At 70.4% G+C, this 54,878-nt stretch carries 57 protein-coding genes, 1 tRNA gene and 3 pseudogenes (1 of these 61 running past the window's edge); 32 read left to right on the top strand and 29 right to left on the bottom strand.

Features of this window, described 5'->3' with window-relative positions; translation table 11 throughout:
* The 4 genes from E1286_RS11760 to E1286_RS11740 all read left to right on the top strand — a co-directional run.
* On the top strand, positions 1 to 47 hold the final stretch of the coding sequence (locus tag E1286_RS11760) for an alcohol dehydrogenase catalytic domain-containing protein (protein WP_132611618.1). The gene continues 595 nt to the left of window position 1, outside the view; the window shows 47 of its 642 coding nt (coding positions 596–642); the start codon falls outside the window, past its left edge; the stop codon is at positions 45 to 47.
* Positions 48 to 57: 10 nt separating this feature from the next.
* Positions 58 to 369 carry a hypothetical protein gene (locus E1286_RS11755; RefSeq protein WP_132611615.1) on the top strand — a complete coding sequence of 104 codons (312 nt, stop codon included), beginning with the start codon at positions 58 to 60 and terminating at the stop codon, positions 367 to 369.
* 527 nt (positions 370 to 896) lie between these two features.
* Entirely contained in the window at positions 897 to 1,463 is a 567-nt protein-coding gene (locus E1286_RS11745) for an RNA polymerase sigma factor (protein ID WP_246074752.1), read from the top strand.
* Positions 1,460 to 2,620, top strand: a complete 1,161-nt coding sequence (locus E1286_RS11740) for a CU044_5270 family protein (protein WP_132611613.1) — start codon at positions 1,460 to 1,462, stop codon at positions 2,618 to 2,620. Before E1286_RS11745 ends, E1286_RS11740 begins: the two co-directional genes overlap by 4 nt.
* A gap of 227 nt (positions 2,621 to 2,847) precedes the next feature.
* On the opposite strand, the gene E1286_RS11735 is transcribed toward E1286_RS11740, so the two are convergent.
* Complete coding sequence (locus tag E1286_RS11735; RefSeq protein WP_132611611.1) at positions 2,848 to 4,278, bottom strand: MFS transporter; 1,431 nt, start codon at positions 4,276 to 4,278, stop codon at positions 2,848 to 2,850.
* Positions 4,279 to 4,536: 258 nt separating this feature from the next.
* Here E1286_RS11735 and E1286_RS11730 point away from each other — a divergent pair, with 258 nt between their 5' ends.
* From E1286_RS11730 to E1286_RS11710, 5 genes are all read left to right on the top strand, one after another.
* On the top strand, positions 4,537 to 5,136 hold the full coding sequence (locus E1286_RS11730; protein WP_132611609.1) for a DUF305 domain-containing protein: 600 nt from the start codon (positions 4,537 to 4,539) through the stop codon (positions 5,134 to 5,136).
* Positions 5,137 to 5,251: 115 nt separating this feature from the next.
* Positions 5,252 to 5,533, top strand: a complete 282-nt coding sequence (locus E1286_RS11725) for a metal-sensitive transcriptional regulator (RefSeq protein ID WP_132611607.1) — start codon at positions 5,252 to 5,254, stop codon at positions 5,531 to 5,533.
* Between the two features lie 26 nt (positions 5,534 to 5,559).
* On the top strand, positions 5,560 to 5,772 hold the full coding sequence (locus E1286_RS11720) for a heavy-metal-associated domain-containing protein (RefSeq protein WP_132611605.1): 213 nt from the start codon (positions 5,560 to 5,562) through the stop codon (positions 5,770 to 5,772).
* Positions 5,769 to 6,743: a hypothetical protein gene (locus tag E1286_RS11715; protein ID WP_132611603.1), complete on the top strand. Its 975-nt coding sequence runs from the start codon at positions 5,769 to 5,771 to the stop codon at positions 6,741 to 6,743. Before E1286_RS11720 ends, E1286_RS11715 begins: the two co-directional genes overlap by 4 nt.
* A gap of 29 nt (positions 6,744 to 6,772) precedes the next feature.
* A complete protein-coding gene (locus E1286_RS11710; protein ID WP_132611601.1) occupies positions 6,773 to 8,977 on the top strand; it encodes a heavy metal translocating P-type ATPase in 2,205 nt (734 codons plus the stop codon).
* A 64-nt stretch (positions 8,978 to 9,041) separates the two neighbouring features.
* Here the strand turns inward: E1286_RS11710 and E1286_RS11705 are convergent, their stop codons facing one another.
* Positions 9,042 to 9,566 carry a DUF4396 domain-containing protein gene (locus E1286_RS11705; protein WP_132611599.1) on the bottom strand — a complete coding sequence of 175 codons (525 nt, stop codon included), beginning with the start codon at positions 9,564 to 9,566 and terminating at the stop codon, positions 9,042 to 9,044.
* A 296-nt stretch (positions 9,567 to 9,862) separates the two neighbouring features.
* Between E1286_RS11705 and E1286_RS11700 the strand changes: the two genes are divergently transcribed.
* Together E1286_RS11700 and E1286_RS11695 are read left to right on the top strand one after the other, a co-directional pair.
* A complete protein-coding gene (locus tag E1286_RS11700; protein ID WP_342776193.1) occupies positions 9,863 to 11,428 on the top strand; it encodes an MFS transporter in 1,566 nt (521 codons plus the stop codon).
* A gap of 34 nt (positions 11,429 to 11,462) precedes the next feature.
* A complete protein-coding gene (locus E1286_RS11695; protein ID WP_132611597.1) occupies positions 11,463 to 11,906 on the top strand; it encodes a GNAT family N-acetyltransferase in 444 nt (147 codons plus the stop codon).
* A 24-nt stretch (positions 11,907 to 11,930) separates the two neighbouring features.
* Here the strand turns inward: E1286_RS11695 and E1286_RS11690 are convergent, their stop codons facing one another.
* Positions 11,931 to 12,785 (bottom strand): LppY/LpqO family protein, encoded by an 855-nt coding sequence (locus E1286_RS11690; RefSeq protein ID WP_165969695.1) that lies wholly within the window; start codon positions 12,783 to 12,785, stop codon positions 11,931 to 11,933.
* 390 nt (positions 12,786 to 13,175) lie between these two features.
* Here E1286_RS11690 and E1286_RS11685 point away from each other — a divergent pair, with 390 nt between their 5' ends.
* Complete coding sequence (locus tag E1286_RS11685) at positions 13,176 to 13,526, top strand: hypothetical protein (protein WP_132611593.1); 351 nt, start codon at positions 13,176 to 13,178, stop codon at positions 13,524 to 13,526.
* Positions 13,527 to 13,860: 334 nt separating this feature from the next.
* Positions 13,861 to 14,349: a hypothetical protein gene (locus E1286_RS11680; RefSeq protein WP_132611591.1), complete on the top strand. Its 489-nt coding sequence runs from the start codon at positions 13,861 to 13,863 to the stop codon at positions 14,347 to 14,349.
* Here E1286_RS11680 and E1286_RS11675 read toward each other — a convergent pair.
* From E1286_RS11675 to E1286_RS11635, 9 genes and pseudogenes are all read right to left on the bottom strand, one after another.
* Positions 14,316 to 15,002: a response regulator gene (locus E1286_RS11675; RefSeq protein ID WP_132611589.1), complete on the bottom strand. Its 687-nt coding sequence runs from the start codon at positions 15,000 to 15,002 to the stop codon at positions 14,316 to 14,318. The genes E1286_RS11680 and E1286_RS11675 overlap by 34 nt on opposite strands.
* On the bottom strand, positions 14,999 to 16,180 hold the full coding sequence (locus E1286_RS11670; RefSeq protein WP_132611587.1) for a sensor histidine kinase: 1,182 nt from the start codon (positions 16,178 to 16,180) through the stop codon (positions 14,999 to 15,001). Before E1286_RS11670 ends, E1286_RS11675 begins: the two co-directional genes overlap by 4 nt.
* Before the next feature lie 618 nt (positions 16,181 to 16,798).
* On the bottom strand, positions 16,799 to 17,356 hold the full coding sequence (locus E1286_RS11655) for a dihydrofolate reductase family protein (RefSeq protein ID WP_132611585.1): 558 nt from the start codon (positions 17,354 to 17,356) through the stop codon (positions 16,799 to 16,801).
* Between the two features lie 657 nt (positions 17,357 to 18,013).
* A pseudogene (locus E1286_RS11650) lies at positions 18,014 to 18,424 on the bottom strand (TetR/AcrR family transcriptional regulator); the annotation flags it as partial.
* Positions 18,425 to 18,472: 48 nt separating this feature from the next.
* Complete coding sequence (locus E1286_RS11645) at positions 18,473 to 19,987, bottom strand: FAD-dependent monooxygenase (RefSeq protein WP_246074750.1); 1,515 nt, start codon at positions 19,985 to 19,987, stop codon at positions 18,473 to 18,475.
* A 154-nt stretch (positions 19,988 to 20,141) separates the two neighbouring features.
* Positions 20,142 to 20,333, bottom strand: coding sequence for an SDR family oxidoreductase (locus tag E1286_RS50135; protein ID WP_246074754.1), 192 nt, complete (start codon positions 20,331 to 20,333; stop codon positions 20,142 to 20,144).
* A gap of 75 nt (positions 20,334 to 20,408) precedes the next feature.
* Positions 20,409 to 20,519 (bottom strand): annotated as a pseudogene (locus tag E1286_RS51235) (SDR family NAD(P)-dependent oxidoreductase); the annotation flags it as partial.
* Positions 20,520 to 20,593: 74 nt separating this feature from the next.
* Positions 20,594 to 20,851: pseudogene (locus E1286_RS50130) on the bottom strand (SDR family NAD(P)-dependent oxidoreductase); the annotation flags it as partial.
* 135 nt (positions 20,852 to 20,986) lie between these two features.
* Positions 20,987 to 22,216: a serine hydrolase domain-containing protein gene (locus E1286_RS11635; RefSeq protein ID WP_132611579.1), complete on the bottom strand. Its 1,230-nt coding sequence runs from the start codon at positions 22,214 to 22,216 to the stop codon at positions 20,987 to 20,989.
* A gap of 359 nt (positions 22,217 to 22,575) precedes the next feature.
* Between E1286_RS11635 and E1286_RS11630 the strand changes: the two genes are divergently transcribed.
* Positions 22,576 to 22,770 carry a hypothetical protein gene (locus tag E1286_RS11630; protein ID WP_132611576.1) on the top strand — a complete coding sequence of 65 codons (195 nt, stop codon included), beginning with the start codon at positions 22,576 to 22,578 and terminating at the stop codon, positions 22,768 to 22,770.
* Between the two features lie 106 nt (positions 22,771 to 22,876).
* The gene (locus E1286_RS11625; RefSeq protein ID WP_165969694.1) at positions 22,877 to 23,833 is read left to right on the top strand and encodes a serine hydrolase domain-containing protein; all 957 of its coding nucleotides are present in this window, start codon (positions 22,877 to 22,879) and stop codon (positions 23,831 to 23,833) included.
* On the opposite strand, the gene E1286_RS11620 is transcribed toward E1286_RS11625, so the two are convergent.
* The 6 genes from E1286_RS11620 to E1286_RS11605 form a co-directional block, all read right to left on the bottom strand.
* Positions 23,802 to 24,443, bottom strand: a complete 642-nt coding sequence (locus E1286_RS11620) for a DNA alkylation repair protein (protein ID WP_132611644.1) — start codon at positions 24,441 to 24,443, stop codon at positions 23,802 to 23,804. The two genes, E1286_RS11625 and E1286_RS11620, sit on opposite strands and share 32 nt — an antisense overlap.
* Before the next feature lie 203 nt (positions 24,444 to 24,646).
* Positions 24,647 to 25,570 (bottom strand): NADP-dependent oxidoreductase, encoded by a 924-nt coding sequence (locus tag E1286_RS11615; protein ID WP_132611572.1) that lies wholly within the window; start codon positions 25,568 to 25,570, stop codon positions 24,647 to 24,649.
* Between the two features lie 87 nt (positions 25,571 to 25,657).
* Positions 25,658 to 26,014, bottom strand: coding sequence for a hypothetical protein (locus E1286_RS49175; protein ID WP_223189831.1), 357 nt, complete (start codon positions 26,012 to 26,014; stop codon positions 25,658 to 25,660).
* On the bottom strand, positions 26,014 to 26,178 hold the full coding sequence (locus E1286_RS52000; protein ID WP_425464752.1) for a hypothetical protein: 165 nt from the start codon (positions 26,176 to 26,178) through the stop codon (positions 26,014 to 26,016). Before E1286_RS52000 ends, E1286_RS49175 begins: the two co-directional genes overlap by 1 nt.
* A 44-nt stretch (positions 26,179 to 26,222) precedes the next feature.
* Positions 26,223 to 26,411, bottom strand: a complete 189-nt coding sequence (locus E1286_RS49165) for an SDR family NAD(P)-dependent oxidoreductase (protein ID WP_223189826.1) — start codon at positions 26,409 to 26,411, stop codon at positions 26,223 to 26,225.
* A gap of 60 nt (positions 26,412 to 26,471) precedes the next feature.
* Positions 26,472 to 27,497: an alcohol dehydrogenase catalytic domain-containing protein gene (locus E1286_RS11605; RefSeq protein WP_132611570.1), complete on the bottom strand. Its 1,026-nt coding sequence runs from the start codon at positions 27,495 to 27,497 to the stop codon at positions 26,472 to 26,474.
* Positions 27,498 to 27,716: 219 nt separating this feature from the next.
* Here E1286_RS11605 and E1286_RS11600 point away from each other — a divergent pair, with 219 nt between their 5' ends.
* Both E1286_RS11600 and E1286_RS47765 read left to right on the top strand, forming a co-directional pair.
* On the top strand, positions 27,717 to 28,592 hold the full coding sequence (locus E1286_RS11600; protein WP_132611568.1) for a helix-turn-helix transcriptional regulator: 876 nt from the start codon (positions 27,717 to 27,719) through the stop codon (positions 28,590 to 28,592).
* Positions 28,593 to 28,715: 123 nt separating this feature from the next.
* Entirely contained in the window at positions 28,716 to 28,886 is a 171-nt protein-coding gene (locus E1286_RS47765) for a hypothetical protein (RefSeq protein WP_165969693.1), read from the top strand.
* Positions 28,887 to 28,917: 31 nt separating this feature from the next.
* Here E1286_RS47765 and E1286_RS47760 read toward each other — a convergent pair whose 3' ends face one another.
* From E1286_RS47760 to E1286_RS11580, 3 genes are all read right to left on the bottom strand, one after another.
* The gene (locus tag E1286_RS47760; protein ID WP_165969692.1) at positions 28,918 to 31,434 is read right to left on the bottom strand and encodes an outer membrane protein assembly factor BamB family protein; all 2,517 of its coding nucleotides are present in this window, start codon (positions 31,432 to 31,434) and stop codon (positions 28,918 to 28,920) included.
* A gap of 102 nt (positions 31,435 to 31,536) precedes the next feature.
* Positions 31,537 to 31,818 (bottom strand): type 1 glutamine amidotransferase family protein, encoded by a 282-nt coding sequence (locus E1286_RS11585; RefSeq protein WP_132611566.1) that lies wholly within the window; start codon positions 31,816 to 31,818, stop codon positions 31,537 to 31,539.
* 130 nt (positions 31,819 to 31,948) lie between these two features.
* Positions 31,949 to 32,524 (bottom strand): TetR/AcrR family transcriptional regulator, encoded by a 576-nt coding sequence (locus E1286_RS11580; protein WP_132611564.1) that lies wholly within the window; start codon positions 32,522 to 32,524, stop codon positions 31,949 to 31,951.
* Between the two features lie 117 nt (positions 32,525 to 32,641).
* On the opposite strand from E1286_RS11580, the gene E1286_RS11575 reads away from it, so the two are divergent.
* The 3 genes from E1286_RS11575 to E1286_RS11565 all read left to right on the top strand — a co-directional run bounded on the left by E1286_RS11575 (position 32,642) and on the right by E1286_RS11565 (position 34,987).
* Positions 32,642 to 33,475, top strand: coding sequence for an SDR family NAD(P)-dependent oxidoreductase (locus E1286_RS11575; RefSeq protein WP_132611562.1), 834 nt, complete (start codon positions 32,642 to 32,644; stop codon positions 33,473 to 33,475).
* A gap of 77 nt (positions 33,476 to 33,552) precedes the next feature.
* On the top strand, positions 33,553 to 34,587 hold the full coding sequence (locus E1286_RS11570; RefSeq protein WP_132611560.1) for a DUF6745 domain-containing protein: 1,035 nt from the start codon (positions 33,553 to 33,555) through the stop codon (positions 34,585 to 34,587).
* 10 nt (positions 34,588 to 34,597) lie between these two features.
* The gene (locus tag E1286_RS11565) at positions 34,598 to 34,987 is read left to right on the top strand and encodes a hypothetical protein (protein ID WP_132611558.1); all 390 of its coding nucleotides are present in this window, start codon (positions 34,598 to 34,600) and stop codon (positions 34,985 to 34,987) included.
* Positions 34,988 to 34,991: 4 nt separating this feature from the next.
* On the opposite strand, the gene E1286_RS11560 is transcribed toward E1286_RS11565, so the two are convergent.
* Positions 34,992 to 35,975: an LLM class flavin-dependent oxidoreductase gene (locus E1286_RS11560; protein ID WP_132611556.1), complete on the bottom strand. Its 984-nt coding sequence runs from the start codon at positions 35,973 to 35,975 to the stop codon at positions 34,992 to 34,994.
* A gap of 62 nt (positions 35,976 to 36,037) precedes the next feature.
* Positions 36,038 to 36,607: a TetR/AcrR family transcriptional regulator gene (locus E1286_RS11555; protein WP_132611554.1), complete on the bottom strand. Its 570-nt coding sequence runs from the start codon at positions 36,605 to 36,607 to the stop codon at positions 36,038 to 36,040.
* A gap of 96 nt (positions 36,608 to 36,703) precedes the next feature.
* On the opposite strand from E1286_RS11555, the gene E1286_RS11550 reads away from it, so the two are divergent.
* From E1286_RS11550 to E1286_RS11520, 7 genes are all read left to right on the top strand, one after another.
* Complete coding sequence (locus E1286_RS11550; protein WP_132611552.1) at positions 36,704 to 38,512, top strand: MDR family MFS transporter; 1,809 nt, start codon at positions 36,704 to 36,706, stop codon at positions 38,510 to 38,512.
* Complete coding sequence (locus E1286_RS11545; protein ID WP_132611550.1) at positions 38,512 to 38,940, top strand: hypothetical protein; 429 nt, start codon at positions 38,512 to 38,514, stop codon at positions 38,938 to 38,940. Before E1286_RS11550 ends, E1286_RS11545 begins: the two co-directional genes overlap by 1 nt.
* A complete protein-coding gene (locus E1286_RS11540; protein WP_132611548.1) occupies positions 38,937 to 39,173 on the top strand; it encodes an SPW repeat domain-containing protein in 237 nt (78 codons plus the stop codon). Before E1286_RS11545 ends, E1286_RS11540 begins: the two co-directional genes overlap by 4 nt.
* A gap of 13 nt (positions 39,174 to 39,186) precedes the next feature.
* Positions 39,187 to 39,663, top strand: a complete 477-nt coding sequence (locus E1286_RS11535; RefSeq protein ID WP_132611546.1) for a universal stress protein — start codon at positions 39,187 to 39,189, stop codon at positions 39,661 to 39,663.
* A gap of 29 nt (positions 39,664 to 39,692) precedes the next feature.
* Positions 39,693 to 40,430 carry a M15 family metallopeptidase gene (locus E1286_RS11530; RefSeq protein WP_165969691.1) on the top strand — a complete coding sequence of 246 codons (738 nt, stop codon included), beginning with the start codon at positions 39,693 to 39,695 and terminating at the stop codon, positions 40,428 to 40,430.
* A 13-nt stretch (positions 40,431 to 40,443) separates the two neighbouring features.
* Positions 40,444 to 41,286: an NUDIX hydrolase gene (locus E1286_RS11525; protein ID WP_132611544.1), complete on the top strand. Its 843-nt coding sequence runs from the start codon at positions 40,444 to 40,446 to the stop codon at positions 41,284 to 41,286.
* A 46-nt stretch (positions 41,287 to 41,332) separates the two neighbouring features.
* Positions 41,333 to 41,419: transfer RNA gene (locus tag E1286_RS11520), tRNA-Ser, on the top strand.
* A gap of 1 nt (position 41,420) precedes the next feature.
* On the opposite strand, the gene E1286_RS51730 is transcribed toward E1286_RS11520, so the two are convergent.
* Positions 41,421 to 43,616 carry a nucleotide-binding protein gene (locus E1286_RS51730; protein ID WP_342776192.1) on the bottom strand — a complete coding sequence of 732 codons (2,196 nt, stop codon included), beginning with the start codon at positions 43,614 to 43,616 and terminating at the stop codon, positions 41,421 to 41,423.
* Positions 43,617 to 43,730: 114 nt separating this feature from the next.
* On the opposite strand from E1286_RS51730, the gene E1286_RS11510 reads away from it, so the two are divergent.
* Both E1286_RS11510 and E1286_RS11505 read left to right on the top strand, forming a co-directional pair.
* Positions 43,731 to 44,687, top strand: coding sequence for an NAD(P)H-quinone oxidoreductase (locus E1286_RS11510; RefSeq protein WP_132611542.1), 957 nt, complete (start codon positions 43,731 to 43,733; stop codon positions 44,685 to 44,687).
* 5 nt (positions 44,688 to 44,692) lie between these two features.
* The gene (locus E1286_RS11505; protein ID WP_132611540.1) at positions 44,693 to 45,205 is read left to right on the top strand and encodes a bacterial proteasome activator family protein; all 513 of its coding nucleotides are present in this window, start codon (positions 44,693 to 44,695) and stop codon (positions 45,203 to 45,205) included.
* Here E1286_RS11505 and E1286_RS11500 read toward each other — a convergent pair.
* The gene (locus E1286_RS11500) at positions 45,196 to 45,972 is read right to left on the bottom strand and encodes an HAD family hydrolase (RefSeq protein ID WP_132611538.1); all 777 of its coding nucleotides are present in this window, start codon (positions 45,970 to 45,972) and stop codon (positions 45,196 to 45,198) included. The genes E1286_RS11505 and E1286_RS11500 overlap by 10 nt on opposite strands.
* Positions 45,973 to 46,196: 224 nt before the next feature.
* On the opposite strand from E1286_RS11500, the gene E1286_RS11495 reads away from it, so the two are divergent.
* Positions 46,197 to 46,400, top strand: a complete 204-nt coding sequence (locus tag E1286_RS11495) for a cold-shock protein (RefSeq protein ID WP_091081014.1) — start codon at positions 46,197 to 46,199, stop codon at positions 46,398 to 46,400.
* Between the two features lie 113 nt (positions 46,401 to 46,513).
* Positions 46,514 to 47,899, top strand: a complete 1,386-nt coding sequence (locus tag E1286_RS11490; protein WP_132611536.1) for a hypothetical protein — start codon at positions 46,514 to 46,516, stop codon at positions 47,897 to 47,899.
* On the opposite strand, the gene serS is transcribed toward E1286_RS11490, so the two are convergent.
* The 4 genes from serS to E1286_RS11470 all read right to left on the bottom strand — a co-directional run bounded on the left by serS (position 47,863) and on the right by E1286_RS11470 (position 52,022).
* Positions 47,863 to 49,125 carry a serine--tRNA ligase gene (gene serS / locus E1286_RS11485; RefSeq protein WP_132611534.1) on the bottom strand — a complete coding sequence of 421 codons (1,263 nt, stop codon included), beginning with the start codon at positions 49,123 to 49,125 and terminating at the stop codon, positions 47,863 to 47,865. The two genes, E1286_RS11490 and serS, sit on opposite strands and share 37 nt — an antisense overlap.
* A gap of 167 nt (positions 49,126 to 49,292) precedes the next feature.
* Positions 49,293 to 50,216, bottom strand: coding sequence for a prephenate dehydratase (gene pheA / locus E1286_RS11480; RefSeq protein WP_132611532.1), 924 nt, complete (start codon positions 50,214 to 50,216; stop codon positions 49,293 to 49,295).
* A 158-nt stretch (positions 50,217 to 50,374) separates the two neighbouring features.
* The gene (locus E1286_RS11475) at positions 50,375 to 50,794 is read right to left on the bottom strand and encodes a DUF4446 family protein (RefSeq protein WP_246074744.1); all 420 of its coding nucleotides are present in this window, start codon (positions 50,792 to 50,794) and stop codon (positions 50,375 to 50,377) included.
* A 22-nt stretch (positions 50,795 to 50,816) separates the two neighbouring features.
* Positions 50,817 to 52,022 (bottom strand): glycosyltransferase 87 family protein, encoded by a 1,206-nt coding sequence (locus E1286_RS11470; protein WP_246074742.1) that lies wholly within the window; start codon positions 52,020 to 52,022, stop codon positions 50,817 to 50,819.
* Between the two features lie 57 nt (positions 52,023 to 52,079).
* Between E1286_RS11470 and E1286_RS11465 the strand changes: the two genes are divergently transcribed.
* Positions 52,080 to 54,680, top strand: coding sequence for a hypothetical protein (locus E1286_RS11465; protein ID WP_246074740.1), 2,601 nt, complete (start codon positions 52,080 to 52,082; stop codon positions 54,678 to 54,680).
* The last annotated feature ends 198 nt before the right edge of the window (positions 54,681 to 54,878 follow it).

Raw genomic sequence — 54,878 nt, 5'->3', positions numbered from 1 at the left:
AGATGGCCGCCCTGGCGTCCCTGCGCATGGGCGCTCCCGCACGATAGGAGGACGCCCATGCCGGCACGAGCCGAGCCCTCCGTCGCGGCCTCCGGCCAATGGCGCGACGAGCATGGCGTGCGGATGCCCGCCGGCGAGGCCCACGCCTGGTACCCGGGCACGAACCAGACCCTGTGCGGCCTGGCGCTCAGCCGCGCCGGCCTGCTCCGGTTCCACCACGTGCCCTGGCCGGAGGTGTTCCCGGAGTCGGGCGGCGCGGCCGAGGAGGTCGGCGAGGTGTGCCGCAGATGCGTCGCCGCCTCAGGCCGCCGCTCCCACCGCGGCTGGAGCCGCCGCTGGACCAGAACCAACCCACGCCCGTCCGCGTGACCCGCGCACGCTCCTCCTTCCGCAGCGCGCGCTAGGCCGACGGCAGGTCCATCAGTTCGGCCGGCATGACCGAAACCGAGCAGTCAGACGCGTTCCGGATCCTGCGGAGCATGATCCATTCCCTGCGCGATGGCAACGACGGTGCATAGCCCGTTCCCCGGCGCACGTCTCGTCGGGCTCGGATAGGAGTGCAGCCGAGCGTGAAAATCCGTGCGGGCGACCTCGAAAACCGACGGACCCCGACTACGCCCTCTTCTGCGATGAGCCGGTTTCCGTCGGCCGGTCCGAGGACGGCGGCGGCGGTTCGTGGTGAGCTTGCTCGGCCGCTTCGACCACCCGAGCGAGGATCGCCGGCGGTTCAGGGCGGCGGCCATCACCTGGATCCGCTCATCGGCGGCGCGTTCACCGCACAGGGCGTGGGCGCGTGTTCGGAGGGCCGACAAAGATGCGGGACGCGGGTAACAACGGGAGGGTTCGGACCACTTCCCGGTGTCAGAAGAACGCATCCCGAACGAAGGGGCTGGGCGGTGGCGGATGATGCGCACCGGTTCACCGGCATGTACGACGAATGCCGGCAACGTGTGTGGGCCTACGTGGTCAGTCGCGCCGGGCGGCAGGTCGCGGACGAGGTCGTGAGCGAGACGTTCGCGATCGCCTGGAGGCGGCTGGAGGACGTGCCCGAGCCGGCGTTGCCGTGGTTGCTCGGCGTCGCGCGGAACGTGCTGCGTGACAACTTGCGCGCGGAGATCCACAGGGAGGCGCTGGCCGCCGAGCTTCGGGCCTGGACCGACGGGGACGTGGCCGACGAGGTGACCGAGCGCATGGGCGTGCTGCGGGCGCTGGCCACGTTGAGCGAGGACGATCGGGAGATCCTCATCCTCGTCGCCTGGCACGGGTTGTCGCCCACGGAGGCCGCGCGGGTGGTCGGCTGCTCGGCGGCGGCGTACCGGGTGCGGTTGCACCGGGCGCGCAAGCGGCTCAGGGAAGCCATGGAGGCGGGGGGCGAGCCGTCCACGTCTCCGAGGAGAACCGGGAACGCGCCGGTCCTCCCGTCCATGTCCCACGTGCGGAACCTCAGCGAGGAGTGGTCATGAACCCCATCGAGGAACTTCGGGCCGCCAAGCCCGCGCATCTCGGCGACCGGCCGGTGGACGAGCGCACCAGGGCGGCGGAGCTGGCCAGGGCCATGTCGGAGCCTCGGCGACCGGCTGAGCGGCGGCGGCGTGCCGTACGTCCGGTGTGGGGGCTGGGGCTGACCGGGGCAGCGGCGGCGGCCGTGACCGCGGCGGCGGTGGTGATGTCGGGCACCGGCACGGTCCCGGAACCGTACGAGGCGCAGCACGTGGTGACCGGCCGGCCGGCCACCGAGGCGCCCGCCGTACGGTTGTCGGCCAGGGACGTGCTGCTGGCCGCGGCGGAGAAGGCCGGCCGCCAGGCCGAGGGGAGCGGCGACTACTGGCACACCGTGACCGTGGGGCGGAGCCTGTACGTCGCCGAGCAGGGCGGCTACCAGGTCATGGCCCAGGATCGCAACGAGGGATGGACGCCGAGCGCGACCGGGGGCGAGCAGGTGTCCATCAGCCGGTCGCTGGGCGCCCGGCCCGCCACCGAGGCGGACCGGACGTCCTGGGAGCAGGCCGGGTCGCCGTCCGAGGTCCGGGTCAAGGTGCCGGGGAAGGGCGGCGAGGGCAAGTACGGTCTGATCCCGCTGTCCATGTCCCCGGGGAAGGTCAGGGCCGACCGCAGCCCGCTCGTGGACGGCGACAAGGTGTTCTGGCTTGGGCGGAACGTCACGATGAAGGAGCTGCGCGACCTCCCTGGCGAGCCCGGCAAGCTCAAGAAGTGGCTGATGGCCTCCTACGAGGGGCACGGCACCGAGTCGACGAGCGAGAAGATGTCCGGGGACGCGTGGTTGTTCCAGGTCAGCGTGGGTCTGATCATGGATATGCCGGTGACGCCCGAGGTGCGGGGCGCGGCGTTCCGCATGCTGGCCGACCTCGACGACGTGAAGGTCGCGCAGCACGTGACCGACGCCGAGGGGCGGCGGGGCACGGCCGTCTCGGTCGAGGAGCGCTACGAGCGGGGCGGGGTCTCCGAGAACCGGCTGATCTTCGATGAGGTGACCGGCAAGGCCCTGGCCCACGAGTACGTGGTCGTGGAGCCGGGCGACATGCAGGAGGGGTTCGAGCCGGGCACCGTCTGGAGCTCCACCGTGCTGCTGGGAGCCGGCTGGACGGACGACAGGCCGTGACGTCCGCCACGGAGTGTCATCCGCTCCGGGGAGCCTCGCCGGTTGCCGCGGTCACGAAGAGGTCGGCGCGTTCCCGCGCGTAGTCCATCCCGCGTCGGCCGAACGCGCGTTCGGCCGACGCGCACCAGGGACGTGCCGGCTCGTGTGGGGGGCATACGGGTGCGCCCGGCTCCCACAGCGTGGGGAGCCGGGCGCGGCTGCCCGCCGGCCGGCGGGTACAGGCGGTGTCAGCCGCGTACGGAGGTGGCCTCCTCGGCGGGCTCGTCGCGTCCGGGCCCGCGCGTGCGCAGGGTGGCGGCGGCGAGGAGCGCGCCGGCGAGGGCGATGCCGGCCGCTCCGATGAACGCCGCGGAGAAGCCGCTGGTCAGGGCCGTCAGGTTGCCGAGTTGTCCGGAACCGTTGGCGGCGGCTACGGCGGTCATCGCCGCGAGGCCGAGCGCGGAGCCGACCTGGTAGCTCGTGTTGACGATGCCGGAGGCCAGGCCGCCCTCCTCGGGACGGGCGGAGGAGATGGCGGTACCCAGGGACGGGATGAAGGCCAGCGACATGCCGAGCGCGGCGACGAGGCTGGCCGGCAGGACGTCGACGACGAAGCCGCCCTGCGGGCTGATGAGCGACAGCCAAGCCATCCCCGCCGCGAGCAGGGCCAGCCCGGTGACCGTCACGGCCTTGGGGCCGAACCGGCCGATGGTCCTGGGCGCCAGGACAACCATGCCGACCATGATGAGGACGGTCATCGGCAGCAGCGCGGCACCGCTGGGAAAGGCGCTGTAGCCGAGGACCTGCTGCAGGTAGAGGTTGAGGAAGAACCACATCGGGATCCATGCCCCGCCGAGCAGCAGCTGGGTGAGGTTCGCGGCGGCGAGGCCGGGGGTGCGGAAGATGGACAGGCGCATGAGCGGTTCGCGGCGGCGGGCCTGGATCGCGACGAAGGCGGCGAGCAGCGCCACGGCGCCGGCCATCACGATCCAGGTCTGCGCGGACCCCCAGCCGGTCTCCGGCGCACGGACGATGGCGTAGACGGTCGCGCCGAGGCCGAGCGTGACGGTGAGCGCGCCGAGCACGTCGACGGAGCCGCGCCGGGCCTGGGCCGCGGGCATCAGCGGCCCGGTGGCGAGCAGGGCGACGAGCGCGATGGGGATGTTGATGTAGAAGACCCACGGCCAGCTCAGGTACTCGGTGATGACGCCGCCGAGGAAGACACCCGCGGTGCCACCTGCCGGGGCCGCCGCACCGTACAGGGCCAGGGCCTTGGTGAGCTCCTTGGGGTCGTGACCGAACAGCGTCATGAGCAGGGTGAGGGCGGACGGCGCGATCAGGGCGGCACCGACGCCCTGCACGGCACGGCCGGTGAGCTCGACCCACACTTCGGGAGCGACACCGGCCACCAGGGACCCGATGAGCAGGATGAGCCAGCCGGCGCCGAACAACCTGCGGGCGCCGAACAGGTCGGACAGTCGACCGCCGAGGAGCAGCAGCCCGCCGAAGGCGACGACGTAGGCGTTGAAGACCCAGGACAGGTTCTCCTGGGAGAAGCCGAGGTCTTCCTGTATGCGGGGGAGGGCTACGCCGATGATCGACGTGTCCATGATGACGATGAACTGGGCGGTGGCGATCAGGGCCAGTGCGGTCCAACGCCGGGGGGATGGTTCGGACATGAGCTCTCCAGACACCGTACGAGGGTTATCGCTATACCCATAGGGGGTATGTTCCGGGAACATACATACACCTGGGGGGTATCTGTCAAGCGCGGCGCCCCTCAGACGCCAAGACCCGCCGCGATCGCCGCTGAGGTGGAGCAGAGGCGTCCTCGAACGGCTTCGGGGCGGATGCCGGCACGGTAATGCCGGTCGTGCTGGGGAAGGTATGCGCTGGTCAGAGCAAGTGGAGATGCCGATATCGGGGGTTCGACGGCAATGTTCCGCAAATCAGCGGCCACGCGTGGAACGTCATTGGTGGCGGGAGCGCTGGCCCTCGTCGCCTGTGGCGGCGTCCCGGCGGCTCAGAACGTGTCTGTCCTGCCGAATGCCACCACGACCGTGACGACGAGGCCCACTGCCGACTTCAACGATGCCGACGTGATGTTCGCGCAGATGATGAGCGTGCACCATCGACAGGCGGTCGAGATGGCCGAGATGGCCGGGACGCGGGCGTCCAGCACGCAGGTCAAGGACTTGGCGGCGGAGATCAAGGCCACTCAGCAGCCGGAGATCGCGACCATGCGGCAGTGGCTGAAGGAGTGGGGGAAGCCGGCGCCCACCGCCGGGATGGGGCACGAGATGCCCGGAGCGATGTCCGAAGCCGACATGAACAGGCTGGCAGCGGCCGAGGGAACCACGTTCGACAAGGAATTCCTCCGCCTGATGATCAGGCATCACGAAGGCGCGATCGCCATGGCTCGCACTGAACAGCGGCAAGGCGAGAACCCGCAGGCCAAGCAGCTGGCCGGCACGATGGTGACCGGCCAGCAGGACCAGGTGGACCAGATGCGGAAGATGCTCGAACGGCTTCGATGACGCCCGGCGGCCACCGAGCTGCCGCCACGTGATTCCAGGGAGCACGCTGTCCAGCCTTGACGCGCGCATACGATAGGGGGGTATGGTAATTTCAAGAAGAACGAAGGAGGCGGCCATGGTCGGGTACAGCCACAACAAGCAGGGCCAGCTGCGCCGGTTGCGCCGGATCGAGGGTCAGGTGCGCGGGCTGCAGCGGATGGTCGAGGACGACAAGTACTGCATCGACGTCCTCACCCAGGTGTCGGCGGCCACGAGCGCCCTGCAGTCCGTCGCCATCTCCCTGCTAGAGGACCACCTGGCGCACTGCGTCGCCGAAGCCACCGTCAAGGGCGGCCCCGAGGCGGAAGCCAAGATCAAAGAGGCTTCCGAGGCCATTGCGCGGCTCGTTCGTTCCTGACGAAGACATAGAAAGGGTTGATTGACATGGCTACCGCCACCTACACCGTCAAGGGCATGACCTGCGGACACTGCGTGAGCTCGGTCAAGGAGGAGGTCGGCGAGGTCGCGGGGGTCACCTCCGTGGAGGTCGACCTCGCCGGCGGCCTGCTGACCGTCGGCAGCGACAGCCCGATCGACTCGGCGAAGATCATCGCGGCCGTCGAGGAAGCCGGCTACGAGGTGGTGAATCCGGCATGAACACCGCGACCAGACTTGGCGTCTACGCCCTGGGGCTGGCCGTCGTCTTCGGTGGCGCCCTGGGCGCGGGGCGAGCGATCGGCCCGGCCGGCACCCCGTTACCGGCGGAGGACCACAGCGCCATGGCCCCCGCCGAGGAAGCGGCGGAAGGCCACGGTGACGACCATGGCGGCACCACGCAACAGGCCGCCGGCGATACCCCCGGAGGGCTCCAAGTGTCCGACAAGGGCTACACCCTCAACCCCCTGACCACCGTCAAGGCCGGCGAACCCACCGATTTCCGTTTCACCGTGACGGGCGTCGACGGCAAGCCGGTGACCGGCTACGAGGTCGAGCACGAGAAGGAACTGCACTTCATCGTGGTCTCGCGGGATCTGGCGACGTTCCAGCACCTGCACCCGACCCGGGCCGCCGATGGCGTGTGGACGACGAAGCTGACGCTGGACGAGCCGGGCGCGTACCGGGCGTTCGCGGACTTCGTCCCCGCGGGCGGGAGCGGCCTGACCCTCGGCACGGACCTGCTCGTCGCCGGTGACTACGAGCCCAAGCCCTTGACCGAGGTCAGCCGGACCGCGGAGGTCGACGGGTACACGGTCTCTCTGGACGGCGACCTGGTGCCGGGCCGATCGAGCAAGCTCACGCTGAGCGTCAGCAAGGACGGCAAGCCGGTGACCGACCTGCAGCCGTACCTTGAGGCGTACGGACATCTGGTGGCTCTGCGGGCCGGTGACCTTGCCTACCTGCACGTTCATCCGGACGGCACGCCCGGCGACGGCAAGACGGCGGCGGGCCCGGAGATCGTGTTCTACGCCGAGGTGCCGAGCGCCGGCGACTACCGGCTGTTCCTGGACTTCCAGCACGAGGGCAAGGTCCGTACCGCGGACTTCACCGCCCGGGCCGGGGCCGGACAGCCCAGGCCCACGGCGGAGCCGAGCGCCGGCGCCTCCCACGACGACGACCACACGCACTGATCGCAGGACGCAGAGGAAGGAGAGGTGGAATGTCTTCCGTAACCGAAGGCAGGGCTGTCGAACTCACGATCGGCGGCATGACCTGCGCGTCCTGCGCCAACCGCATCGAGCGCAAGCTGAACAAGCTCGACGGTGTGACAGCGACGGTCAACTACGCGACGGAGAAGGCGAAGGTCACCTTTCCCGACGGCGTCGACCCGCAGCAGCTGATCGCGGAAGTGGAGAAGGTCGGCTACACCGCCGCGCTGCCCGCCCCGCCCAAGGCCGAGCCGGCGCACGAGCCGGAGGACGAGCTGCGGCCGTTGCGTCAGCGGCTGATCACGTCGGTCGTGCTGGGCGTTCCCGTGGTCGCGATGGCGATGATCCCGCCGTTGCAGTTCACCAACTGGCAGTGGCTGTCGCTGGTACTGGCCGCGCCGGTGGTGGTGTACGCCGGGTGGCCGTTCCACAAGGCGGCGTGGACCAACCTGCGGCACGGCGCCGCGACGATGGACACACTCATCTCGATGGGTACGCTGGCGGCGCTCGGCTGGTCGTTGTGGGCGCTGTTCTTCGGCACGGCCGGCACGCCCGGGATGACGCATCCCTTCGAGTTCACCATCGCGCGCAGTGACGGCTCCGGCAACATCTACCTGGAGGCCGCGGCCGGGGTGACGGCGTTCATCCTGGCCGGGCGCTACTTCGAGGCCCGCTCCAAGCGGCGGGCCGGCGCGGCGCTGCGGGCCCTGCTGGAGCTGGGCGCCAAGGACGTCGAGCTCGCCGACGGCCGCCGCATCCCCACCGAGCAGCTGAAGGTCGGCGACACCTTCGTGGTACGGCCCGGCGAGAAGATCGCCACCGACGGAGTGATCGTCGATGGCTCCTCCGCGGTGGACGCCTCGATGCTGACCGGCGAATCCGTTCCGGTCGAGGTCGGGCCGGGCGACGGGGTGACCGGGGCGACGGTGAACGCGGGCGGCCGCCTGATCGTCAAGGCGACCCGCGTCGGCGCCGACACGCAGCTCGCCCAGATGGCCAAGCTGGTCGAGGAAGCGCAGACCGGCAAGGCCGCCGTACAGCGCCTCGCCGATCGCATCTCCGGCATCTTCGTCCCGATCGTGATCGTGCTGGCGGTCGGCACGCTGGGCTTCTGGCTCGGCACCGGCAACGGCGTCGCGGCGGCGTTCACCGCGGCGGTGGCGGTGCTGATCATCGCCTGCCCGTGCGCGCTCGGCCTGGCCACCCCGACGGCGCTGCTGGTCGGCACCGGCCGGGGCGCGCAGATGGGCATCCTGATCAAGGGCCCCGAGGTGCTGGAGTCCACCCGTCGCATCGACACCATCGTGCTCGACAAGACCGGAACGGTCACCGAGGGCAGGATGACCCTCACCGCCGTCCACCTGGCCGAGGGCGAGAGCCGCGAGGAGGTGCTGCGGCTGGCCGGCGCGCTGGAGCACGCCTCGGAGCACCCCATCGCCCAGGCCATCGCCCGGGCGGCTCAGTCGGACGCCACCGTCGAGGACTTCGCCAACGTCGAGGGCCTCGGCGTGCAGGGCGTCGTGGACGGCCACGCGGTCCTGGTCGGCCGGCCCAGGCTGCTGGCGGAGTGGTCCCAGCACCTGCCCGCCGACCTGGAACGCGAGCTCGCCGACGAGCAGGCCGAGGGCCGTACGGCGGTCGCGGTCGGCTGGGACGGCCGGGCCCGCGCGGTGCTGGTCGTGGCCGACGTGGTCAAGCCGACCAGCAAGGAGGCGATCGAGCAGCTCAAGGCGCTGGGTCTGTCCCCGGTGCTGCTCACCGGTGACAACGAGGCCGTGGCCAGGAGCGTGGCGGCCGAGGTGGGCATCGACGAGGTGATCGCCGAGGTGCTGCCCGCCGACAAGGTCGACGTGGTCAAGCGGCTGCAGTCCGAGGGCAAGGTCGTGGCCATGGTGGGTGATGGCGTCAACGACGCCGCCGCGCTGGCCCAGGCCGACCTGGGCCTCGCGATGGGCACCGGCACCGACGCGGCGATCGAGGCCTCCGACCTCACGCTCGTGCGGGGTGACCTGAAGGTGGCGCCCGACGCGATCAGGCTCGCGCGCCGGACGCTCAAGGTCATCAAGGGCAACCTGTTCTGGGCGTTTGCCTACAACGTGGCCGCGCTGCCGCTGGCCGCGCTGGGCCTGCTCAACCCGATGATCGCGGGGGCGGCGATGGCGTTCTCCAGCGTGTTCGTGGTCAGCAACAGCCTCAGGCTGCGCCGCTTCAGATAGGAGCCCTCGTCCATGTGGCCGAAGGCGATCCCCGCCTTCGGCCACATCCGTACGACCGAGGTGATCAGTGGTGGTACTGGTGCATCACCGCATGGCCCTTGCCCCGGGAGATCAGCCACTTGTTCACCGGAGTCGTCACGATGAAGGCCACCGCGAAGGCTCCGGCCAGCGCCAGCCAGAACAGCCACGTAGTCAGTCCGGCGTCCATGGCGCCGGGCACGGTCAGCATCACCGCGTTGTCCACGATCTCCATGACCGCGATGGAGAGGGTGTCCGCGGCCAGCGCGACCTTCAACGCGGTGCGGAAGTCCACTCCGGTACGGAGCACTCCGCGCATCGTCAGCGCGTAGCCGAACACGAACGCCAAGGCGACCGCGAGCGCCACCGTGGCGAGGTCGGACATCCCCGTGGCGGTGCCGATGACCATGCCCAGCACTTCACCGATGGCACAGCCGATCAGACAGTGCAGCGTCGCCTGCGCGGCCATTCCCCAGGTCGCCACAGTGGAGCCGGCCGGGTGGTGCGCACCCGAATGGTCCTGCTCGGGCAGCCGGGTGGGTTCTGGCGGATGGTGATCGCTATGGTCCATGCAGCCATCATACGGATACGGGGTATATAGCGGAAAATGCCAGACTGGAATCTAGTTGTGTTCTGCAACTAGATGGTTGTACGGTCGAACCAGGGTGGGGCAAGTGCAACTGCAACGCCTTCGTCCCCGCCCGCGGACAACATGCCGAGCGCGGCTGGATCAGAAACCCGAATGGGGTATGCCGCCCACCTTGATATACCCTGCCTCCGTACCGTATACCTTGCCGAGCACCTGTCCGGGAGCCCGCGCCAAGCCCTGACGACGAGCGGTCCGGCAATCATCCGAAGGGACTCCCTTTGCAGTCATCCACACAGATCGACCCCGGCGGACGTGCCGGTGTCAGGACCTGGCTCGGGCTGGCCGTGCTGGTCATGCCCGCCCTGCTGCTGTTCATGATGCTCACGATCTTGTTCCTGGCCATCCCCCAGCTGGCCGCGGACCTGAAGCCGAGCAGCACCCAGACCTTATGGATCGTCGACATCTACGGCTTCCTGATGGCCGGGCTGCTGGTCACCATGGGCACTCTGGGCGACAGGATCGGTCATCGGCGGCTGCTGGTCGCGGGCGCGGCCGTCTTCGCCGTCGTCTCGGTGATCGCCGCCAACACCTCCGACCCCGGCCTGATGATCGTCTGGCGGGCCGTGCTCGGCATCGCCGCGGCCACCCAGATGCCGGCCACTCTCGGTCTGATCTTCGCCACCTTCACCGACGCCCGGCAGCGCGGCATCGCCGTGGGCGTCTGGTCAGGCGCCATCTCCGTCGGTACCGGCCTCGGCCCGGTGATCGGCGGGGCCCTGCTGGAGACGTTCTCCTGGCGCGCGGCCTTCCTGGTCGGCGTGCCCGTCATGGTGATCGTGGCGATCGGCGCCCCGCTGCTGCTGCCCGATCACCGCAACCCGGCCGCGGGCAGGCCCGACCTGTTCAGCGTGGCGCTGTCGCTGGCGACCCTGCTGCCGATCGTCTACGGCGTCAAGGAGCTGGCCAAGGACGGCGGGCTCGCAGCGGCGGTGGTGAGCATCGGGCTCGGGCTGGCCTTCGGTGCCTGGTTCGTCGTTCGCCAACTGCGCCTGCCCGAGCCACTGCTCGACGTGCGACTGTTCGCCAACCGCACGGTCAGCGGCGCGCTGGGGGTGTTCCTGCTCTCCGCGACCGCGCTCGGCGGCATCTACCTGCTCTTCACGCAGTATCTGCAACTCGTCGAGGGCCTGTCGCCCCTGCGGGCAGGGCTGTGGGTGCTGCCCGGCGCGGCCCTGCTGGTGGTCGTCTCCACCCTCTCGCCGGTCCTGGTACGCCGCGTCCGTCCTGGCCACCTGATCGCCGCCGGACTGGTCGTCCAGGTGATCGGCTATCTGATGCTCACCCAGGTCGGCGCCGTCGGCGGCCTGCCGCTGCTGGTCGCGGGCTTCATGGTGCTCTACCCCGCCGTCGCCCCGTCCATGGCGTTGACCACCAACATGGTCGTCGGCTCCGTACCACCGCAAAAGGCGGGAGCAGCCTCCGGGCTGGCCACCACCTGCAGCGACCTGGGCATCTCGCTCGGTATCGCGCTCATCGGCAGCCTGGGAGTCGCCGTGTACCGCGCCCAAACCGATGGCACACTGCCCGCGAACCTGCCGCCCGAGGCCGCTTCGGCCGGCCGCGACAGCCTCGGCGGAGCAGTCTCCGCGGCCCAGGGGCTCCCGGCCGACCTGGGCGCCGCACTGCTCGTCCCAGCCCGCGAGGCCTTCACCAGCGGGCTCAATGTCGCCGCCGTCATCTCCGCCGCGATCGCCGCCGTCGCCGCGATCCTGGCGGCGGTCAGGCTCCGGCACGTCCCTCCGACCGGGCAGCCGGCGACCACGGCCGAGCAGCCCGCAGCATGATCGCGCTGAACTTCACGACGACGAAAGGTGATCCATGACGACCATCCGCCGCGCGACGGCCGACGACGCACCGACCCTGCGCGCACTGATGCGTGAACTGGCCGAGAACCAGGGCCACGCGGCGCAGGTGGCGGTGAGCGTCGATCGCCTCGCAGACCTGCTCACCCGCCCCGACGTCGGATACCTGATCGCCGAGCGGGACGGCAAGGCGATCGGCTACGTGTCCTGGCTCCAGCGGGTCAGCTTCTGGAGCGGCCAGGACTATCTCGCGCTGGACGACCTGTACGTGTGCTCCGAAGAGCGCGGCGCGAAGGTCGGCGAGCACCTGATGCGTGCCATCTCCGAGGTGGCCCGGCGCCGGGTGATCAGATGGGAGGTCGCTGAGGCCAACGTGGCGGCGCAGCGGTTCTACCGGCGCATCGGCGCCACTCTCGTCTCCAAGAAGATCTGCCGTCTGGTGGGCGACACGACCGTCTAGTGGTGTGACCGGAGGCCGTTCCCCTCAGCGTCGTGGCGCGTGAACCTGATCCAGTCCGGCGCGCAGGTCACGGGCGAGGGTCGCGGCGTCTCCGGTCTTCCAGAAGTGCATATAGAACAGGCGAGGCTGCTCGTACAGCATGTGATTGTGCAGCTCGATGATGGTCACGCCATGTGCGCGCAGGGCTTTGATCACCGGGTTGACCTCGTCGGCCGTCATGGTGAAGTCGCCGTTGATCGCCGCACGTCCGCCGCCCAGCGGTTGGAACGCCAGCATGGTGGACGCCTCCATCAGGTACGGCAGGGTGATGTGAGCACGGGTGTCGACGACTTTCTGGGCGACCGGGATGTGATACACCTGCACGCCGTTCTCGTTCTCGCCCCTGGTGCCGATGATGCGGTCCAGCTGTGCGGTGTTCAGGTCGACGGGATGTTCCTTTCCTTCCCGCTGGTTGAGCGGAATGCCGGTCTGCGCCAGGGCGGCGTGCACGGTGCGGGCGATCACGACGGGGTCGCCCTGCGCCCAGTAGTGCATCCACCACAGCCGCGGGGTCTCGTCCTGGATGTGCTTGTGCAGTGCGGTGATCTGCACGCCGCCGCGCTCCAGGCGATCGGCCACCTTGCCCACTTCGGCGCCGGTGAGAGTGACCTCACCGATCAAGAGCGCCTTGCCGGGGGTGGTCTGGTGGAACGACGCCTCGGCGTTCAGCTCCATGCCGGGATTCTCGGTGACTCCGGCGTTCACCACGTGCAGGTCGGTACGCAGCCACTCGGCCGTGTGCACGCCTCCCGCCTCGGTGGTGAGCGGCTGGCCGATCGCGCGGCCCACGGCGTTCCAGTCGATGGCACGGGCCTGTCCGGCCGCGGCGCCGGTGGTCATGGTCACTGTCACGGCGATGGCTGCGGCACCAGCCGCTACGCGTGCGGCCCTGCGCCGCAACGGTATGCGATAAGCCATATGGGCCTCCTCATATGCAGCTTCCGCTCACTGCGAGGGGGTGAGGGGCAGCGTGAGGCCGGTGTTCCGGTCGACCGCGTCAGAAAGTCGGCGGCAGTGCCGCGAACCGCTTCACCTTGGCCCGTAGTACGAACCGTCCCCGGAGTATCGCCTGGCGATATCTGATCCCGATTTGCTCCAGCCGTTCCCGATATGAGGGGGACGCAAACCCGTTTCTCGCTGCCCGCCAGGCCGCGCGTTGAGCCTTCTGCGCCGACGTGAACTTGGCGCGGAGCTTGCGATCGGTGCCAGGCACAGGCTTACCGTCGAGGTATGGCACACGACCTTGCCTTCGGCCCTGAGTGGGTGCCGTCGGCCTGCACGCTGCCCACCGCCGAGCGGCCACTGCGGGTGGCCGAGTTCGACGCGTTGTTCGCCGAGGTGGTGCTGGCGGTGCAGCGTCCCGAGCGCGAGCGGCTGCGGTTGGCACTCGTCTTCACACCGGACAACGCCGCCCGCGCCGCGGAACTGGCGGCGCGGGAGAACGGCTGTTGCTCGTTCTTCACCTTCACCCTCACCGTCGCCGAGGGCACCCTGACCCTGGAGGTGACGGTGCCGCCGGAGCAGGTGGCGGTGCTGGACGCGCTGCAGGCGCGGGCCGGCGCGGCGGCTGCCTCGGCGTGAGGCAGGCCATCGACGGGCCGCACCCGCGTACCGAGCTCGGGTCGAGGCCAACATCAGGACCTTGCGTTGCGTCTCGGTCTGACCACCGAACCTGCGCGTAGCCCCGGCGGGCACCGCACCGACCCGGTCGGCAGCGAACCGATCGCGCCCGCGACCCGTCTTGGTAGACATGATGACGCGGATGCTTGCGACGGGTTTCCTGGTTGCAGCCTTCTTGGTGGGTTCTGTGGGTGTAGCGGAGGCCTGCTCGAACTGCTCATGTGCGACGCGTACGCCACAGCAGCGCGTCAAGGACGCAGCGGCCGTTTTCTCCGCTACCGTCACGGACGTTCGCGTGGACGAACCGATGCTGAACGGCGGCAGCCTCACCGCCAGGCTCCGCACCGACCACGTCTACAAAGGCGAGCGCAAGGCCGAGTTCGAGGTGTTCACCAAGGCCCAGGGGGCGGCCTGCGGATATGAGTTCGTGAAAGGCGCTCGCTACCTGGTGTTCGCCGGCGCTCAGAGCTCGGGGCTGAGCACCACCTTGTGCTCGGGCAACAGGCTTCTTCCAGCCGGCGACCGGCCGTTGCGGCTCTCCGACCGAACCCAGGGCGTCGAGCCGCTCACCCGCGAGTTGATCGCTGCTCTGGGAACGCCTGCCCGCGCTCCCGGACTGCCGGCCCGAGCGAACCACGAGCCCGCACCCATCTCGGACTGGGCCGGTCCCACGGTGATCGCGACAGTGATGGGAGCGATCGTGCTTTCCGGCATCGCATGGACCCGCAAGCTTTCGCAACCGGGTCATGGTCAGTCCGCGCCGGAGACGAGGCCTACCCGGTAGGCGAGAACGACCACCTGCACACGGTCGCGCAGCTGGAGTTTCGCCAGGATCCGCGACACGTAGGTCTTCACGGTCTCGGCGGTGATGAACAGCTTCGCGGCGATCTCCGCGTTCGACAGGCCGGCGGCGATCTGTTCGAGCACCTCGAGCTCGCGGGGGGTCAGCGCCCGTACGACCGCGTCCCTGGCCGGCCTGGGGGTGTCGGCGGGGCGGAGGCGGTCGGCGAAGTGGCCGATGAGGGTGCGGGTGACGGCGGGGGCCAGCAGGGAGTCGCCGCGGGCGATGGTGCGCACGCCGTTGACCAGCTCCGCCGGTGGCGCGTCTTTGAGCAGGAAGCCGCCGGCCCCGGCCTTGAGCGCCTCGTAGACGTACTCGTCGACGTTGAAGGTGGTGACGACCAGCACCTTCGCGGGAGCTGCGGTGCCGGGACCGGCCAGTTGCCGGGTGGCCTCGATGCCGTCCAGGATGGGCATCCGGATGTCCATCACGATGACGTCCGGGCACAGCCGCCGCGCCGCCTCGACCGCCGCGCGGCCGTCCGCGGCCTCCCCGACCACTTCCATGTCGGGCTGGGCGGAGAAGATGGTGATGTAGCCGGCCCGCACCAGTTCCTGGTCCTCGCAGATGAGCACCTTGATCGGGGTCTCCGTCATGCCTGGCTCCTTGCGGGGATGAGGGCGCGGACGCTGAACCCGCCGTCGGGGCGGCCTGCGGCGACCAGTTCGCCGTCGAGCATGCGCAGCCGCCGGCGCAGCCCGTCCAGACCCCGCCCGCCCGACGGCACCACGGGGGCGGAGTCGGTGGACCCGTCGCTGGTCACCTCGATGGCGATGCGATCGGGGTGGTGGTGCACCGTGACCGTGGTGCGCCGTCCTGTCGCGTACTTCATCGCGTTGGTGAGCGCCTCCTGCACCACCCGGTAGGCGGCCAGCTCCACGTCCACGGCCTGTGGACGCGGCTCGCCGTGCTCGGCCAGCTCGACGGGCTGGCCGGACAGCCGGGCCTGCTCGACGAGGTGGCCGATCCTGCCCAGCGTCGGCGTGCGGTCCACGGGGCCAGACTCGCCGGTCGCCTCCAGCACGCCGAGCAGGTGCCGCAGCTCCGTCAGCGCCCGCCGTCCGGTGTCGCTGATGGCGGCGAGCCCGGCCCCGGCGCGATCCGGCGCCGCGCCGATCACGTACTGTGCCGCGTCCGCCTGGACCACCATCGCGGTCACATGATGCGTGACCACGTCATGCAACTCGCGGGCGATGCGTGCCCGCTCGGCGGCCCTGGCCACATCCGCGCCGAGCCGCCGGCGCTCCGCCTCGTCCGCCCGCCACTTGCGCATCCCCACACCAGCCATCCACATCACCACCAGCACCAGATAGAACGCGAGGAAGTCCGGGACTCGATTGGGCGACCCCAGGCCGACCAGCACGACCGCCAGCACGGCATATCCCGCGGTCGACACCGCCGCGAGGCGGCGACGGAACCCGACCTGGTGGGCTCCGGCCGCGTACACCGCCAGATAGAGCCCGATGCTGCCGAACGTCGACGGATAGGCCAGCGCCTGATGGATCGCGAAGGCCGTGCCGATGACCGCCAGACAGGCCGCCGGCCATCGGCTGCGCATGGCCAGCGGTGCGGACTGACCCAGGGCCAGCGCCACGGCCAGGGCGTCGGGCGGGCGCTGGGGCAGGTCGCCGAGCTCCGCCGAGATGGCGGACAGCGTCGGTACGAACGCCAGCAGCGTGAGCGTCGCCGCGAGCACACCGTCCTTGGCGTACCTGGGGCGAGCGCGCCACGAATCCGGCCAGGAGCGAACAGAACGGGTGACGCTCGCGAACATCGGGCAAGCCTAACGTCGGCCACGGCACCGGCACCTCGGCACCGATCGACGCCTCCAGGCCGAAGTCGCCGCCGGTCAGCGTCGTAGGACCGGAGACCTCGGCGATCAGTGCCGACCAGTCATTCAACGGCTGCCCCGGCGTTAGCTCGCCGAAGCTACAGCCCCTGGGAAAAGTGCCAGGCGCGTTCAGGTCAGTTTGGGGAGGAGGAGCCATTCCTTCCAGGACAGGTCGTGCCGCTCCAGGTGCTTCAGGTCCTGCTCGTACGTCATGTCGGCCGTAGGCCAGCCGTACGCCTCGCCGTAGATGGACCAAAGGCGCTCCGACCATGGTCGAGGTCGAGGTCGCCGGAGGCTACGATCTGCAGCTCCACGCCTGCCCGGCATCGCCGGATCATCCGCACGCCGACCTGATCCAGTGAGTTTCTGCAGCGTGGCAGTGGCGCTCTGACAAGACGTCCGTCGGTTCGCGCCGCTGCGGCCGTCCCGGGGCCTGGGTTCGACCGGTAATCCCACCCCCCAAGCCCCAGGGGTGACGAAGGAGATCGCTCTGCCACTGTCCACGCGACCAGTCTCATCTGCCCCGGCTCGGCCGCCGGCAGCGTCACCGACCGGTGCGGCTCAGCGGGTCCGGTAGCGCGCGTAGATGAGTCCGCTGTCGAAGGCGCGCTCCTCGACCAGCTCGAGATCGAGGCGCACGCCGTCGGGGAAGAACCGCTTGCCGCCGCCGACCACGCTCGTGGTGATGAACAGGTGGAACTCGTCCACCAGACCGGCCGCGATCGCCTGCGCCGCGAGGTTCGGGCCGTCGACGGTGAGGTCGTGATCAGCCTCGGCCTTGAGCTTGCGCACCGCGTCCGGGTCGAAGGTCCGCTCGATCCTGGTCTTCGCGCTGGACACCGACTCCAGCGTCGTGGAGTACACGATCTTCTCCGCGGCCTGCCAGTCGCGGGCGTACTGCAGGATGTGCGGCGGCTGGTCGGGTTCGGTGTGCGCGGTCTCCCAGTAGACCATCGTCTCGTACATCCGTCGGCCGTAGAGATACGTGCCGACGGGGCGGAAGAGGTCGTTGATGAAGGTGTGCACCTCCTGGTCGTCGGCCCCGGTGCCGAGGTCGCCCTCCGCCGCCTCGGCGTAGCCGTCGAGCGAGGTGATCATCGAGTATATGAGCTTTGCCATGCGTCTCCTCGGGGTACGAGCGCGTCAGTCTGCCGGTGGTCCTGCAGGTTGTGACCTCCGCACGACCCGGAACTCATCGGCCGGCCGGTTCCGTCAACCGCCACATCCCGGACGAAGCGCACCTCAGGCTGCCGCCCAGCTCCACCGACCCGGCCAACACGAACCCGCCGCGACCAGAACCGTCACTGTACGTCTGGACGTGCCAGCTCAAGATTGACGTGAGTGAGGTCAGCACTTCCGATGTCAGGTGTATTGCGAAGGTAGTGGCGACCGTCCGTCCAGGAGGCGATCGTGGGAGGAGCAGTCGACGACCTATGCGCTGGTATGGAGACGGCGGCGACGCTGCGGCGACCGCCACACCTTCGCCTGCGCGCTGTCGCAGGCCTCCGGCCACAACCGCGCCGAACTGGAGCGCCGCCTCGGCCACGCCAAGGACCCGCTACCTGCGTGTACATCAACCCGCCCGACGACATCGCCGCCGGCTACGTCGAAGGCTTATGGCTCAGGAGACCTGGGAACCCCGACACGACGAAAGTGTGGCGGGAATAGCGACGTGGCGTCACACATCGTGACCGCCCGAGAAACACTCGCTCTGAGCTGGATCGAGCATGATCGCGCGGGTGTGGACCGGCTGTTCAGGTGACGGGGTCTGTGAGGTCAGGGGCTCCGGCGCCGGCAAGGCCGTGCAGGAGCAGGTTGGTCAGGGTGTCGATGATCTCGCCGTCGGAGGCATTCGGAGCGCCCCGTCCGGCAGTGAGTACGGCGTAGCCGAATGTCGGCCATGACCGATTGGAGGCGGGCCACAATCACCGGGAGATGCTCGCCGTGGGCGCGCCAGGCGACGGCCAGGTGCCGGCGCAGTTGATCGCGATCGGACAGGTCATGGTCGCGCGGGTGCTCCCAGGCCGCGACCTCGGCGTCGGCCTGCTGCTCCAGGTCGGCCATCAGAGCCTGAAGCAGCTCCTCCTTACCGGCGAAGTGGTCGTAGAACGACCCGGTGGCACGGCCGGCCGCGGCGGTGATGTCGGTGATCTTGGTGTTCAGGTAGCCGCGCTCCATGAACAACCGGCGCGCGGCGTCTTTGAGGGCGGTCTGGGTCTCGGCCGCCTTGGCCTTTCAAGGCGTTCCGAACCATGCGGAGAGTGCCTCACGCAGCGTGGGCGTGGCGCTGTCCGTGGACTCGTCGAGGCCGGCGGCCCAGGCGACGTGGCCGTCCGGGCGGATCAGCAGGGCGTCGGCCGGTCGATCGTCGGTCTTGGCGGTGTGGACGTCGAGGAGATGACGCCAGTCCCGGGCGGTCTGGCGGAGCTCTGGGCGGTCGGCCAGGTCGAGCAGGACGGGCCGGGCGGGGTGCATGAGCTTGGCGACGCTGGTGATGCCCTGGCCGGTGTGCAGGGTGAGGTCGGGGGCGAAGGCGCCGGCCAGCGGATGATGGCCGGTGCCGGGCATCGGGTAGCGGATGTCGGTGCCCGCGACCAGGGCTCCCATGCGGCGCAGCGGCTGCTCGTCGGCGAGCAGTTCCTGGAAGACCTCCCGCAGCGCTTCGGCGGCTGCATCGTGCCCGCGCCGCAGGGCCACCTGTGCTCGGGTGTGCAGCAGGGTGCGAGCGCCGGCCAGGTGGCGTTCGGCGTGGTAGGTGTCCAGCAGGCCGGCCGGAGCCGTGCCGTGGAGGTCGGCGGCCAGCTTCCAGGCCAGGTTGACCGCGTCCAGCATGCCGGCATTGAGCGCCACTCCGGTGGCCGGGAACAGGTGCGCCGCGTCACCGGCCAGCAGGATCCGCCCCTCGCGGTAGCGTTCGGCCTGGCGGGCCTTAAAGGTGAAGCGCGACAGCCGGGCCGCCTCGGCCACCGGCAGGTCGGCGCCGAGCACGCGGCGCACGCTGTCCTGCAGTTCGGTGACGGTCATCGGGATGTCGTCGTCGTAGTCGGTGTTCTCCTCTTCGATGGTGTAGATCGAGACGATCGCGGAGTCGGGTGAGGAGCCGAGGCCGAGCAGACCGTGGTCCGTGCGGGTGAAACCGGCGCGGATGGTACCGAAGCCGGGCACGTCCACATCGCCATTGCCGCGCACGTTCACCGTGTCGGGCAAGGTGACCTGGGCCAGCCGGTTGACCTCCGGATAGACGGTGCCGGGGAACGGCACGCCGGCCCAGTCACGGATGCGGCTGCGCGCGCCGTCACATCCGACGAGGTACCGGCTGCTCGTCCGGTACGGCCCGTCCGGGCCCCGCACGTCCACGGTCACCGCGTCGTCGTCCTGGCTCACCCCGATCACCTCGTGTCCGCGGCGGACATCGACGCCGAGTTCGCCTGCGCGTTCGTCGAGCAGCCGCTCAAGCAGTTGCTGCGGGAGCGGCAGGGCGTGCATCGGGGGATCAGGCAGCCGGGTGAAGTCCAGATGCACCCCGCCGAAGGGGAACCGGGGAGCCGGCACAGGGCCGGTGCAGGCCGCTTCGAAACGTTCCAGCAAGCCCCGGTAGCGCAGCAATTCCAAGATCTGCCCGCCCAGGCCGCCCGCCTTGGGGGTGTTCCGGGGCCGCGGCTGCCGTTCCAGCACCAGCGGCCGCACCCCGGCCAAGCGTAGTTCGGCAGCCAGCATGAGACCGGTCGGGCCGGCCCCCACGATGATCACGTCGGTGTCTCCCGCCGGCCGCTCTCCTCGCAAGTCTTCTTCCGTGGGTCGGGTGGCATCGTGATGCTTCATCATCCATGACCTTTCGATCGTGTCGTTTGTCGCGTTGTGATGCGCGATGCGTATGTCACGTAGCCGGACCGGAACGCGGTTGTCAGCCCGGAGCTTGACGGCTGAGGTGTTCCCAGGCGCGGTACGCCTCGGTCCTGGCCTGGTTCATCTGGTGGACCAGGTCGAAGGACTGGCTGCCGACGATCAGCCGCAGGGGCGGGTCGGGCAGGTCCACGAGCTTCATGAGGACCGGTGCGGCCGTGCTCGGGTCGGGCCCCGCCTCGTCGCCCCACATCTCGGCCGGCTTCGCTCGCAGCGGGTCATAGGCCGGGTCGGGCGTGGTGGCCGTCGTGCCGGTGGTGAACAGGCCGGTGTCGTAGCCACCCGGCTGGACGATGGTGACCTTGACGCCGAAGGGTTCGACCTCCGTGGCCAGCGCCTGGCCGAGGGAGTCGATGGCGGACTTGCCCGCCGCGTACAGACCGGCCGAGCCACCCCGCCGCCCGTGCCCATCGTCGTCACCAGGAGGATGTGGCCCGAGCCCTGGGCCCGCAGGTGGGGCAGCACGGCCTGGGTGAGCCAGATCTGGCCCAGGACGTTGACGTCGAAGTGGGCTCGGACCTGGGCCTCCGTGGCCTCTTCGACCATGCCGTACAACATCGCGCCGGCGTTGTTGACGACGATGTCGAGCCTGCCGAACGCGGTCACCGCCCGTTCCACGCCCTCGTGCACCGCGGCGCGGTCGGAGACGTCGAGCGGGACGCACGCCAGGGTGTCGGGGTGGCGGGCCTGCAGGCCCGCCAGTGGCGCCACGTCGCGGGCCGCGGCCACAATCTCCCCTGCTCAGCGCCGCCTCCGTGAAGGCTCTGCCCAGACCCCTGGACGCACCCGTAATGAACCAGACACGCATGACACTCACTCCTGGCATCGGTCGTTGAGCTCCTTTCATCAGTCGTCGATCGCCTGGTAGAGCGTGGTCCAGAAGTCGTTCATCAGGTGCGCCGGACTCGGAACGGAGTAGCCGAGCTGGCAGAGCAGGATTCCGGTGAGCTGGTTGACCGGGTCGGCGTAGGCCGAGGTGCCGCTGCCCCCGTCCCAGCCGAACTGGCCGATCGGCGCGTAGTCGCCGCGGTACGTGCGCACCGCCATGCCGATGCCCCAGCCGCCCTGCTGGCCCTGACCGAAGGAGATGTGCACGTTGTTGACCGCCATGGCGGTGCGGGGGGCGTTCTGTTCGGGGGTGAGGCGGTTGGTGGTCATCAGCTCCACGGCCGGGCGGGACAGGATGCGCCGGCCGTTGTGCACCCCGCCGTTGAGCAGCATCCGGAAGTAGGCGTGGTAGTCGTCGGCGGTCGAGACCAAACCGCCACCGCCGCCCTGGAACGCCGGCGGCTTGCTCCAGCGGCCACCCTCGGGCTCGTCCCACGCCAGGAACTCACCCGTCTGCGGGTCGGGGGCGTACAGGGTGGGCAGCCGGTCGATCTTCTCGGCGGGCACGTGGAAGCCGGTGTCGGTCATGCCGAGAGGCTCGAAGATGCGCTCGCGCAGGAACTCCTCGAACGACTGGCCGGTGACCCGGGCCACCAGCACGCCTACCAGGTCGTTGCTGATGTGGTACTGCCAGCGCTCGCCGGGCTGGTACTGCAGCGGCAGCGCGCCCAGGCGGCGCATCCACTCGTCCGGCCCGGGCTGCGGCTCCGGTCCCGAGGGCGTGAGGTTCTGCTCGAAGATCGCGTTCATGATCGGGGTGCCCAGCGAGGTGAAGTCCATGCCGAGCCCGAAGGTGGAGGTCAGCACGTCCCGCACGGTGATCGGCCGGCGCGCCGGAACGGTGTCGTCCAGCGGGGCGTCGGGCCGCGTCAGCACCTGCCGGTCGGCCAGTTCCGGCAGCAACGCATCCACCACGTCGTCCAGCCGCAGCCGGCACTCGTCCAGCAGCACCATCGCCGCCGCGATCGACAGCGGCTTGGACGTGGAGGCCATCCGGAAGATCGTGTCCCGGCGCATCGGCGCGCCACCGTCATGGCGCATCGTCCCGATCGCTTCGACGTGCGTCTCACCGCCCCGGCTGACCAGGGCGACCAGCCCGGGAATCCGCTTGGACTCGACATGCCGTGCCAGCACCTCGCGCAGTCTGCGCAGCCCTGCTTCGGAGAAGCCGCTGTTGTTTTGCCCCATCATGAAGCTCCTTGCCCTTAAGTGTTCGATCTGCGAAACCCGTCCCGGCTTGACCTCTTTGGCCGCGGCGAGCCGTTCATGTGCTCCACCATCGCCGACCGCGCTGATACCGGGCCGTCACCGTCCTGACGCCCCAGCTGACACGCGACGGAAGGCCGCCCGCATGGTCCGCGACCTCGGCCCACTGGAGCTGTGAAGGGAGCATCCGCGACATCGCCCCTCGCCCGGGAACCGCACGTCGGCCGCATCGCACAGCGACTGGCCAGGCCCGGAAACCAGCCGGTCGTTCAAGATCCACGAGCCGCTGTTCAGTCGTAGTGTGGCGTTATCGCCGACCGGACATGCGGTAGGGAGTTTCTGTGAACCAGTCCGTCCCGTACGACAAGCAGGAACAACTGCAGCAGATCCAGAGCGGCCTCATGCAGAACGAGCAAATCATCGCCGTCTATGACGCCATCGGCGCGGGAACGGCATTTCTGGGACTCGCCGACCGCCGTGTGATCATCCAGGACAAGTCCTTCATCGGCAAGAAGGTCGCGATCACCAGCATGTGATCCTGCGTTTCCTCTCCCAGCGCTGACGCCCTCGCGACCTCAGCCGAACCGCCGGCCGCGACCCCGCCATCACGGAGAAGCCGAGACGTCTCAGATGCAACAGCGAATGACCGCCCTTGTCGCTGAAGCTGGGTATCGCACTGACGAACCGATCGTGGTCGGAATGCAGAAGCACGGGTCTGTCATCCAGCTGGCCCAAGGGCTGACTGTCACGACGCCCACCTACGTCGCGTCGCTGTCGAAGCAGATGACCGCGGCCTGCGCGGCGCTGCTCGCCCATGATGGTGCTCTGGACATGCAGTCGCCTTTGTCACGGTGGCTGCCCGAGCTACCGGCATGGGCCGAGACCATCCGTCTGCGGCACCTCGTCCATCACACGGCGGCTCTCCCCGCTGATGCCCAGATCGACGCCATCATCGGGAGCGGTACGGACCGGACCGGCGCAGGCGTCATCGAAGCACTCACCCAGTTCCCGAGCCTCGACCATCAGCCCGGAACTCAGCACGTCTATTCCAACGCCGGATACGTATGCCTGGCCGCCGTCGTGGAGCGAGTGGCCGACCAGCCGCTGCCCGATCTGGCGCAGCATCGCCTCTTCGCTCCACTGGCGATGACCGGCACCCGTTACTGGCGCGGGCCCGAACCCACGCCCCCAGGGGCTGTGCCGCTCGTCTGCCCGCATCCGGCCCCACTGTCCCTTGGCGACGGAGGGGTATGGAGCACCCTCGGCGATCTGCTGCGATGGGGCCAGGCGCTCAACGCCGACGAGCTCGGCATCTCCACTCTCATGGAGACTCCGGGACGCCTCGATGACGGAACGCCGATCGACTACGCCTGGGGCATCGGCGTCCGATCACATGCCGGACACCGGGTCTTCCGTCACGGAGGAGGCTGGACAGGCCTGCGTGCCCAACATGCCCGAATACCCGACCTGGGCCTGAGCGTGGCTCTCATCACAATGAACGACCACACCGAACGCCGGGTCACACTCCTGAACAGCCTTCTCGATGAGGTGACGAAACCAGCCGCGACTAATCGTGCTGCCGGCGCACCATCTCGGTGATCCAGATGGGCGCGAACGGAGACGTGCAGCCCGGGGAAGTCGGGTAGTCCTTGAGCACCTGCAGGCGCTCACCGATGTCGAGAGCACGGGCGCGGTGCTCGGCGTGCTCGATCCCGATCTGAGCCAGGCAGTTGTTCATCGCCCACTGCAGGCGATCCGGGGCGTCTTTCATCTCCGCCTCGATGACGTCGAGCAGCCCCGCGAGGTCGAGGCCCTCGGGCTTCTTCGTCACGCGTTCGGCGGTCAGCGCCCAGCCGGCGCTCGCGACCACCGGATCCGGATCGGCGAACCAGACCAGGCGCAGCTCTTCGGCGTGCGGGTTCTTCTTCACCACGTAGTTCACGAGCCAGTCGTGCACCTTGGGTGTGCGTGCCTCGCGCACCATGACGTCCAACTGGTCACGCTCGAACGCCTTCGGGCGGCAGATCAGGAGCGCCAGCAGTCTCGCCGCGGTGTCATCCGTCTCCCAGAGCCGGCACGCGAGTTCCTGCTGCGTCTTCAGCCGCTTCGCGAGCGCGCGCAGCTTGCTGAGGTTCACACCGTGATCGTCACCGTGTTTCTCGTTCACCTCGCGTATCCGCGGGTCCTCAAGCTCGGTGAGCTCGGCCATCACCTCGGCCACCGTTGTCTCGGCCACCTCAGCCTCCTGTCCGTTACCTGCGGATGCAGCCTACGGCGGAAGTCGGCATCCTGTCGTACACACCGGTTCGCCGGCCACCTTGGGAAGGGTAGGGCAGGGGTCTGACAGCCGTGGGATGCGTGGGCATCCCCCGGCGTCCGCCGAGACGGCGTCAGACCGGCACGGGGCCGGGGTCAGATGGTGAGGACGATCTTGCCGCGGGTCCGGCCTGTCGCGCTCAGGCGCCACGCCTCGGCCGCCTCGGCGAGCGGCAGTGTCTTGTCCACGTGAATCGTCATCTTGCCCGCGTCGATGAGCTCGGCCAGGGTCGCCAGGTCGGCCGCGTCGGGGCGGACCCAGATGATGTGGCCGCCGTGCTCCTGGACCCGTCCCCCGGCGATGGACACCACACGATCGGCGCGCCGGGCCAGCGCGAACGACACGTCGATCGCCTCGTCACTTCCGACGAAGTCGAGGGCGGCGTCGACGCCTTCGGGCGCCAGTGCGCGTACCCGGTCGGCCAGGCCCTCCCCGTAGGCGACCGGTTCGGCGCCCAGTGAGCGCAGGAAGTCGTGGTTGCGCTCGCTGGCGGTGCCGATGACGCGGGCGCCGAGCGCCGCCGCGATCTGCACGCCGAGCGATCCCACACCGCCGGCCGCCGCGTGGACCAGTACGGTGTCGCCCTCTGTCACCCCGGCGCGCTTGATCGCCTGGTATGCGGTCAGCCCGGCCAGCGGCACCCCCGCCGCCTGCTCCCAGGTCGCGGAGGACGGCTTCCTGGCGAGCATCCGCACGTTCGCCGAGACGAGCTCGGCGTAGGTGCCGTTCTTCGCCCAGTCCTTGCGCGCGTAGCCGTAGACCTCGTCGCCGACCGCGAACTCCGGGGAGTCGAGCCCGACGCGTTCGACGACGCCGGCCACGTCCCAGCCGGGGATCAGGGGGAAACCGGTCTCCATGATGGGGTCGAGATAGCCGGCGGCGAGCTTCCAGTCCACGGGATTCACGCCCGCGGCCTTGACCCGGATCAGCACCTCGCCGGGCGCGACCTTGGGCTCGGGAAGGTCGACGAGATGGAGATCGTCCGCCGAACCGAACTTATCCAGAACGACCGCTTTCATATCGATGAACTCCGCTCTGCTGTCATTACCGGCCCCGTCGTTCGACGCGACCGGACACCGCCTGGCCAGCGTATGTGCTGGGGCGGATCAAGCAACGGAGCGGTACGGGGTGACACCCGGGAACAGCTCGCCGAAGCCCATGCGGTCCAGGAACTTCTCCTGGGCATCGAGCAGCGCGTGGTTGAGCTCCTCGACGCCGGCCTCGGTGAAGTCGACCACGCTGCGGAAGGGCCGGGTGCCCGAGGGCAGGGCGAGGATGCGCGTGATCTCCTCGGCGACGGCGACCGGCTCGGCGTCGGCTCCCTGGAAGAGGGTCTCGGTGGCCTCTTCGTTCCTGTCCACCATGTCCCCCAGAACGGCGGCGTAGTCCCGCGCGACCCGGGTGTCGCCGGCGTGGTCGGCGTTGGGGAAGTGCGAGGTGCCCTTGGTGAACGGGCCCGGCATCACGATGGTCGTCTCGATGCCGAACCGGCCGACCTCGTACCCGGTGACCTGCGCCAGGATGTCGAAGCCGCCTTCGAGGCCACGTACGGGCCAAAAAACGGCGGCACCATGACGGAGGAGGTGCTGCCGACGTAGAGGAGTGTGCCGGAGCGGCGGGCCCGCATGTGCGGCAGCACCGCGCGGTTGACGCGCTGCGCGCCGATGAGGTTCACGTCGAATTCCGCAGGTCGAGCCCGTCGCGCCGGGCGAAGTCGAGCAGCTCGCGCGCATGGGCGGCGTTGCGTCCGCCGGGGTCGCGCATGCTCGCGTGGACGGTGTGGCCGGCGGTGGCCAGCGCCCGGGCGGTGAGGTTGCCGATCCCGCTGGAGGCGCCGGTGATGAGGACGACTGAGGACATGTTCTGCTCCTTGGTTCGAGGGCGGGCCACCGCCGTGGCGCGCGGCGGCCCGCCAGGCGTTCAGTTGCCGGTGGTCAGCACCATGCGGAAACGGACGTCGCCGCTGACGGCCCTGGTGAAGGCGGCGCCGGCCTCTTCCAGCCGCGCCTGCTCGATCCACGCCCGCACGCCGGTCTGCGCGGCGAACCGGAGGGTGTCCTGCGTGTCGATCGAGGTGCCGGAGAAGTGGCCGTAGACGCGCTTGCCTCCGTGACCGAGCTGGAAGAGCGACGCTTCGACCTTCTCCATGCTGAGCCCGGCGAGCACGAGCTCGCCGTGCAGCCCCAGCCCGTCGATGGTCGCCGACGCGGCCGCGGCCGAGGAGACGGTGGAGAGCACGACCTTGGCCCCGCCGAGCGCCTGCAGCTCCTTGGCGACGTCGGCGGTGCTGTTGTCGATGTAGTGGCTCGCTCCGAGCTGCCGGGCGAGCTCGGCCTTGTCGCCGCGCGCGATGGAGACCGTCTCGAAGCCCATCTTCGCCGCGAACTGCACACCGAGGTGGCCCAGACCGCCGAGGCCGAGAACGGCCACGGTGTCGCCCGGACGGGCGGCGCTGCGGCGCAGCGCGTTGTACGCGGTCACGCCGGCGCACGCGAGCGGGGCCGCCTCGGCGGCCGTCAGCTCGTCCGGGACGGCGGCCAGGGCCATCGCCGGGACGACGACGGAGTCGGCGAAGCCGCCAGGGTAGCTGACGCTCGGGATCTGCAGCTCCTCGCAGTAGATGCCCTCACCGGTACGGCAGGCGTGGCAGTGGCCGCAGCTTCCGCCGTACCAGCCGACGGCCACGCGGTCGCCGACGGACCAACCGGTCACACCCGGCCCGACGGCGTCGACACGGCCGGCGATCTCGTGGCCGAGGGTGAGAGGAAAGGAGGCACCCGGGAAGTGGCCGGAGCCGACCAGCATGTCCGAGTGCGTGCAGATGCTGCACGCCTCGACGGTGACGCGGACCTGGTTGACGCCCGGCTCGCGTACGGGCTGCTCGACCAGGGTGAAGTCGGCTCCGGGCGCGGCGAGCCGCATCTGCCGGTTGACAGTGATGGACATGGATCCCCCATGGTGGTCGGTATGAAGTCGGGCGGCTGTTGCCCCCGGCGCATCCATCGTCAGCCGCCGGCCGGACGGGAACCAGGCTCTGCCAGAGCGTGGGTACGAGGCGCCTGCCACACCACGAACCGCCCTGTCAAGGCCGGTGGCTGGGCTTGACGAACCGTGGCTAACCGGCGGCCATGGGGGTTTCCTGGTAGTGACGTAAGGAGGGGCGACATGGATCACAAAGAGTTGTCCGACTTTCTGCGGAAGCGACGTGAGGCGCTGCAGCCGGAGGACGTCGGCCTGCCCCGCGGGCGACGCCGGCGCACTCCAGGGCTGCGCCGCGAGGAGGTCGCCGCGCTCGCGGTCATGTCCCCCGACTACTACAGCCGGCTGGAGGGCGGCCGGGGGCCGCAGCCGTCGGAGCCCATGCTGACCGCCATCGCGCGGGCACTCCATCTGACCCTGGAGGAACGCGACTACCTCTTCCTGCTCGCCGGCCACGGCATACCGGCGCGGTCCACGCGTACGGACCACATCAATCCCGGGCTGCTGCGCATCCTCGACCGGCTGGAGGACACTCCGGCCATGGTGATGAACCGGCTCACCGAGACGCTCATGCAGACGCGCGCCCATGTGGCCTTCGACGGCGACCACAGCCGCCACACCGGTCAGGAACGCAGCGCGATCTACCGGTGGTTCGCGGGCGACGACGACAGGGCCAGGTATCACCCGTCCGCGTGGGACCTGCACAGCCGCACTCTCGCCTCCATACTGCGTTCCGTGCACGCCGTGGACGGCCCGGCCTCACGGGCCGGAGCGCTGGTGCGCACGCTGCTGAGCACCAGCGAGGAGTTCCGCCGTCTGTGGGAGGACCACGAGGTCGGCGTCACGCACACCAACGTGAAGCGGTTCCGGCACCCCGTCGTCGGCGCGCTCGAACTGCACTGCCAGATTCTGAACGACTCCGACCAGCAGCAGACGCTGCTGGTCTTCACCGCCACCCCGGGAAGCGAGAGCTACGAGAAGCTCCGGCTGTTGTCGGTCATCGGCAACCAGCAGGTCACTGGGGAGGCCCCGGCGCCCGTCCACGGGGTGCCCACCCTCTGATCAGGCCCCAGCGGCTGCTCGGGGAGTTCGGTCAGCCGCACCGTGCACAGGCCGCCGCGTTCGGCCTTCACGTCGACGACCTTGGGCTGGGTGCCGGGGGCCAGGAGGTACTCCTCTTCGCCGGTGAAGGCGGAGAAGCTCCGGATGCCCACCGCCCGTACGGGAGGCAACGACCACCGCTTCCTCACCTACGACGACCTGCGGAAGACCGTCCTGGAGCAGCTCGGCGACATCGACAGCCGCCCCGGGGAGCGGGTACGCGTCAAGCCGCCCACGAGCCGGTCGCGCGGCTGACGCGAGCCGGCCCGCGGAGCCGTGCGGCGGCTCAGTTCGCTGACAGCGGGACCTCGACGCCGCTGAAGGTGTTGGCGGACGCGTCCGCCACGGTGACCGGGCCGTCGGTCCGGATGCCGAAGTGGTCGTTGCCGATCGTGTTCCCGCTGACCTTGATCGTCAGCGGTTCCACGGACGTGACGAGCACACCGGTGGTCCGATCCCCCTTGGTGTTGTTCGTGCCGATGGTGTTGGCGCCGCCGATGACGTTGCCGGTGAAGTCCTGGCCGGCGGCCAGGCTGCGCACGCTCACCCCGGCGCCGGCGTTGCCGCTGACGATGTTGCCGCGCACGATGTTCCCGTGCACGGCGCCGCCGGCCACCGACGACGTCAGGGTCACCCCACCGCCCCCGTTGCCGGTGACGGTGTTCGTCTCGACCGTGGTGCCGTACACCCCGGCCTTGCCGCGGCCGGCGAGGAGGATGCCGTCGCCGAGCGGGTTGTCCTGCACGGAGTTGCCGGTGACCACGTTGTCCGCGGCCGGCCCCGCCTCGTCGCTGATGACGATTCCGGCGGCGTTGCCGCGGCTGGTGTTGTTCACCACCTTCGAGTGGGAGCTGCCCATGAGGTGGATGCCGCCCCGGTTGTTCAGCACCACGTTCCCGACGACGGAGACGTTGTCCACGCCCCTGACGAGGATCCCGTCGCCGGCGGCGTTCTGCACGGTGAAACCGGCCACTGTGACGCCGGGGGCGCCGATCTCGATGCCGTTGGGCCGGCCGGTGGCGTCGATGACGACGTTGCCGTTCACCTCCAGCGAGAGCGGCTTGGTCACGGCGACGCCCTCCTTGTAGGTGCCGCCGCAGACGACGACCCGGCCGCCCGAGGCGACCGCGCGGACGGCCGGGTCGATCGACCGGAACTTCGCGGTGCCGCAGGAGGTGTTCGCCCCCGTGTCGGTGCCCGTCTGCGACACGTACACCGTCCGCGGAGCGGGAGGCGCCTGTGGGAGGGAGAAGGCGTACAGCTTGTCGTTCGAGCCGTCGAACGGGAAGCCCATGGCGAGGGTCTGGTAGCCGGAGCCCCAGTAGAGCGAGCCGTCGACGATCGCCGGGCCGCCGACCACGGAGCCGCCGCTGGGGAAGGCCCACTCGACGGTGCCGGTGGCGCCGTCGAGCGCGTACATGTTGTCGCCCTCAGGGCCGAAGGTGCCTCCGTACAGGATGCCGTTGGCGGCGGAGACGAAGCTGAAGACGAGCCCGCCCTGCGGGTCGGCCGTCTGCCAGAGGATCTTGCCGGTGGCGGCGTCGATGGCCGCCCAGAAACCCGCCTTCGTCGTCGTCTTCACGCCGGTGGCCGAGGTGATCGTGGTCTCGATGCCGTCGGAGTTGGTGACGGCGGCGTAGATGCGGCTGCCGTCGGTCGCGGAGCCCCACTCCAGACCGCCGGCCAGGCCGCCGGGGCCGACCACCGTCCGCCAGACGATCTCGCCGGTCGCCGGGTCGAGCGCCCAGTAGATGCCGCTCTTCTGGCCGATGCCGAGCAGGTCCCTCGACTTGCCGTCGATCACCGTGGTGAACAGGTTGGGCGCCGACCCGAAGTCGAAGTCAGGGCCGAACTGCTGGTCGCCTGTCCACGTGTCGGCCGTCAGGGTGTGCGTCGCCCACCTGATCGCGCCGGTCTTCCCGTCGAAGGCGATGACGGCGTCGATGTGATTGTCGGGCGACGGCTGCTCACAGCCTGTCTCGTCCGGCTTGGTGCACACGCCCTCCGGGGCCGTGTAGTTGTTGCCGGTGGCGGCGTAGACGAGCCCGGTCCTCTGGTCGACCGCCGGGGTGCTGCCCCAGACCGCGCCTCCGGTGTAGCCCTCCGGCACGGTGTACGTCTTCCACAGCAGCTTGCCGGTGGCCGCGTCCAGGGCCACCACGCTGCCCCGGAAGGTCGGCTCCTCGGGCAGCGCCTCCGACTTGGAGGAGACGCCCACGTACACGACGCCGTCCGACACCACCGGAGAGCCGGTGATCATCGCTGCGGGGGTGTTGTCGACGACGGTGCTCCAGCGCCGCTCGCCGGTGAGCGCGTCCACGCCGAAGATGCGCGCGCCCGACAGGGTGGGGCTCTGCAGCCCGCCGTCCCCCAGCACCAGCAGGCCGTTCCAGTACGCCGGGCCCGACCGCGACACGTCCCCCTTGACGCCCGTGTAGTCGCTGACCGGTCTGGTCCACAACGCGCGGCCGGTGGCCGCATTGACCGCGCTCAGGTTCCCGCCCCAGTCCGGCGCGTAGACCACGCCGTTGACCACGGCCGGAGTGGCCGAGACACTTCCCTTCGCCGTGAACGTCCACCGGTTGCGCAACGTCCCCACGTTGCCCGGCCCGATCGCGGTCTCCGTCGCCGCGTAGTGGGTGTTCCTGACGTTCTGCCCGGCGGACGTCCAGTCCGCCACCACGGGAACCCCGCCGGCGGCCGCTTCGGCGGTCCCCGGCAGTGCCACGGCGGCCCCTGCCAGCGCCAGGCTCGCGGCCAGCCTGCGCAGCCGCCCTCGCCGGACACGGCTCGTTGTCGTCACTTGCGCTTCCCCCTCAAGATCGTGCGACTTGCGGGAGGCAGTAGAGCGCAAAGGTGGGCGAAATATCCGCGCATTTCTACCTTGTAGAGCCCATGACCTCCGTCACGGAACCCAGGGGCGGGCGGGAAGCGCCGTCTCCTCCCCGGCCTCCACGAACCAGGCGTTGCGGTCGGGAAGGACGCTCACGACGTCGTGCAGCCGGGTGCCCACGTAGTGGAGGGCGACGCCGTCTTCCGTGGCGTAGCCGGCCGGGAGCTTCCCTTCGCGGACGAACCGGCGGAAGCTCGACCGCCGGGGCTGCTCGCCCAGGTCGTCGTGGACGCCGTTGCTGAACGGCAGGAACCCCAGCGCGTCGTCCAGCGCGTCGAGCTCGTCGCCCAGCACTCGCGCAGGATCTCGTCGAGCCGGTGCACCTCGGCCAGCCGCATGGCCTGCCAGATCTGCACGCCGACGTGCCGGAAGCCCTCCGGCGGATACAGCACCCCTGAGCAGGCCAGGATCTGCGGCTCCCTGCTCACGGAAGGAGCGCTTCGACGAGCGAGGCGGCGGTGGCCCGCAGCCGCTCGGGGTCCTGGTAGACGCGTTCCATCACGACGATGCCGCGCGTCATGGTGATCAGTACGCGCGCCGCCTCCTCCGGCGGGATCGTGAGCCGGGAGCGGGCCTCCTCGGTCGAGATCCGCTCGCGCAGCAGCCGCTCCATGCCGTCGATCAGCTCGCGCAGCGCGACGCGGATGCGCTCGCCCTCGGCCTTGGTGTCGATCGCGGTCTTGGTCGACAGGCAGCCGCGGGTGGGCACGCCCGTGGTCATGGACGTGATGGTGAAGTCGAAGAAGTCGCGCAACGCCTGGTCGACGTCGGGATGGGCGAGCGTGCGGGCCACCTCTCCCAGGAACTCCTCGGCGTAGCCCTCGAAGACGCGCAGGAACAGCGTCTCCTTGTCGCGGTAGGCGTTGTAGAGCGAGCCGCGCAGCACCCCGGAGGCCGTCGCGATGTCCTGCATCGAGGTCGCGCCGTAGCCCTTGAGCCAGAAGACCTCGCGGGCGCGCTCGAGGGTGCGCCGTTCGTCGAATTGCCGCTGTCCGACCATGTCATCGAGCCTATGACTTGTTTGACACACTCGTCAAAGTATGTAAGCCTGACAAGTGTGTCAGGGGTGTCAAAGATGCCCTGTCACCTGGCCATTCGCCCTTTTCAGGAGCCTCCCATGAGCTCTTCCCATCTTGATCTGCAAGGCCGCCGCACCCTGGTCACCGGGGCGGGCAGCGGCATCGGTCGCGCGCTCGCGCTCGAACTGGCCGCCCGCCACGGCCACGTGGTGCTGGCCGGCCGCCGCCCCGGCCCGCTCGCCGAGACCGCCGCCCTGGTCACCGAACGCGGCGGCACCGCGCACACGATCACCGCCGACCTCACCGCCGAGGGCGAGCCCGAGCGCGTGGTCCGCGAGGCCGCCGCCGCACTCGGCGGCCTCGACGTGCTGGTCAACAACGCCGGGAACGTCCGGGCGGCGGCGCTGGAGGACATCGACGTGGCCGACATCGAGGCCATGATCCGGCTCAACCTGCTCGCCCCGATCCTGGCCACCCGGGCGGCGCTGCCGTACCTGCGGGAGGCCGGCGCGCGGCACGGGAACGCCGCCCTGGTCGGCATCGCCTCGGCCTCCGGCCTGGTCGGCACGCCGTTCTACGCGCCGTACGCGGCCACCAAGGCCGGGCTCACCCGGTTCGACGAGGCGGTCCGGCGCGAGCTGTACGGCAGCGGCGTGCACGTCGCCACCGTCTACCCTGGCCCGGTCGACACGCCCATGATGGCGACCACCCAGGCCGGCGCGGACCTCGGCTACGACCTGCGCCCCGTTGACGCCGTGGCGGCCGAGATCATGCAAGGGCTCGAACGCCGCCAGATCGACATCAACACCCAGACGCCGGAGCGCCGCAAGATGGAGGAGCTCAACGCCCGCGACCCGCTGGCCCTCGACGCCTCCATCGGCTCCAGGCTGGGCGAGCTGCGCGCCGCCGTCAGCACGCACCGCAGCATCTAGACAGCGCCGCGACGTTCTGTCACCATTCGAGACATGATCACGTTTGGAGGCGGCGCCGCCTCTCTCTGGTGAGCGCCATGGTGCGGCACGAAGCCGCCGCTATCCGCGAACAATGGCTGGGCCGCGCGCTCTCGACGCGCCCCACCGACCGACCGGCCGCCGAGGCGGCCATCTCCGGGCTCTACCGCCTGATCGGCCTGTCCCCGCCGCGTTTCCACTGGGTCGCCTCACCCGCGGCCGCCCTGGAAACGATGCCACCGGGGGCGGCCCACTCCGAAACCGTCCAACGCCTTGACGCCTGGCCGGTGCCGACCCGGCTGCGCGCGCTCAGGGCGGAGCTGTGCGCGGGCGTCGACCTGCGGATCGAACGCGAACGGCAGCCGGTCGTCCAGGAGCTCCACCGGCTGCTGTGGCTCCCGCTCGGCCGGTCGATCGACGCCTGCCTCCTGCCGGCACTCAACCCGAGGACCGGCCGCTGGTACGAGACCCAGTCCGTCTCCTGGATCGCCCATTACGACGCCCTGCGCCGTGTCGCGGGGGTGTCGTTCACCGCCGCGCAGCTCCGCGTGTTGGCACTGTGGGCCCGCGCGGCGGCGGCGTGCCACTGGTGGTGGCCCAGGCAGCACGTCTGCGTCGTCTCGGAACGGCCCGTCGCCCTGCACACGGAGGAGGGCGGCGCCCGCCTGCACAACCCGGACGGCCCCGCCCTCCGGTACGCCGACGGCTGGCGGATCCACGCCCTGCACGGCACCCGGGTGCCCGACTGGGTGCTCACCGATCCGACGCCCGAACGCATCGCCGACGAGCCCAACGTCGAGGTCAGGCGGAGCGCGATCGAGCGCCTCGGCTGGAGCGCGTACGTCGAGCGGGCCGGGCTGCGGCTGGTCGCCTCCGCGCCCGACCCCGGCAATCCGGGCTTCGAGCTGCGGCTCTACGACACGGGCGGGAGCAGCAGGGTGCTCCTGGCCGTCAACGGTTCACTCGAACGTGACGGGAGCCGCAGGCAGTACGGCCTCACCGTGCCCCCGTACTTCGGCGACCCGGTCGCCGCCGCCGGCTGGACCTACGGGTTGTCGGCCGATCAGTACTCCCGGCTCCTACGCAGAACCTGAAGGTGATCACATGACTGACATGTCCGTGCTCGACCAGGTCGAGCAGTCGTTGCGCATCCCCGTCCTGGAGGGCCTGCAGGCCCAGGGCGACCTCATCGTCATCCCGGTCCCCGGCCCGATCGACCCGCCCGGCGCCCGCTGGGTCCGTGTGCCCCCGGAGGGCGTCGAACTGCTGCGCGGCGGCGCCGGCGGCAACACGCACATGCTCGTCGCCGAGCCGGGCACGTGCCGATGGACCCCGCACCGGGCCGACTGGCAGGACCTCGGCGTCTTCACCGCCTCGGCGGAGGTCTATCTGCTGCACCCGGAGCACGGCGCGCTGGGCTGTGCCCCCGGCACGTACGTGGTGCGGCGCCAGCGCGAGCACGAACGCGGCGGCTCCCGGCTGGTCGCCGACTGAGGGGTCAGCCGAGCCCGTGGGCCTGGGCCAGCAGCTCGGCGGAGCGAATCCCCGCCTTCCTGTCGGGCGAGGAGAAGGCCACGATCAGCTCGTCCGCCCCGGCGTGACCGGCGAACCAGTCGATGTACGCCTTGACCTCGTCGGGGTCGCCCACGGCTGAGTATTTCGCCATCTGGACGATCTGCTGACCGGCCGGCGACTCGAGGATCATGTCGGCCTCCTCGGTCGTGAACGTGCGCCCCCGGCCGAGGAACCGCGTCACCCGCTGCCGCTTGGAGGCCAGGAACTGCTCCTGCGCCTCCTCGCGGGTGTCGGCAGCGATCACGTTGAGCGCCGCGATGACGTACGGCGCGTCGAGCTGCGCCGACGGCTTGAACTCACGCCGGTAGAGCGCCACGGCCTCCTCCAGCGCGCCGGGCGCGAAGTGGGAGGCGAACGCGTACGGCAGGCCGAGCGCGGCGGCGAGCTGCGCGCCGAACAGCGAGGACCCGAGGATGTACAGCGGCACGTCGGTGCCCTTGCCCGGCGTGGCGTGCACCCCGGGGATCAACGTCTCGCCCGTGAGGTAGCCCTGCAGCTCCAGCACGTCCTGCGGGAAGGAGTCGGCCGACGACGGGCTGCGGCGCAGCGCCCGCATGGTGTTCTGGTCGCTGCCGGGCGCCCGGCCGAGGCCGAGGTCGATGCGCCCGGGGTGGAGCGTCTCCAGCGTGCCGAACTGCTCGGCGATGGTCAGCGGCGAGTGGTTGGGCAGCATGACGCCGCCCGCTCCGAGGCGGATCGTCCGGGTGTGGGCGGCCACGTGGGCGATGAGCACACTGGTCGCGGACGAGGCGATGCTGTCCATGTTGTGGTGCTCGGCGTACCAGATCCGCAGGTAGCCCAGCTCCTCCGCCCGCTGGGCCAGCGCCACGCTCGCGGCGAAACTGTCACCCGCCGTCTCGCCCTCGCCGATGAACGCCAGATCAAGGATGGACAGCGGCAGAGCCATGTGTACGCGCCTTTCGCAGAGCCGGTTCGACCTGGCATATGCCAACAGCAGCGGACACGCCCTTATTTCACGCTGTCGGCCAGGCACGCCTCGAAGACGGCGGTCAGGCGGTCGACGTCGGACGGGGTGGGCTTCTGGGGCCCGACGCGGCGGCGCATCGCGCCGATGCCCAGGAAGACCGAGGCCGCCATGCGGGCCCGCGAGGGCGCGTCGGGCCCGGTGAGTTTGTCCTCCAGCGGGTTGAGCACCGCCGTGATCATCCGCTCCCTGGCCGCTCCCTGGACCTCCGGGTGGCCGGCGAAGCGTTCGAGCGTGCGCAGGATCGGGCTCTCCGGCGGGTGCTGCATGCGCTCGGCCGCCCATTCGGCCAGCCGGCGCGGCAGGCAGCCGCTGTCACCCTCGAAGAGGGTGGCGAAGGTCGGCTCACCCTGCAGCACGGCGGCGAACAGACCGGCTTTGGAGCCGAAGTAACGGCCGACCAACGCGATGTTGGCGTCCGCCGCCGCCGCGATCATGCGCACGGTCACCTGTTCGTAGCCCTGCTCACTGAACAGCTCGCGGGCGGCCTGCAAAATCCGCTCCCGGGTGGCCTCGCGGTCGCGCGGCCTGGCCTCCGTCACCTGGGGACTCATGCCCGCACTCTACTCAACGAACCCCGACTTACCGTGCGGCTAGTAAACGTGCGTATACTCAACTCGGATAAATTTGCAAGAAGGGGATGTGGTGTCTTGGTAGCCCAAGCGCAGGCCGCATCCCCCGCGAAGCGGCAATACACCCACCGCGAGATCCTCGAGGTCATGTCCGGGCTCATGCTCGCGATGCTCACGTCGATGATCTCGACTTCGGTGGTGGGCACGGCACTGCCGACGATCGTGGGGGAACTAGGCGGTCAGGACCAGTACTCATGGGTCGCGAGCGCGACCATGCTGACGATGACGGTGTCCACGCCGTTGTGGGGCAAACTGTCCGACCTGTTCGGCCGCAAGCTGCTCTTCCAGACCGCTCTCGGTCTGTTCGTCGCGGCGTCCCTGGTGGCGGGCCTGTCCCAGAACATGGGACAGCTGATCGCCGCCCGTGCCGTCCAGGGCCTGGGTGTTGGTGGCTTGTCGGCCCTGTCGCAGGTGATCCTGGGAGACATCGTCTCCCCGCGCGAACGCGGCCGCTATTCCGGCTACATGGGCGCCGTGTTCGGCATTTCCACCGTGGCGGGGCCGCTGCTCGGCGGCTTCATCGTCGACGCCAGCTGGCTGGGGTGGCGATGGTGCTTCTACGTGGTGGTGCCGTTCGCCGTGGTGGCGTTCCTGGTGATCCAGAGGGTTCTGCGACTTCCCCCGGTCAAGCGGAACACCTCGATCGACATCTGGGGTGCCACGACCATCACCGCCAGCGCGAGCGGGCTCATGCTGCTGCTGACCCTGGGCGGCAACGAGTTCGAATGGAACTCGTTCTGGACGTACGCCCTGTCGGCCTTCAGCCTGCTCATGCTCGCCGGTGCGGTGTTGTCGGAGCGGACCGCGCGTAACCCGATCCTGCCGCCGCGGCTGTTCCGCAACCGTACGTTCGTGCTGACCAGTGCCGCCTCGCTGTTCGTCGGCATGGCGATGTTCGGCGCGATGATCTACCTGCCGCAATACCTGCAGATCGTCAAGGGCCTCAGCCCGACCAACTCGGGCCTGATGACGCTGCCCATGGTGTTCGGGCTCTTCCTGTCCGGCGTGATCTCCGGCAAGATCGTCACCGAGACCGGCAAGTGGAAGATCTTCCCGGTCGTCGGCATGTTGCTGGTGGCCCTGGGGCTCTTCCTGCTGTCCCGGCTGCACGTCGACTCCAGCCAGTGGGTCATCGGCTTCGACGTGGCGGTCCTCGGCGTCGGGCTCGGCATGTCGATGCAGATGCTCATCCTGGCCGCCCAGAACGGCTCGGAGATGCGCGACATGGCGGCCACCACGTCGGGCGTGTCGTTCTTCCGGTCGCTCGGCGGCGCCGTCGGCGTGGCGGCGTTCGGCGCCATCCTGAACAACCGTCTCAAGGACGAGATGGCCGAGATGCTCAAGGCCGCGCACATCGCGGTGCCCGGCGGCGGCTCGGACGTCAAGCTCGGCAGCCCCGACGCCATCCAGCACCTGCCCGGACCGATCAAGAACATCGTGCTGGAGTCGTTCACCCGGGGCCTGGAGACCGTGTTCATCGTGGGCGTGCCCATCGCGCTGCTCGGTTTTCTGGCCGCGCTCTTCCTGAAGGAGCTGCCGCTGCGCGGCGGGAGCACGCCCACCGCGCCCGCGCCGAAGCCGCTCAGCAAGGACGACCTGGTCCTGGCCGGTCTGCTGCTCGAACTCATCGCCCAGCGCGTCGAGCGGGTGAACGGCGAGCGCTCCGCCCTGCTCACCGCGGTCGCCAAGATGGCGCCGCCCGACGATCGCCCCGAACGCGAGCGGGCCTGGACGGTGGCGCAGACCGTCCTGCGGCCCACATCACGGGCGCTGATCGCGCAGGCTTCGCCACCAGAAAAAGACCTCGTATCAGGAGGAATCTCGTAATGATTCGCAAGTTCGTAGGCGCGGTCGCCGCAGCCCTGGCCGTGCTGGCCGGACTGTGGCTGATGATCGCGCCCTTCGCCCTCGGTACGCAGCCCGAGGACGCCGACTGGACGAACGCCACCCAGACCGAGTTCTTCACCGGTCTCGGCGTGGCCGTCGTCGGCCTCGTGGGCGTGATCGCTTTCGTGCTGGCCATTCACGAGACCTTGGTGGTGCGCGGACTGGTGGTGCCGAAGCCCAAGGCGGAGCCCGAGCCGGAGCCCGAGCCCGTCCCCGTGCAGCCGCAGGCGTCCTCCGCCGAGCTGGCCACCCTGCTCGCGCCGCTGGTCGAGGCGCTGCGTGAAGACTTGAACACCCCCTCGCGCCCGGGCGGCGAGCACCGCCAGAACGGCAGGGGGTCCCTGGTCGGAGTGGAGGAGACCCGATGAGAGCCAAAGTGGGCATCACCGCCCTGGTCCTGCTGTTCCTCGGCGGCCTTTGGCTGGTCGCCGCGCCGTTCGCGGTCGGCTACCAGCCGCGCGGCGACGAGTACGCCGACGCGACCGTCAACGACCTGTGGGTCGGCGGCGCACTCGCGGCGCTCGGGTTCGTGGCCCTGGTGATCTACGCGGCCGACGTGCTGCGCGAACTGGCCTCCCGCGGCAAGCACGCGGACGTCTGACCCGGGAAGTGCCGTGTTCGGCATCGGCGAGGACCCCCGGTGGGAACCGGTGTCAGGCCGGCGCCCCAGCGGGCGGTTCGAGATCGGCAAGGACGGAGCCGGCCTGCTCGTCGTTGGCTTCGACGGATCGGGCCCGAGCCGCAACGCGCTCGCGTACGCGGCCGGGCTCGCCCGCCGGGACGACGCCGCGCTGCTCGTCGCCTTCGTGGAGTCACTCAACAGCGCCACACTGTGGTTCTTCGCCGGGTCGCCGGTCATCCCCGACTCGGCCACCGACCTGCGCGACGACCTGCGGGAGGAACTACGCGGCGCCGCGGTCCCGTGGGCGTTCGTGAGCATGCGCGGTGAGGCGGCCCGCGAGCTGGAGACGCTGGCGAGCACGTACATGGCGGACGCGATCGTGGTGGGGCGCTCGCGTTCGCCGTGGCGGCACTCGGTGGCCGCCACCCTGGCCAAACGGGCCCGTCGTACGGTGCTGATAGTCCCTTGACCTGGCCGGACGTCGCATATGGTGGCTAGATGAAACGTACAGCCGCCCTGGCGTTCGCGGTCATCGCGTCCGTTGCGTGCGGCGCGGCGGGTCCGGCCGCCGCACCACCCGCGACGGCCGCGCCCGCGGCGCCGCAATCACCGACACCCGAGCCGACCACCGGCTCGCCGGCCACCGCGACGCCGAGCCCGACGGCTCCGCCCGAGTTCAGCGCGAAGGTCTCGCGGGTCTCCCGCGACCGGCTGCCCTACTCCTGGCGGCCCGGCTGCCCGGTCCACCACCGGGATCTGCGCCTGGTCACATTGACCTACTGGGGCTTCGACGACAAACCGCACACCGGCGAACTGGTCGTGCGCGAGAACGTCACCGACGACATCGTCACCGTCTTCAGGAAGCTCTACGACTGGCGCTGGCCGATCTATCAGATGAAGCTGGTCGACGCCTTCAAGGCGGACGACTTCGACTCCATCGACGCCAACAACACCTCGGCCTTCAACTGCCGCCAGGCGACCGGTTCGACCAGCTGGTCGAACCACGCGTACGGCGAGGCCATAGACATCAATCCGCGGCAGAACCCATATGTCACCGCGGACGGCGACACCGCACACGACAATGCCAGAAAGTTCACCAAGCGCCCAACAAAGGGTAAAGGTGTGATCAACCCGGGTGACAAGGTCGTCAAGGCCTTCGCCCAGGTCGGCTGGGAGTGGGGCGGCTACTGGTCAGGCACCAAGGACTTCCAGCACTTCAGCAAGGGCGGAGGCTGAGAGGAACGCGCTCATGGCTGTTCAGGACGGCGACGGCTGGACCGAATGCGCCCAGGGCCACCGGCACTGGGGCATCCACGGTGCGTCAGGGCTGCTGCTCGTACACCATGACGAGGTCGGCATGCCGTACGTGCTCATGCAGAAACGCTCCTGGTGGAGCCACCACGGCGGCACCTGGGGGCTGCCCGGCGGAGCACGCGACAGCCACGAGGACGCCGTAGCCGGCGCGCTGCGCGAGGCCCGCGAGGAGGCCACGCTCGGCGGCGACGGATTCCGGGTGCGGGGCGTCTACCTCGACGACCACGGAGGGTGGGCGTTCGAGACGGTGATCGCCGAGTCGGACGAGCTGCTCGCCGCCGCGCCCGCCAACAGCGAGAGCACCGAGATGCGCTGGCTGCCGCTGCCCGAGGTCGCCGAGCGCCGCCTGCATCCGGGCTTCGCCGCCAGCTGGCAGCACATCCAGGGCGCCCTCAAGCCGGAGACCATCGTGCTCGACGTGGCCAACATCGTCGGCGCGCGGGCCGAGCACGGCTGGTGGCGCGACCGGCTGGGCGCCGCCACCCGGCTGCTGCGCGACGTCGCCGGGCTACGGCTGGAACACCCGGTGCTGGCTCAGTGGTATCCGCGAATCGTGGCTGTCGTGGAGGGCGCGGCCAGGACCGCCCCCGACGTGCCCGGCATCCAGGTCGTCGCCGCCACCGGCAGCGGCGACGACGCCATCGTCGACGTCGTACGCCGGGCCAAGCCGTGGGAGCGCGTCCTGGTCGTCACCGCCGACAGGGCGCTGAAGGAACGCGTCGCCGAGCTGGGCGCCGAGACCGCCGGCCCCAAGTGGCTGCTGGCGAAGCTCGGCTGACCGTACCTCCTCGCCACCACAGCCGCTATCGTGGTTTCCGCACACGGGAGGGTTCGCATAGTGGACGAGTGCAGCCGCCTTGAAAGCGGCCAGGTCAGCGATGGCCTCGTGGGTTCGAATCCCACACCCTCCGCTCACTCGCGCAGGGCGGTGAAACCGTCCCCCACGCTGGCGGCCAGCTGCAGGTAGGCGTCGCGCGTCGCCTCCTGGAGGCGGTCGAGGTCGATCTCCGCGCCCTCCTCCAGATGCGGGTCGTACGGCACCCGCACCACCGCGCGGCACCTCGCGGCGAAATGGGCCTCCAGCTTCTTGATGTCGACCGCGGACTTCGACCGGGGCCTGACGCTGCACAACACCACGGTGGCGTTCTTCACCAGGTCGCCGTAGTGGTGGGCCTCCAGCCAGTCGAGGGTCGCCGAGGCCGCCCGCGCGCCGTCCACCGACGGCGAGCTGACCAGCACGATCTGGTCGGCCATGCCGAGCACGCCACCCATGGCCGAATGCAGCAGGCCGGTGCCGCAGTCGGTGAGGCAGATGGAGTAGAAGTTCTCCAGCACCTCGGCGACGGCCTGGTAGTCGGAGCCGCTGAACGCCTCCGAGACCGACGGGTCGCGATCTGAGGCCAGCACCTCCAGCCGCGAGGGCGCCTGCGAGGTGAACGCCCTGATGTCGACGTACCTCTTGACCTGCTCGCGCTCGTTGAGCAGGTCGCGCACGGTGGCCGAGGTCTCAAGGGCCAGCTTGTCGGAGAGCGTGCCGCGGTCGGGGTTGGCGTCGACGGCGATCACGCGGTCGCCGCGCACCTGCGCCAGCGTGGCGCCCAGACCGACCGTGGTGGTGGTCTTGCCCACGCCGCCCTTCAGGCTCAGCACCGCGACGCGGTGGTGGCCGGTGGTGACGGGCGTGCGGGCCCTGGTGATCAGCTCGCGCCTGCGGCGCACCTCCGGCGGCTCGCCCGGCTTGATCCAGCCGCCGGACGCCTTGTACACCAGGCGCCGCCACCCCTTGGCGGGGGCGTTGCGGCGTCCGCGCAGGAGGGTGTCGGGGTCGAGGCTGTCGACGGTCGGCCGGCCGGTGACCGGGGGGCGCGGCGGTGCGTTGAACACGTGGACCGGGGCCGGTCGGTGGCGCGGCGGCGTCGGCGGGATGTCGCGGTCGGCGGGCCGCCACTCGGGCTGCTCGCTCGGCTGCGGACGCTCACCCGGCCCGGGCCGCTCGCTCGCCTGCGGACGCTCGCCCGGCCGCTCGTGCAGACGCTCGCCCGGCCGCTCGTGCAGACGCTCGCCCGGCCGCTCGTGCAGACGCTCGCCCGGCCGCTCGGGCAGACGCTCGCCCGGCCGCTCGGGCGGGCGTTCGGACGACTCGGTCGGCTCCAGAGACTCGACCGGTCGCGGACGTTCCTGCGCCTCCACCGGCTCGGGCCGTTCCTGCGGGCCCGTCCAGTCCGTCCCACCCTGCGGGCCTGTCCAGTCCGGCCGCTCCTGCGAGCCTGTCCACTCGGGCCGCTCCTGCGGACCCGTCCACTGGGGGCTCGCCTCCGGGCTCGACCACCGCGGGCGCTCCTGTGGCGGCTCGGGCCACGGGGAACGTTCGCGCGACTCGGGCTCCGGCGCGGCGGCGCCCGGCCAGTGCGGCAGGTCGGTACGCGGCAACGTCTCGGAGGCCTCCGCCCACTGCGGCGGCTGCGACGGCTCGGCCGGCCGCTCCTGCTCGGGCTCCGGCTGCTCCGGCCACTGCGGGACGCGCGGCTGGATCTCATCCCGCGAGGACCCTTCGCCGTCGTCCCCGGACGGGTCCTCATCCGCCCGCGCGGGCTCGTCGCCGAACCACGACGGCGGCGCCTCGGGGGCATCCTCCGGCTGCTCGGCGGCGGGCTTGGGCGGCGTGAACGACAGCCGGTAGGTGTCGGTGTCGTCGGGCCGCGGCAGCGGCTTCAGCGGCGCGAGGAACGCGTCGTCGGAGGAGCTCCGCGGCGGCAGCTCCTCCCTGGCGACCGCGCGGGTCTCGTCGGCGTCCTCGGCGACGTCGTCCCCGGTGTCCCGCCCGGTCGCGGGCACCGTCTCGTGCCCGGTCTCCTGCCCGGTCTCGTGCGCGGGGTCCTGTGCGGTGTCGTGCACGGAGTCGGCCGCGGCCCGGAACAGCGGCGGGGGCGGCGTCTCCGGCGGGGTCACCAGCCGCCAAGGGTCCTTGGGGTACGGCGAAGCCACCGGCTCGTCCACCGACGCGGAAGAGGCGCCGACGGAGACGGGCGTCGTCTCCTCCGTCTCCTTGATCGCGTCGAGCCAGGCCAGCTGTTCCTCGAGAGATTCTTCTCGATCGTGTCTTGCCACCGTGTTCCCCCTCGGGTGGGTCTAAAGGGGCAGCAAATACCTTGCAGGGTAACGCCATCACTTACCGTGCAGCCCGGCAACTCACCACTTCTTTGCCCGGCTACCGTGGTTCGCATGCGAGCCATTGAGATCGCCGAGCCCGGCGGACCTGAGGTGCTGAAGTGGCGCGAGGTGCCCGAGCCGCGCGTCGAACGAGGAGACGTCCTCATCGAGGTGACCGCCTCGGCGGTCAACCGCGCGGACGTCCTGCAACGGCAGGGGTTCTACGACCCCCCTCCCGGTACGTCCCCCTACCCGGGACTGGAAGTCTCGGGGGTGGTGGCCGAGGTCGGGGCCGACGTCGAGCAGTTCAAGCCGGGTGACGAGGTGTGCGCCCTGCTCGCCGGCGGCGGTTACGCCGAGCGCGTAGCGGTGCCCTGGCAGCAGGTCATGCCGGTGCCGGAGCACGTGCCGCTGCGCGAGGCCGCGGGCCTGCCCGAGGTCGCCTGCACGGTGTGGTCCAACGTCTTCATGATCGGCCGGCTGCGCAAGGGCGAGACGCTGCTCGTGCACGGCGGGGCCAGCGGCATCGGCACGTTCGCCGTCCAGCTCGCCAAGGCGCTCGGCGCCCACGTCGTCACCACCGTCGGCTCGGCCGAGAAGGCAGAGCGAGTCAGGGCGCTGGGCGCCGACGAGGTGATCAACTACCGCGAGGAGGACTTCGCCGACAAGGTACGCGCCGACGTCATCCTCGACATCATGGGCGCCAAATACCTGGCGGGCAACGTCAAGGCACTGAAGACCGGCGGCCGGCTCGTCATCATCGGCCTGCAGGGTGGCCGCAAGGCCGAGATCGACCTCGGCGCCATGCTCGCCAAGCGGGCGGCCGTGCACGCCACGACGCTGCGCGCCCGTCCGGTCGACGACAAGGGCGTCATCGTCCGCAGCGTCGTCGACAACGTCTGGCCGCTGGTCGGGGCGGGTGCCGTGCGTCCTGTGGTGCACGCGGAGGTGCCCATGGCGGACGCCGCCGAAGCACACCGAATGTTGGATTCCGGAGAACACGTCGGCAAGATCCTGCTAGTACGGTGAGTGTTATGAATGCTGAGGACAACAACACCCCCCACATCGTGGTGGTAGGCCCTGACTTCCAAGGTCAGGGCGATGACGGCGAGGAGGATCGCTCGGTCACCAACCTGGTCGAGCAGCCCGCCAAGGTGATGCGCATCGGCAGCATGATCCGGCAGCTTCTGGAGGAGGTCCGCGCGGCCCCCCTCGACGAGGCCAGCCGCAAGCGGTTGAAGGAGATCCACGAGTCCTCCATCAAGGAGCTCGAGGACGGCTTGGCGCCGGAGCTGGTGGACGAGCTGGAGCGCCTGTCGCTGCCGTTCACCGAGGACAACGGCGCGCCGCCGAGCGACGCCGAGCTGCGCATCGCGCACGCCCAGCTTGTCGGCTGGCTCGAGGGGTTGTTCCACGGCATCCAGACCACGCTGTTCGCCCAGCAGATGGCCGCTCGTGCCCAGCTCGAGCAGATGCGCAGGGCGCTGCCCGGTGTGGCGCAGGGCGACGAGCAGCGCCCGCCGCACGGTTCCGGCCCCTACCTGTAGAACTCCTCGATCACCCGGGCGACGCCGTCGTCGTCGTTGGTCGCGGTCACGTGATCGACGGCCGCCAGCACGTCGGGGTGCGCGTTGGCGACCGCGTACGACGTGCCTGCCCAGCTCAGCATGGGCAGGTCGTTCGGCATGTCGCCGAAGGCGACGCTCTGTGCCTGCTCGATCGCGTGCTCCGCGGCGAGCGCGGCCAGAGCGGTCGCCTTCGTCACCCCCTGGGCGCTCATCTCGACGAGCCCCCTGCCGGAGGAATGGGTCGGGGTCACCAGGTGGCCGACGAGCCCGTGCGCCATGGCCAGCAACTCGTCCGGGCCCATGGCCGGGTGACGGGCCAGCAGCTTGGCGCACGGACGCCCGGTCAGCGAATCGCCACCGGACACCGCGGCGGGGAAATCTGACTCGTGCGCAAAACCGGCTTCGTACTCGACCGAAAATGCCAGATCCGGCACGTTCGCTCTTAGCTGAGCGACCACTTCCTCGAGCACCTCCACGGTGATCAGGTGCGATTCCACTATCTGTTCGCTATGGAGGTCGTAGACCAGCGCTCCGTTTGCGCAGATGGCGAGCCCGCGGTGGCGTACGGCGCCCGCGACGCCGCCCATCCACCGGGGCGGACGCCCGGTCACGAACACGAGCATGCTGCCGGATTCCTCGACTTGGGCGAAGGCGGCGGCCGTACGGGGAGACACGGTTCCGTCAGTGCGCAAGGCGGTTCCGTCGAGGTCGGTGGCCACAAGACGCGGCGGGGGAAGGCTCTGCATAACAGGTTCCAGTTTGCCTGGTGATGCCGCGTGACAGAAATCTTCGTAGGGACGGGAACACCAACGCGCCAGAATGGTGTTAGATGTGATGGCGTTGTATTAGCTGATCCCGTAGTGAAAACCAGCATGACTTTGTCTGAGCCACCCCGGGTGCTTGCTGTACGACACACCGGGACTCACGAGGTGTGGGTCCCATAGATTCATCATCCTGAGGGAGAGCTTTTATGGCTCAGGGAACCGTCAAGTGGTTCAACGCCGAGAAGGGCTTCGGCTTCATCGCCCCGGACGGCGGTGCGCCGGACGTGTTCGTGCACTTCTCCGAGATCGTCGGCAGTGGCTACCGCAGCCTTGAAGACGGCCAGCGGGTCGAGTTCGAGATCACGCAGGGCCAGAAGGGGCCGCAAGCCTCTCAGGTACGCGCCATCTGACCTGTAGTAACGGCAAGACAGACCGGAGTTCGCGGCCAGCGGGCTCCGGTCTTTGCACGTCTCAGACCGGTCACGGCCCGAACCGACCGCTGCGGCGGGCCGTCAACCTCTGCATGAGGTACGCCTGGTTATGCCACCCCGTGACCGTGGCCGGGGTGGTCGTGCTCCTGATCAACGACCATCTGCTCAAGCAGACCTGGCCCGGGTTCGTCACGGGCAAACTCAGCGACGTGGCCGGGCTCCTCGTGGCCCCCGCCCTCCTGGCGCTGCTCCTCCCCCGCCGCGCCGATCTGGCGGCCACCGTGCTGACCGGAGTGGTCTTCGCGCTCGTGAAAACGACGGAGACGGGCGCGGACCTCGCCTCCCAGGTCTGGACCTTCGTGGGCGGCCCTTCGCGCGTCCTGGCCGACTCCAGCGATCTCCTCGCCCTGCCCGCGCTCGCCCTCGCCTGGTGGGTACGCGGGCGCGGCACCGGCCCGGACCGCCGGCACGTGATGATCGTCACGATGCCGCTGGCCGTCCTCGCCGTCACCGCCACCTCCGCCGCACTGGGCCACCCCACGACCGTCGCCGTGGAGGAGAACGACGGCCGGATCACCGTTCGCACCGACACCTCGTCCGCCTGGCTCTCCGAGGACGGCGGCCGTACGTGGACCCCGACCTCAGGCGCCTATGACGGCAAGGCGCCGCGGACCGCCCAATGCGTGCCGTACCAGGCCACGCGGTGCTACCGGGTGGCCGCGAACCGGATGGCCGTGGAGCAGTCGGACGACGGCGGCCACACGTGGCGCCCGTCGTGGGCGGCCTCCCCCGACGAGCTCGAACGGCTCAGCAGACAGTACGAACCCCACGACAGGCTGGAGTCCGTGGCCCTGGCCGTCCAGCACCGGCCGGAGGGGCACGTGGTGGTCGTCGCGAACGGCGCGGACGGCATCCTGGTCCGCGACACGTCAGGCGATTGGCGGCGCGTGGGCCTGCCCGGCGCCGAGCCGCCCGAGGTGGACCTGGCCCTGGAGCGGGACGTGGCGCTCTTCCTGGCCGCCTGTGTGCTCTTCGGCGGCGTCGGGGCGGGTCTGCGCCGCCACGCGGGCGTCTACACCGGCTTCGCGGCCGCCGCCTGCGTGTCTGTTCCGGTGATCGCCGGCGACCCGTTCGACCCCGGGGGGTTCCCCGCCCACGTGGCCGGCTTGGGCGGGCTTCCGTTCCTCGCGGCCTTGCTCGCGCTCCCCGTGAGCGGCGCGGTGTGCCTCGGGTCGGCGATCGCCGGACGGGCCCGCGCCGTGCCGGTCGCCGTCGGGACGCTGGGCGCGCCGCTGGTCTACCTGAGCGTCTACACGCCCTTTCAGGGCTGGGCGCAGGGCACCCCGGCCAGCCATGCGGCGGCCACGGCGCTCGCCGTGCTGCTGACCGCCGTCGTGCTGCTGGCGGGCGCCGCCCTGGTCAGGAACGACGCCCGCCGCGCTCACTTGGCGGGCACGAGCACGTCGAGCCCCACGTAGGGGCGCAGCGCCTGCGGGACCACCACGGAGCCGTCGGCCTGCTGGTGGTTCTCCAGGATCGCCACGATCCAGCGGGTCGTGGCGAGCGTGCCGTTGAGCGTGGCCAGGTGCTGGGGCTTGCCGTCCTTGTCGCGGTAGCGGACGGCGAGCCGCCGGGCCTGGAACTCGGTGCAGTTGGAGGTCGAGGTCAGCTCGCGGTAGCGGCCCTGGGTCGGGATCCACGCCTCGCAGTCGAACTTGCGCGCGGCCGACATGCCGAGGTCGCCGGCCGCCGTGTCGATGACGCGGTAGGGCACCTCGATCTTGGCCAGCATCTCCTTCTCCCAGGCGAGCAGGCGCTGGTGCTCCTCGTGGGCGTCTTCCGGACGCACGTAGGAGAACATCTCGACCTTGTCGAACTGGTGGACGCGGATGATGCCCCGGGTGTCCTTGCCGTACGAGCCCGCCTCGCGGCGGAAGCAGGACGACCAGCCCGCGTAGCGCAGCGGCAGGTCGCCGCCGTCGAGGATCTCCTGGGCGTGGTAGCCCGCCAGCGACACCTCGGAGGTGCCGACCAGGTAGAGGTCGTCATCGGGGAGACGGTAGATCTCCTTGTCGTGGGCCACGTGGAAGCCGGTGCCCTGCATGGTCTCCGGCTTGACCAGCACCGGAGTGATCATGGGGACGAACCCCGACTCGATGGCCTGCTGCATCGCCATGTTGAGCAGGCCGAGCTGCAGCCGCGCGCCGACGCCCTTGAGGAAGAAGAACCGCGAGCCGGACACCTTGGCGCCGCGCTCCATGTCGATGGCGCCGAGCGCCTCGCCGAGCTCCAGGTGGTCTTTCGGCTCGAAGTCGAACGCCCTGGGCTCGCCGTGCGTCTCGAGCACGACGTAGTCGTCCTCGCCGCCGGGCGGGGCGCCCTCCTCGACGAGGTTGGGCACGCTCTGGAGCAGCTGGTCGAGCTCGGCGCCCAGCTTCTCCGCCTCGGACTCGGCCGCCTTGACCTGGCCCGCGAGGTCCTTGGCCCGCTGGAGCAGCGCGGCCTTCTCCTCGCCCTGCGCCTTGGAGACCGACTTGCCCATGCTCTTCTGCTCGGCGCGCAGCGACTCGAACGAGGTCAGCGCCGATCGGCGACGCTCGTCGAGGTCGAGCAGCGTGTCGACGACGGTGTCGTCCTCGCCGCGGGCACGCTGCGACGCCCGTAGCCGGTCGGGATCCTCACGAAGGGTACGCAGGTCAATCACAAAGAAAAGGCTACCGGCGTACCGACGCGCCCCGCCCCCCTATTACCCCCGCGACACATCCGTGATCCAGGTGCGCCGCCGGCAGGGCTGACCGGTCAGGCCACGGACGGACGGAAGCTGGAAAGGTTCCTCCGCCTGTCGCACACGTGGTGCCCGCCGGGTGAGTCTCAGACCTGGCCGGCGCGGACGCGCGCCAGCCAGTCGCCCGCCTGGGCGAACTCGGCGTCGGTCGTGCCGCGCTTGACCTGCGGCGCGATGCCGTCGGCCCGCGGGTAGCTGCCGAGGAAGCGCACCTCGCCGGCGATGCGGTGCAGGCCCGCCAGGGCCTCGCCGACCCGCGCGTCGGCGGCGTGGCCCTCGAAGTCGAAGTGGAAGAAGTAGCGCCCGATGCCGTCGCCGGTCGGCCGCGACTCGACGCGCGTCAGGTTGACCCCGCGTACGGAGAACTCGGTCAGCATCTCCAGCAGCGCGCCCGGGTGGTCGTCGGCCAGGAAGACCACCAGCGAGGTGCGGTCGGATCCGGTCGCCTCGGGCAGCGGCCCGTCCGGACGGCACACCTTGACGAACCGGGTCACGGTGTCGGTCCTGTCGCCGATGTCGGAGGCCAGCTCCACCAGCCCGTAGTGCTCGCCGGCGATGGGCGCCGCGATGGCCGCGTCGTACGGCGAGCCCGGCAGCGAGACCTCCTGGGCCGCGGCGGCCGTGGAGGGGGCGGCCACCACGACGGCGTCGGGCAGCTCGCGGGAGACGTAGGCGCGGCACTGGGTGATGGCCGCGGGATGCGTGTAGACCCGCTTGATGTGCGGCATCTCGGTGCCCGGCCTGGCCAGCAGGGAGAACCGCACGGGAAGCAGCAGCTCGGCGTTGATCATCAACGGCTCGCCCCACGCGAACTCGTCGAGCGTCGTGGTGATCGCGCCCTCGACGGAGTTCTCCAGCGGGACCACGGCGCCGTCGGCGTCGCCCGCGCGGGCGGCGTTGAGCGCGGCGCTCACGGTGGCGCACGGCAGCCGCTCCGCGGCGGGGTCGAGGAGCCTCAGGGCCTCTTCGGTGAAGGTCCCTTCCGGTCCGAGATAGGCGAGTCTGGGCATGGGTCCAGAGTAACCGCAGGTCGGGAGCACATGTCGCCGTTTTCGCCCTACAGCGTCCTGGAAAAACGGACCGTTTCGGTCGGCACACCCTTCTGCCGGCCGGTCACCCCCCAGGAGAGCCGGTCACGCGCCGCGGATCGTCGCCCAGCCCCCTGGCCTCACAGCGTCTCGGACGCGCGGCAGGCGACCACCGGTCCGAGGCCGAGCCTGGCCGCCCGTACCGCCTCTTCCTCCTCGGGGGACAGCGGCTCCTCGCCCTTTCCTCCCACCACCGGGCGCACGTACGTACGCGTCTCGCTGCGCCCGTTGATCGAGGTCAGCACGATGCCGTCGCCCAGGCCGTTGATCATCGCGATCGAGAACGACAGCCGCCCGGTCATCTCCGAGAGCGCGTCGTAGCGGCACACCGCGACGTCCCTGACGGCCTTGAGGTCACCCGGGGCCTCGGAGAGCTGCCGGGCCAGCATGCGCCGGCCCTCCTCCACGGTGGCCCTGGCCTCCCGCAACGCCAGGTAGCCGATCAGCACGCCGCTGACCCCGATGACGAGGCCCACGATCAGCCATACGGTAATGAGCACAGCACGCAGGGTAACGTTCCGGTCAAGCGATCTGCCGCCGTTTCGGCAACCAGGACACCAGCAACCACACCAGGGCGAGGGCTCCCAGGCCGTACCCGTTCTGGACGATCTTGCCCAGCACCAGGCTGACCCCCGGGATGTCGGCGGCCCTCAGCGACACCCCCCACCACGGCACCGGCACCACGTAGTACAGCCACACGCCCGCCGCCACGCGCAGCCGCACCGGGTCGCGGCCGTCGCCGACGATCGCGGCGAGCACCACGACCACCCAGGCCAGGTGGTGGATCCAGGCGACCGGCGAGAGCAGCACCGCCATGAGCCCGACGAGCGCGACCGCCGTCATCGGATCATCCTTCTCGTACGCGTCCCGCGCCCCGCGGAACCCGTACCAGGCGACCGCCGCCACGAGCGCCACCCAGATCGCGGTCGTCAGCAGGTCGGGCCAGTACAGCCGGATCAGCATGCCGCGCATCGACTGGTTGGTGGTGGCCGCGTTCGCGCCCAGACGTTCGGGGTCGAGCAGCGCCGAGAACCAGAAGCCGGCCGCGTCCTGCGGGATCACCGCGAACGGCAACAACGTGAGCACCGCCGCGGTGAACGACGCCATGAAGAACGTCCGCCACTGCCGCGTGACCAGCAGGTAGATCAGGAAGACGCCCGGCGTCAGCTTGACCGCCGTCGCCAGGCCGATCAGGAACCCGCGCGGCCACCACGGCTTCCTGGCCACGCAGTCGGCCAGGCACAGCGCCACCAGCAGGATGTCCACCTGCCCGAACCGCACCTGGTCCCTGATCGGCATCAGGTACGTGCACATCACCATGAGCACCGCGAACACCCACGGCGCGTACGCGCGCATCGCGTCCCTGCGCAGCGTCTCCCGGAACGCGAACCCCACGGTCACGGCCAGCGCCACGAAGATCCCGGCCGTCCACACCCACTGCGCCGTCTCCCACGACATCTTGGCCAGCACCACGGCGATCATCGCCGCGATGGGCGGATACGTGAACGGCAGTAACTGCGGCGCCGGGGTGACGTAGTCGTACAGCGGCCGTCCTTCGAGCAGCATCTGCCCGCCGGTGCGGTAGACGTCCAGGTCGACCAGGCGCTGGTCGTCGGGGTTGGTGAGCCACATGTGCACGAGCGGTGTCGCGGCCGCCACCACGACGAGCGCCGCCACCGACCACGCCCACCACTGCCGCCGTCTCACCTGCACCTCGCCACTTGTCACGATGTGGGACGTTACCGTGGCTGTTGTCGATCGAGGGCAAACACCGGGGGTCCCACCATGCCAAACGCCACACCGTACCCGCCCGAGGGACGGCACGGTCGGCACCCCTCCCACCTGCTCACCACCCTCGCCCTCACCCTCACCGTCCTGCTCATCCCCGCCGCACCGGCGCTCGCCACCACGACTACGGGCGACAGCCCCCACACGACCGCGCTGCTTCACGCGGCCGGCCCCACGACCGACAGCACACCCACCACCGCGCTACACCTGGCGGCCGGCCGGACCGCCGGCGGGGCGCCGGCCGTCGCACGTGCCGGGGGGACCTCGGCCGGCGAACGCGCGCCGGAAAGGCGGGTGGCGTTGATCGGGGTGCCCGGGCTGGAGTGGAGTGACCTCGACGAGGCCGGCACCCCGGTCTTGTGGCGGCTCGTCGGGCAGGGGGCCTCGGGGTCGTTGTCGACGCGGGCCGTGCCGCCGCCCGAGCGCGGGATCACCTGTCCGACCGCCGGCTGGCTGACCGTATCGGCGGGGCAGCGGGCCGGGACGGCGGTGCGCGGCTGCCCTGAGCCCCCGGTTCCCCAGGCGTCCGGCGAAGGCGCCACGGTCCCGGGCTGGGCGGCGATGGCCGCGTACCAGGCCGAGACCGGCTACGACGCGCGCATCGGCACCCTTGGGCAACTCGTCGCGGACAACGGCGGCAAGGTGGCGGCGATCGGCCCGGGCGCCGCCCTGGCCGCCGCCGACAAGTCCGGAAATATCGCCAAATACGCTCCCACTCCCGAGGCGCTCACCGACCTGACCCCGTACGACCTGATCGTCTTCGCCGCCGACGACCTCGCCGACGCCTGGTTCCGCCGCCCCCACGACGAGTACGGCGTCCCCACGGCCCTCCCGGCGCCCGAGCGCCGAGCCGCGGTGGCCGAGGCCGACCGCCGGATCGGCGCCCTGATCGACCGGCTGCCTACCGGCACCACGATCCTGCTGGCCGGCGTTTCCGACGTCACCCCCGACGCCCACCTCCACGTGGCGCTGGCCGCCGGCCCGTCCGCCGCAGGACAACCGTTCCCGTACGGCCACCTCACGGCGACCTCCACCCGCCAGGACGCGCTGGTCACCATCACCGACCTCACCGCCACGACCGTCCAGCTCCTGGGCCTCGACGCGCCACGCGAGGTCGTGGGCCGGCCCTGGCAGGCAGGCGGCCCGGCACCGGGAGCGACGTCCGCGACGGTGACCGAGCTGGCCGACGCCGACCTGGCCAGCAAGGTGCTGCGCGAGGTCCGCGGCCCGTTCTTCACCGTCCTGGTGACGGTCCAGCTGGTGTTCTACGCCGTCGCCGCCCTGGCCCTCCGCCGCCGCCGTACGACACCCGCCCCCACGAACCGCGAGGAGCCCAACGAAACAGGAGCCGCCGCCAACCAGGCCGAACCCGGGACGACCGCCCGGGACACCCACCCCGCCGAACCCGGTGCGACGGCCGACGCGCAACCCGCCGGAACCGGTGCGGCAGCCGACGCCCGACCCCCCGGAACCGGGGAGACAATCGCTTCCCAACCCTCCGGAACGGGGACAGAGGGCACGGCAGGCGCTTCCACGGTGCTCAAGTCGGTCCAGGCCGTCGCGGTGGTCAGTGGGGCGATCGCGGTCGCGACGTTCCTGGCCCAGCTGGTGCCCTGGTGGACCTTCCCGGTGCCGATGTTGTCGGTGATCGTGACGATCCTCGCCATCGCCGGCCTCATCACCGCCGTCGCCTTCGCCGGCCCGTGGCGTGCCCACGTGCTGGGCCCGCTGACCGTGGTCGCCGCCGTCACCTCGCTCGCCCTGCTGCTCGACGTCATGACCGGCTCCACTCTCCAGGTGAACGCCGTCACCGGCTACGAGCCCGTGACCGGCGGCCGCTTCTACGGCTTCAGCAACATCGCCTTCGCCGCCTACGCCACCGGCACGATCCTCGGCCTCGCCGGAGTGGCCCAGTGGCTGCTCGGCCGGGGCGTGTCCAGACTCGTGGTCGTCACGGCCTGCGGCGCGTACGGCGTCTTCGCGGTCTTCGCCGACGGATGGCCGTCGTGGGGCGCGGACTTCGGCGGTGTCCCGGCCTTCGTCGTCGGCCTCGCCGTCTTCCTCATCCTGCTCTCCGGCAGACGCGTCTCCCTCCTACGACTGCTGCTCGTCGGCCTGGCCGGGGCCGTGCTGGTGGGCGCGCTGTCGGTGTTCGACTGGCTTCGCCCTGACGACCAGCGCACCCACCTGGGCAACTTCGTCCAGCAGATCATCGACGGTCAGGCGTTGACCGTCGTCGGCCGCAAGTTCAGCGCGATGATCGGCGTGACGGTGGGCAACCTGCCGCTGACGCTGCTCTCGCTGGTCGCGCTGGCCTTCCTCTTCCTGGTGCTGGCCCGGCCGTCGCGCTGGGGCGCCTCGGCGCTCGGCCAGGCCTACGCGCTGGCCCCGACGCTCAGGGCGGGCCTGTTCGGCGCGCTCACGTGCGCGTTCGTCGGCTTCCTCATGAACGACTCCGGCATCGCCATCCCCGCTATGGCGCTGACGGTCGCGGTGCCGCTGACGCTGGCGGCGTGCGTACGCGCCCTGCAGCTCGCCAGGCCCACACCACCAGCGCCACCGTCAGGGCGAGCAGCACCCAGGCGAGCTGAGGCCTGACGACCTCCCTGAGCCAGGCGAGGTCGTCGGGCTGGCCCTCGACCCGGGCGGGCAGGTACGCCAGCGACAACACCATCAGGTGCGCCACCACGAACCCGTCCACCGCCGACGCGCCCACCAGCGCCAGCAGCCCGAGCGCCAGCCCGTCGTACCAGGGCAGCACGTACGGCGTCGCGAACACGTACGCCACCACCAGCC

Origin of the sequence: Nonomuraea terrae (genome assembly GCF_004348995.1) — a bacterium.
GTDB lineage: Bacteria > Actinomycetota > Actinomycetes > Streptosporangiales > Streptosporangiaceae > Nonomuraea > Nonomuraea terrae.
Note: the sequence above shows the minus strand (reverse complement) of the source record. Positions and strands in the feature narration are given on the sequence as shown.

Bases quoted from the DNA above. Each gene is read 5' to 3' on its own strand.
- E1286_RS11755 (WP_132611615.1), top strand. From the start codon at position 58: ATGCCGGCACGAGCCGAGCCCTCCGTCGCGGCCTCCGGCCAATGGCGC.
- E1286_RS11740 (WP_132611613.1), top strand. From the start codon at position 1,460: ATGAACCCCATCGAGGAACTTCGGGCCGCCAAGCCCGCGCATCTCGGC.
- E1286_RS11735 (WP_132611611.1), bottom strand. From the start codon at position 4,278: ATGTCCGAACCATCCCCCCGGCGTTGGACCGCACTGGCCCTGATCGCC.
- E1286_RS11730 (WP_132611609.1), top strand. From the start codon at position 4,537: ATGTTCCGCAAATCAGCGGCCACGCGTGGAACGTCATTGGTGGCGGGA.
- E1286_RS11725 (WP_132611607.1), top strand. From the start codon at position 5,252: ATGGTCGGGTACAGCCACAACAAGCAGGGCCAGCTGCGCCGGTTGCGC.
- E1286_RS11720 (WP_132611605.1), top strand. From the start codon at position 5,560: ATGGCTACCGCCACCTACACCGTCAAGGGCATGACCTGCGGACACTGC.
- E1286_RS11715 (WP_132611603.1), top strand. From the start codon at position 5,769: ATGAACACCGCGACCAGACTTGGCGTCTACGCCCTGGGGCTGGCCGTC.
- E1286_RS11710 (WP_132611601.1), top strand. From the start codon at position 6,773: ATGTCTTCCGTAACCGAAGGCAGGGCTGTCGAACTCACGATCGGCGGC.
- E1286_RS11705 (WP_132611599.1), bottom strand. From the start codon at position 9,566: ATGGACCATAGCGATCACCATCCGCCAGAACCCACCCGGCTGCCCGAG.
- E1286_RS11695 (WP_132611597.1), top strand. From the start codon at position 11,463: ATGACGACCATCCGCCGCGCGACGGCCGACGACGCACCGACCCTGCGC.
- E1286_RS11690 (WP_165969695.1), bottom strand. From the start codon at position 12,785: ATGACCACCGGCGCCGCGGCCGGACAGGCCCGTGCCATCGACTGGAAC.
- E1286_RS11685 (WP_132611593.1), top strand. From the start codon at position 13,176: ATGGCACACGACCTTGCCTTCGGCCCTGAGTGGGTGCCGTCGGCCTGC.
- E1286_RS11675 (WP_132611589.1), bottom strand. From the start codon at position 15,002: ATGACGGAGACCCCGATCAAGGTGCTCATCTGCGAGGACCAGGAACTG.
- E1286_RS11670 (WP_132611587.1), bottom strand. From the start codon at position 16,180: ATGTTCGCGAGCGTCACCCGTTCTGTTCGCTCCTGGCCGGATTCGTGG.
- E1286_RS11655 (WP_132611585.1), bottom strand. From the start codon at position 17,356: ATGGCAAAGCTCATATACTCGATGATCACCTCGCTCGACGGCTACGCC.
- E1286_RS50135 (WP_246074754.1), bottom strand. From the start codon at position 20,333: ATGTGGGGCGACGAGGCGGGGCCCGACCCGAGCACGGCCGCACCGGTC.
- E1286_RS11635 (WP_132611579.1), bottom strand. From the start codon at position 22,216: ATGGGGCAAAACAACAGCGGCTTCTCCGAAGCAGGGCTGCGCAGACTG.
- E1286_RS11625 (WP_165969694.1), top strand. From the start codon at position 22,877: ATGACCGCCCTTGTCGCTGAAGCTGGGTATCGCACTGACGAACCGATC.
- E1286_RS11620 (WP_132611644.1), bottom strand. From the start codon at position 24,443: ATGGCCGAGCTCACCGAGCTTGAGGACCCGCGGATACGCGAGGTGAAC.
- E1286_RS11615 (WP_132611572.1), bottom strand. From the start codon at position 25,570: ATGAAAGCGGTCGTTCTGGATAAGTTCGGTTCGGCGGACGATCTCCAT.
- E1286_RS49175 (WP_223189831.1), bottom strand. From the start codon at position 26,014: ATGCCGGGCCCGTTCACCAAGGGCACCTCGCACTTCCCCAACGCCGAC.
- E1286_RS52000 (WP_425464752.1), bottom strand. From the start codon at position 26,178: ATGCGGGCCCGCCGCTCCGGCACACTCCTCTACGTCGGCAGCACCTCC.
- E1286_RS49165 (WP_223189826.1), bottom strand. From the start codon at position 26,411: ATGTCCTCAGTCGTCCTCATCACCGGCGCCTCCAGCGGGATCGGCAAC.
- E1286_RS11605 (WP_132611570.1), bottom strand. From the start codon at position 27,497: ATGTCCATCACTGTCAACCGGCAGATGCGGCTCGCCGCGCCCGGAGCC.
- E1286_RS11600 (WP_132611568.1), top strand. From the start codon at position 27,717: ATGGATCACAAAGAGTTGTCCGACTTTCTGCGGAAGCGACGTGAGGCG.
- E1286_RS11580 (WP_132611564.1), bottom strand. From the start codon at position 32,524: ATGGTCGGACAGCGGCAATTCGACGAACGGCGCACCCTCGAGCGCGCC.
- E1286_RS11575 (WP_132611562.1), top strand. From the start codon at position 32,642: ATGAGCTCTTCCCATCTTGATCTGCAAGGCCGCCGCACCCTGGTCACC.
- E1286_RS11570 (WP_132611560.1), top strand. From the start codon at position 33,553: ATGGTGCGGCACGAAGCCGCCGCTATCCGCGAACAATGGCTGGGCCGC.
- E1286_RS11565 (WP_132611558.1), top strand. From the start codon at position 34,598: ATGACTGACATGTCCGTGCTCGACCAGGTCGAGCAGTCGTTGCGCATC.
- E1286_RS11560 (WP_132611556.1), bottom strand. From the start codon at position 35,975: ATGGCTCTGCCGCTGTCCATCCTTGATCTGGCGTTCATCGGCGAGGGC.
- E1286_RS11555 (WP_132611554.1), bottom strand. From the start codon at position 36,607: ATGAGTCCCCAGGTGACGGAGGCCAGGCCGCGCGACCGCGAGGCCACC.
- E1286_RS11545 (WP_132611550.1), top strand. From the start codon at position 38,512: ATGATTCGCAAGTTCGTAGGCGCGGTCGCCGCAGCCCTGGCCGTGCTG.
- E1286_RS11540 (WP_132611548.1), top strand. From the start codon at position 38,937: ATGAGAGCCAAAGTGGGCATCACCGCCCTGGTCCTGCTGTTCCTCGGC.
- E1286_RS11530 (WP_165969691.1), top strand. From the start codon at position 39,693: ATGAAACGTACAGCCGCCCTGGCGTTCGCGGTCATCGCGTCCGTTGCG.
- E1286_RS11525 (WP_132611544.1), top strand. From the start codon at position 40,444: ATGGCTGTTCAGGACGGCGACGGCTGGACCGAATGCGCCCAGGGCCAC.
- E1286_RS11510 (WP_132611542.1), top strand. From the start codon at position 43,731: ATGCGAGCCATTGAGATCGCCGAGCCCGGCGGACCTGAGGTGCTGAAG.
- E1286_RS11505 (WP_132611540.1), top strand. From the start codon at position 44,693: ATGAATGCTGAGGACAACAACACCCCCCACATCGTGGTGGTAGGCCCT.
- E1286_RS11500 (WP_132611538.1), bottom strand. From the start codon at position 45,972: ATGCAGAGCCTTCCCCCGCCGCGTCTTGTGGCCACCGACCTCGACGGA.
- E1286_RS11495 (WP_091081014.1), top strand. From the start codon at position 46,197: ATGGCTCAGGGAACCGTCAAGTGGTTCAACGCCGAGAAGGGCTTCGGC.
- E1286_RS11490 (WP_132611536.1), top strand. From the start codon at position 46,514: ATGAGGTACGCCTGGTTATGCCACCCCGTGACCGTGGCCGGGGTGGTC.
- pheA (WP_132611532.1), bottom strand. From the start codon at position 50,216: ATGCCCAGACTCGCCTATCTCGGACCGGAAGGGACCTTCACCGAAGAG.
- E1286_RS11465 (WP_246074740.1), top strand. From the start codon at position 52,080: ATGCCAAACGCCACACCGTACCCGCCCGAGGGACGGCACGGTCGGCAC.